Here is a 44,799-nt window from a genome sequence, read left to right as displayed (position 1 = left end):
TTTTTTGATTTGATTTATATTAGTCCGTAAGCACAGTTTCTACCATCAGCTTTTGCTTTATAAAGATAACTGTCTGCCCGTGATAGCCAGCTGCTTGTGTCATCACCCGGCAAGTGCACCGCGACACCAATACTGACAGTAACCGGTACATTTATCCAGTTAGCAGACTCCATGTATTTGCATATGATATTGCCTTTAGCCAAACCTTCTTTAGCCCCAACGTCAGGTATAATGATTACGAACTCTTCTCCACCAAAACGTGTCACAATGCCAGTTGATCCGACGACTTCTTCCAAACGTCTCGCTAACTCTTTTAATACTGCATCCCCTATATGATGGCCATGCGTATCATTGACTCGTTTAAAATGATCGATATCTAAAATAAGAACAGTCACTTCGCGCCCTTTTTCTGCTTGTACTAAAAAGTGGGTGAGTCGTTCTTCAAGATAGCGACGGTTTTTAGAACCAGTGAGTGAATCTGTGATGGCTAATTGTTGAAGCTCTAAGTTTAAAGCTAGCAACTCTTGCTGCTTATTTCCAACTTCATTCATTAACGTTTGTAATTTATCATAAGCGTCAGCCGTCTCACGATTAATTTTTTCGGCAGTGCGCTTAGCCAGTAGTAATTCCTTTTCATACTCTCCACGAACACTCATTTGTATGACAGCACATTCATAAAATCCGTCGCGCTCTACTACATTCATTAATGCTGGCATAGATCCTGTTGTACTTTTCAATGTTAAAAACATCTCGTTGACAGTTCCGTGCATTTTAATAGCAGGCGTAAAGTAAGTCTGAAAATACATCCGTGATGCGATTGTCAGCAACTCATGAATATGTTGCGGATTTTCTACACCTGTTAAGCTCTGTAATGTGCTGTTGATTTCAACTATACGCAAGTCCCGGTCCAGAACTAAATATCCACAAGGTGCTCTATCAAGTTGCTGTTCCATTGTCTTCACTCCTACTCCGCCAAGTACCCCTTGATGCATGCCACGGTCTCCTCAACATCGCTTAAATGTGGGTTATGTCCCACTGCTTTCATTATTACTAATTGACTGCCGACGATTTTTTCGTGAATGTATGTACCAACCTCTACCGGTACGATCGCGTCAAATTTTGGTTGAAGAATTAAAGTTGGTACTGTTACTTTATCCAATTGATCCCGAAGGTCTGAAGTAAATGTCACTTCAGCAAATTGTCTTGCAATCATTGGGTCATTTGAGCATAATATCTCCTCAAAATTTTCTGCTAGTTGAGGGCGCTCTTCATTTAGCATCACTACAGGAGCCAAATATTTTGCCCACTCTTTATAATTTATCTCCATCATATCCAATAACTCATCTATGTCCGATCGCTCAAATCCGCCATTATAGCCAGGTTCGTTCATATAATAAGGCGACGGACCAATCATAATCATTTTTTCCATCAACTCAGGTTGTTCAATCGATGCCAGTAACCCAATCATCGAACTAACAGAATGCCCAACGAAAATCAGCCCTTCTAGCTCGAATGCAGCGCATACTTCTAATAAATCTTGCTTATAACCATCTAACGTACTGTAACGTTCTTTCGAGTAGGCTGTTTTATCACTGTTTCCAGATCCAACATAATCAAAAGTAACGACTCGATAATTCGCTTGAAATTCCATAATGGTATTATTCCAAACTTGCTGATCACACCCAAATCCATGACCAAATACTAAGGTTTTTTCTCCTTGTCCAGTCACTCGAACATTATTACGCTTTAAAACATCCATTTTCACTAGTGCTCCGCCTTTTGTATGCTTCTTCTTAAGAGAAGCTATTAGATTAGTTAAAAATTAAACATATCTAATCATAGCATCAATAAATGGATTTAAAAGAGCCTAAGCTAAAAATATCTTGGCAAAAAGCACTATTCCCCTACAATAAATTCTATAGCAAAAAAAAGACAGCAGACAAAAGTCTGCTGTTCAGCATATTCTTACGGTATAAATTAATAGAAATCGAATGAACGACTATCTATTTGCTTTGACTAACTCAAGATATTTCAAGATCCATTTACCAACTTGCCTTTTTAACGCCAGGAATTTGCCCTTTATGCGCCAGTTCCCGGAAAGCAATGCGCGACATTCCAAATTTTCGCATATACCCTCTCGGTCTTCCAGTCACTCCACAGCGATTTTTCAAACGTGCGGGCGATGAATCTTTTGGTAACTTAGCTAATGCTTCCAAATCGCCTTTTTCTTTGAGTTCTTGTCGTTTTTCTGCAAATTTGGCAACTAACACTTGTTGTTTTTCGTGCCGCGCAACTTTCGATTTTTTCGCCATTTCTCTACCTCCAAAATAGTAATTATTACGATTTACAAAATAAAAAAATTATTTTGTTTCACGATGAACAGTAACTTTTCTAAGACGTGGACTGTATTTTTTCAATTCAATGCGCTCGGGATTTGTACGCTTGTTTTTCGTCGTACTGTAATTTCGGTCCCCTGTTTCTGTGCATGCTAATGTTATGTTGACTCTCATGTTTTTTCCTCCTAAACAAGTATTTGAAATTTTGGTAACGGGTCACAAAACGTTGACCAATCTTGTTCTTTTTCTTCATCAGTCAATAAACAGCGATCTAGCTCTTTCACGATAGATGACTGATCCATATCAATTCCAATCAGCACTAGCTCGGTCATTTTTATGCCATTTTCTAGATCCCATAGCCCAGCGTACTCAATGCCAAGTGATGGTCCTGCTTGTGATAATAAAACAGCTGTGTCGTTTCTTGTTGCTAACCATAAAAACCCTTTAGCACGGACAATTTCCGCTGGCCATTGCAAAATCCAATCCATCAATCGCTGTGAATGGAATGGCTGCTGGCTGCGATAAACAAATGAAGAAATACCATACTCCTCGGATTCTGGAATATGCTCTTCGTTTAGTTCTTTAATCCAGCCGGCACTTTGGCTTGATTTTTCAAGATTGAACAAACCCGTATTGATCACTTTGTCTAAAGCTACTTTTGAATGCACAGTTTCGATAATTTCCGCATCTGGATTCAAAGTTGCCAACAGTTCTTTTAACTGATTTTTTTCTTTATGTGGGATCAAATCTAGTTTGTTCAATAGAATGACATTAGCAAACTCTATTTGATCGATTAGTAAATCCGATATTTCACGACTATCTTCTTCAGTCGCTTCTTGCCTTCTGTCTAGTAGAGATTCACCTGATGCAAAATCCTTCCAAAAAGCATAACCATCCACCACAGTAACTAGCGTATCCAAACGACAACTTTTCGTTAAATCGATTCCTACTATTTCATCCTGATATGTAAAAGTTTGTGCAACTGGCAGTGGTTCACTGATTCCCGAAGATTCAATAACGATGCAATCAATTTCACCACGAGTTACTAGTTTGTCAACTTCTATCATAAGATCTTCTCGTAACGTGCAGCAAATACATCCATTTTGCAGTTGGACTAGCTTTTCCGTAGTTTTTGAAAAACCTCCGTGTTCTACGAGACTTGCATCAATATTCACTTCACTCATATCGTTGACAATTACAGCTACCTTCAAATTGTCTCTATTAGAAAGTAAATGATTTAATAACGTTGTTTTACCAGCTCCCAAATAGCCACTTAGCACTGTAATTGGAACAGGACTCCCCATACACTCACCATCTTTCTTTATTTACTCACACATTAAATAGTAATGATTACGTTTTACATTGTATAAAAAAAGAAACGGGAACGCAAGCTTTTATTTCCTCCACTTATTGGTTTGCTTTAAAAAACAACAGGGTACATTATCATTACCTTGCTTTACAGGTGATTTATCACTATTTAGGAGGAATTAGAAATGACTAACGAAGGTACAACTTTAATCCAGTCATACGATATACAAGCAGAAGTTTTGCACAAAATTAACGAACTAAAAGCGCAAGGCTTTAAAGAAGAAGATATGTATGTAATTGCTAAATACGACGACCAATTGTCTATGGTCCAAGGACAAACGAACGTGCATTTAGATGCACAAGAAGATGATGATATTATGAGTAGATTTAAAGCTTTTATTACTGGTGAAGATTCTACGCGCCATGCTTTTACACAAATGGGCTTAGGTAGCAGCGAAGCGGACGATTACTATCGACAAGTTGAAAACGGCAAGCTTGTGCTTTACGTAAACAGCGACTACAGCACAACTTATAAGCCTCAGACGAATACATCAACTACTGCTCGAATGACAACTGCTGAAGAAGTGCATTTGCGCTCTCAACCAGAGTCTTTTGATCAAGAGCGCAATATTCAAGATACAGAAGCGATCAATACAAACCATCACCGAGATGAATCAGATATCACGAACATGGTAGAAGCCAAAAAGAACCAACATCATTTATATTAGTTGCTAAAGACGTATCCGAATGAGTATTCGGATACGTCTTTTCTCCTACCGATAGGTTTATTTTATACGAGTTAAAGGGTAAATAACTTTTAGCAAACTGAATCGGCACATTTAATATAGGAGGAATTAGGCATGGAAAAAAAAGAAGGTAAACTCATCGGGCTTTTTGATGCACAAGCACAAGTATTGATCCAAGTCGGCCAATTAAAAGCAGCGGGATACGAAGAAGAAGAATTGTATTTAGTATCCAAGCACGATGAACAAATAGACTTGCTGATTACTCATACCTCCGTTCATGTCGATACGCAAGACCGCGATAACTTTAAAGGCAAACTCATATCGTTTTTAGCTGGTGATGATATCACAAAAGATGCTTTTAACCGAATGGGATTAGACGAAGAGGCCACCGATTATTATTTCCAGCAAGTCGAACTCGGTAAACTCCTCCTTTACACGAGCAGTCAACCAGCAGCGGCAATTCACTCAGAAACCGAGTTACAAATGGAGCCTCAAGTTGATATAGAAGAACAATCTCTTGCTTTACACGAAGAACGTTTGAGTATTGAGAAAAACAAAACTCAAACAGGTGAAGTCCAAGTTCATAAACAAATGGTTGAAGAAGATAAAGAAATCCAAGTACCTGTGGAACGCGAAGAAGTTGTTGTTGAAAGACGAAGTGCTTCAACTGCCAAAACTGATTATGAAGAACCAGAACTAACTCCAGCACAAGTATATGAAAAAGGTGACGCCATCCACATTCCACTTACAGAAGAACGTCTCGACATTGGCAAAAAACAAGTGGTTCGTGAAGAAATTGTCATTGGTAAACGTAAAGTTAAAGATGTTCAAGTGGTGAACGAAACTGTGCGTCGCGAAATTGCAGATGTTGAAGAAAGTGGAGTCGTCAATCACGTAGATAAATAAACAAGGCAGCCAAATGGCTGCCTTGTTTATTGTACATATTATAAAATGGTCATCGTAATGGCGACAGTAATAGCCACAATAATTTCCACAAACAATATCGCTGGAATGACGATAACAAAAAAACCTTTCCAAGCAGAAAATCTATGCGCTTCACCAACTGCATTGCTTTGAACGAAGAGCGTCCAAATTGCTATAAACAGCTTTAGATTTTCGGGATATTTTGTCTGATCGACTCTTCTTTCTTCCTTTTGTTTTGTCATCGCTGTGTCTCATGGCAAAAACTGCAAGTCGCTGAAGTTTACTTACTCCCCTTTTATCTCAGGCATGCTTTTAATATGCAAGTCGCGTTGCGGGAATGGAATTTCAATACCCTGCTCAGCAAACAGCCTGTTAATGCGGAAATTCAATGCGCTCTTTGTCGTGATGACTTGGTTAGAGTTGGAAATCCACACCATCAATTCAAAATCGAGCGATGACTCGCCGAATGCTGAAAAGTTAACGAATGGCTCCGGATTCATTAAAACAACGCTGCCCTCCTGCTGCTCTTCTTGTGCCGCTTGCATCAGCACTCTTTTAATTTTTTCAGCATCTGTTCCATAAGCGACACCGACCGGAACCACAAGTCGTATACGTGGATCGCCATACGAACGGTTGATTACTTGCTCTTCTAAGAAATAGGAATTTGGGACAATCACGTGCTCATTATGAATTGTCTTAATGACGGTCGAGCGCAATGAAATCTTCTCGACATCACCAATCAGCTCATCAATAATTACCCGATCGCCAACTTTTATCGGTTGTTCGAACAGTAAGATAATACCCGAGATGAAATTCGATGCAATGTTCTGCAAACCAAAACCGATTCCTACGCCAAGCACACCAGCAAATACTGTTAATGCGCTCAAGTCCAAACCGACCGTTGTCAAGCTGACCAGAATGGCAATGGCCATCACGGTATAATGAAACATGCGATCGAATGTGTAGCTCACGCCACGATCTAAATGGTAGCGCTGATAGACATTCGGCAAAATATAACGCGTAATGATTTTTGCTGCACGGTTGGTAAGCGACACAATCAAGATGACTAAAATCAGCAGGAACGCCGTGATTTCGACATTGCCAAATTCAAATAGCCGGTCGAACATCCAGTCCGAATCGGAAAAATAAAAAATCATGAACAGCAAAATCCCGTATGTTGTCGCCCAGTTTAACAAGCTGTGTAAAATCGAATCAACGTGCCGGAACATCCGCTTTTTGCTTAAGCGGCGAGAAATTGCAAGCACGACAGCCCTCACGAGAAAAATACACGCTACGTAAAACAAAAACAACAGTACTTCGGTCCATTCGATTTGCTCAAACACCTCGTACCAACGTCGAGTCAACTCTTCTGGTTGTATCGTCAGTAGCATGCCTATCCTCTCCCTGCTCTTGTCTTATATAGTTTCTATTCAAACACACCCCTATAATAATGTATATAACAGGAAGTAAATCTACTCCATCAACATCCCGCCTCCCTTTCTTGTGCCATGCTATACTAAAAGCATCCACTACCGAAAGGATGATTCTTTTGTCAGAACTGACTCATTTTAATGCTCAAGGTCGTGCCAAAATGGTCGACGTCTCCGATAAAAAAGACAGTGTACGAACTGCTCGTGCAACTACTTCTGTTTTATTAAACAAAGCAATTTACCAACAAATTAAAGAAGGCACCAATAAAAAAGGGGATGTTTTTGCAGTTGCTCAAGTGGCAGGCATTATGGCTGCTAAAAATACTTCACAAATCATCCCAATGTGCCATCCATTAGCACTTAGTGGGGTAGACATTGAATTCGAATGGAATGTCGATGAAGAAAAAAATCACTTTGAAGTTTTGTTGACCGTTTCCGTAAAAACAAAAGGACCTACAGGAGTCGAAATGGAAGCTCTTACCGCAGCTTCTGCTGCAGCACTGACAATTTACGATATGTGCAAAGCTTCTGGTAAAGAAATGGTCATCGGACCGACGATGTTGCTTGAGAAAACTGGCGGGAAATCCGATTACGCGCGTGATTAAACCTTACTAGTTACTGATCGAAGTTTATATCTTGTACGCATATAAAAAAGCCGGAGAAAAGAGATTCTTTTCTCCGACTTTTTGTTTGTCATAAACTATTGTACAGGTCTTGTTGGCATTTCTATGCCTAGTTCTGCCAGTTGCTCTTGAGCTTGTTCTTCCGTAATGGTTCCCGCCATTTGCTGATCTCTAATTTCTTGTACTTTTTGCTCTGTTTCCTCATCCATTTCCGGCATGTCAGGTGGGAGTGCCCCTGCTTCTGGCGGAGTTCCACCAGCACCTCGGCCACCTGTTCCAGCTCCTGCTCCAACTCCTGCTCCACCGCCAGGATTTTCAACACTTGCTTCTGTAATCCCATCTTCGTTTAACCAAGTAACCGATTCGGTAATCGTAAAGTCTACAAGTTCTGTTCCACCTTCATATCCGCCATCTGCATAAAGACCTGCTGTTTCTTCAGCTGATGAAGTACCTCCCGAAGAAAGCGTATAAGAAGTGCCTATCTCCAAGTCCGGTGTACTAATAAAGATAGCTGAAAACTCTCTAGAAGGCGCATATGTCGCGATCGTTGTCCCTTCGCTATCTTGCAAGTGCACAATTGTTCCAGCTTCTTGAATTTCAGGGAACGTCATAACAATAGATTCTTGAGCCGTTTCTTCTGAAGTCGCCTGCACCATACCCGTACTACCTGCAGCGATTATTATCCCTCCCGTAAGGTCAAAGCCATTATCGTAATCAATCGAACCGTCCATTGTTCTTGTTGGACCTTCGACTAGGACTGTACCACCTGTCATTACGATTGACCCGTTGGCATCGAGACCATCTCCAAGACCATCAACTGTTATAAATCCACCGTTAATCGTCATCACAGGTTCTCCGCCTTCACCTATTGCAACTTTATCCTCTTCTGCCACTTCTACTGGTGGTCCTGTTGTCACGCTTGTGCCGTCGCTGACATTAATGCCGTCATCAGTTGCGGTTACATCAATCGTTCCATCATCAATTGTGATGAAATTACCTTCTAGACCTTCGTAACTTCTTGCAACCGTAATTTCACCGTTTGTGATCACAAGTGCATTATCTGCATGAACCCCATCTTCACCAGTAGCGATGTCCCACTGACCTCCAGCAATAGTGATATCACTATTGCTATTCACTGCATCGTCAAGCGAGTCAATCGTGAAAATACCACCACTTACATCAATAGCTCCACCTGCTTTGAGACCTTTTGTACTTTCTATGTCTTCAACAACTTCTGTTTCCACTGCTGTGCCTGGCTCCGGGTCTCCTGCTTCTTGGATTGTTTCTGGGCTACCACCACCTGCAAGTATTGTATACGTTCCATCCGTCACCATTAAATCAGTTTCTGCCTGAATGGCGTCGTTACCAGACGTAATATCGAATGTTCCACCTTCTAAAGCAATGCTACCTTTTGTTGCATCTTCATCGTTTGTAGATTTGATACCGTCACCACCCGCTTCAATAACAAATGCACCGTCCTTTATCGCGACAAGATCTCGCCCTTTCAAGCCATTATCAACTGCCGTGACTTGAATATTACCGCCAGTTACTTTGAGTTCATCTTTGCTGGTGATGCCATCTTTATAGTTACCTGTTACTGTAAGTTGTCCAGAACCGTTAATCGTTAAATCCGATTTACTAAAAATTGCTGCGTCTAGTTCATCTTCAGCTGACTCATCCATTACATAGTTCGCACTATCAGAAATACTGTTTTCAGTGCCTTCCGCTAAAGAAATTACGGCTTTTTCTGCATCTTTAATATAAATTGCTGAGTTTTCCGATGAGTTGATTTCCACTCCGTTCAAAACCAATCGGACTGTTTTTTTACCTTCGGAATCGACTACAATCTGACCATCGTCTAAATTCCCTGTGAATACGTATGTCCCCCCAGCTTTGATCGTTAGTACATTGTCTTCAAAAATAATCGCCGCTGATGAGGCAAATTCTGCGCTGTCACCGTTGAGTTCGACTTCGAAAGGACTTTCGTCTTGCCAATCTGTATATTCATCTTCATCTGTGTAAGTTACCACGTTATCTACTAAACTCGTCATTTGTTCTGCCACCACTGCGTCAGAAGTTGCTGCCGTTGATTGTTGAGTATCGGTTGTTTCATTCGTTTCATTTGTACATGCAAATAACAAACTTGCACTTAAAAGTGTTGCTGCTAATTTAAACATTCTTTTATTTTTGGGCATCTTGTATTCACTCCTTAAGTTGTTGAAAGGCTTGTTACCCTCTCGGTAATCCCTATTATTCACCTTCAACCTTAACCGAACCTTAAAAAAACTTTTTCCGTGAAAAAATTTGCAATTTCAAAACTTAGTCCTATAATCAACTTATTCTTAAAATTCCTGAAGGGGCGCTCAAAATGAAATTATTAATCATAGAAGATGATCCGCATCTTTCGGATACCATTAAAGAAACAACACAAGACATGTTCCATACACAACAAGCTTTTGACGGAGAAGAAGGTTTGTTTTTAGCCGAACAAAATATTTTTGACTGCATCATTTTGGACATTATGCTTCCCTACTTAAATGGTTATGAAGTGTTAAAAAAACTAAGAAGCCAAAATATAACGACACCCGTCATTATGTTGACCGCTAAAGATGGCATCGGGGATAAGATTCAAGGATTTAAAGCAGGGGCTGACGATTATTTAGCAAAACCTTTCCACCGGGAAGAGTTACTTTTGCGTCTTGAAGCCATTGTTAGAAGATCCGGAGGCGAACTCAAGCAAAACACACTGTCTTTTAAAGAACTGAAGTTGAACATCAAAAACAAAACCGCTCAACTTGGAGAAGAAACGGTCAAACTAAACGGCAAGCAATTTGATTTACTCGAGTATTTAGTGAACAACAAAAACATTATTTTGACGAAAGAACAGATTTTCGACCGTATTTGGGGATTTGAATCCGATACTTCGACAACTGTGGTCGAAGTATACGCCAGCAACTTGCGGAAAACACTTAAGAAGTTCAACTACGATCAATATATTAAGACTTTCCGCGGCTTAGGCTATATGTTGTCAGATGCAGGTGAACAAGATGAATAGGCAACCCATTTTTCGCAAGCAGCAATTGCGTTTTATGATTTTGAACATGATTGCGTTTAGTATCATTTTCACGATTTTTGGGGTAATCATTTTTCAACAAGTCCAAAATACACTTTTTTTAAAAACCGATGATGACTTAACGCAAGCAAAAGAATTCGTTTTAAGCGAAGACTTTACAACTATCCGTTCACCTTTAGAGAATGGTCCCGAACTTGGCCCTCCCGGCGGCATTAACCCACGGATTATCGTCCTTAATTGGAATGCCGCAGGCGATATCGTCAACGAAGATCAAATCGGAACGTGGCTTTATGAGAGTTTCTCTCAAGAATCCATACTGAAGATCGAAAATCTCAACACCATTACGAATTTATCGGTTGACGATGAATATACGTATCGTTCACTACTAATCGAAAACGACACAGCTGACGGGGAAATCGCCTATACGCAGCTATTGATCAATATTGATGGTGAGCAGACGATTCTTGATAATTTTGGTCAATTGTTAATTATTTGTTCATTGATTTTCATTGTTTTATCGATTTCTGCTAGTTACATTTTGTCGAAAAAAATGATGGAGCCGATCATTAAATCATGGAACAAACAAGCAGAGTTTGTTGAAAATGCCTCTCATGAATTGCGAACACCTTTAACCATCATCCAAAACAAATTAGAACTTTTACTAGTAGAACCGCAACAAAAAATCATTCAGAAATTCGAAAATATTGCGCTTAGCTTATCGGAAACGAGACGCTTATCTAAATTGACATCTGACTTACTAACTTTAGCGAGAGCTGATTCTGCTGAAATTCAGCTTGATAAACACCCTCTTCATGTCGACGAATTTATCGAACGCGTGAGTGTTCCTTATATCGAAATTGCCGAATCGCAAAACAAAACCTTGCAACTCGATTTAAATTGCAAAACAGAAATTCAAGCAGATGAAGTACGTCTCCATCAATTACTGGTTATTTTATTGGATAATGCGCTGAAGTATACAGAGGAAGAAGAACATATTTTCGTCAAAACCTATACAGAAGACCTAAAAGCAGTGATAGAAATAAGAGACACCGGACGTGGCATTCAAAAAGAAAATCTTCCATATATTTTCGACCGTTTTTACCGGGAAGACAAAGCCCGATCGAGAGAAAATGGCGGTATCGGTCTTGGCTTATCAATTGCCCAGTGGATCGTTACTCATCACGGCGGCACCATCACCGCCTCTCAGAACGGACAAGCCGGTACGCTATTTAAAGTAAAATTGCCGCAATAACATAAACAGATGAGCCAAAAAAAGTATTGGGACAAGTTCACCCAAAACCTTCTCGAATCTACAAGCTAAACCCGCATATTTTTGCGGGTTTCAGACTGTAGACAAAGTCTTGTTAACCTGAATAGTGATGCATAATCTCCAACTGGGCTGGCCACTTCGCTTTCCGGTGGGCTCAGCTTCAGCCTCCTCGTCACTGACGTTCCTGCGGGGTCTTCAGCTTTCGCTGGCCCACGGGAGTCTCCGTGGTCCAGCCCAGTTGAAGGCTTCCTGCTACAAACAAAGTAAGAATCTTTAGTACGCATTACCATGAAAGTAGGTATTAAAAGATTTTTCCCACTTACTCCAGGATTCGCAGCACCCTAGTGGCGACTCCTGCGGAAAAACGAAGGGATGAGACCCCGCAGGAGCTTGCGACGAGGAGGCTCAGCGCGGAGTCCGCGGAAAGCGTCCGCTAGGTGCGGAGAATCCTATGTGTACGCAACAAAGTGAGTAACTATTCTTTTGTCTACAAGCTAAACCCGCATATTTTGCGGGTTTTTTATTTGTTTAAAATTTTTAAGGTTTGTTTAAGGTTTCCCGTTAATAATGGGGTTAACCAAAGGAGTAGATGATGATGAAAGCACAAAACTTAAACGGCATACAAGGTCGCAGAGAGATTAAACACGAAATGACCAAAATGGATTGCTACTTGCTACGAAACAAACTAAAACATTATATGGAAGTCGATCCTCATGCTAAAGAAAGTGGTACGTACTCTATCCGAAGCGTGTATTTCGATAACTTTGATAACAAAGTGATGAACCAGAAAAAAGAAGGTCTTTTTGAGCGAGACAAGTTCCGAGTCAGGCTTTACGACTCAAATAATAGCTTTCTAAATTTGGAGAAAAAAAGCAAACGCAACAACCTCACCTATAAACAAAAATGTTCAATGACCGCAGAAGAATACGAAAAAATCCGAAGCGGTGACTTGAACTGGATGGAAAGCGATTCACGAACACTTATTCAAGATTTATATTGGCAAATGAACTTGCTGCAACTCAAGCCTTTGACAGTTGTAGACTACGAAAGAGAAGTATTTATATACAAACACGGCAATGTGCGGGTCACTTTTGATAGTGAAATTAAAACAAGTCTTCGCAACAACGATGTACTCAATCCAAACATTGCCATGGTAGAAACTGAACCAGATGTAGTGATTTTAGAAGTCAAATTCGATGAATTTCTACCAAATGTCATTAAACAATTGCTACAAGTCAGTGACATGCGGGCAGGCGCCTACTCGAAATACCAAATCAGCCGGATGTATGGCTAATTGCAATAAAACTAAAAAAAGTAATTTAATTGGAGGAAGTAAAAATGGAAAGTATTAATTTTAGCGACATATTTAAATCAGGATTTTTAGAAACTACCAGTAGTTTTTCATTGATTGATTCATTGATTGGTTTGGTATCTTCTTTTGCCATCGGGTTGTTCATTTATATGATTTACAAAAAAACGTTTTCTGGTGTTATTTATTCACATAGCTTTAACATCTCTCTTATTGTTATGGGGATGGCGACTTCACTCATTATTATGGGGATTTCTACAAATGTCTTGTTGTCACTTGGTATGGTAGGGGCGTTGTCAATCGTTCGTTTCCGGACGCCGGTGAAAGATCCGATGGACTTGGTTTACTTGTTTTGGACCATTGTTTCAGGTATTTTATGCGGAGCGGGTTTTGTTTTACTCGCAATCGTTGGAGCTTTGCTGATTGGCCTCGTATTAATCGTTTTCGTCAACAAAATTAAAATTGAAAACCCTTATCTGTTAATCGTCAAATACGAAGACAATCAAATTGAAAAAACGCTTGATCAAGTACTTTCAGCCAACGTAAAAAAATATTTAATCAAATCAAAGTCAGTTTCGCATGATAATGACTATGAAGTAACGTACGAAGTACGAGTTAAAGACACCAACATCGATTTTATCAACCACATTTCCGAGATGCTCGGCGTAAGGTCAGCCATTATGCTGAGTTACGATGGAAACTTTACTGCATAATCAACTATATTCAAAAAAGCTTATGCGTTTGTCAGTTTGCTGACAGACGCATAAGCTTTTTAATACTGCATTACCTGTTTAATGTTTCGTTAGTTCCGAATAAATATGTTGAATCTCCGGCAAAATCAATCGTTCCATCGCGAGCTTTACAGCACCGCGCGACCCTGGTAATACAAAAATGGCTTTGTCACTGGCTACACCTGCTGTTGCTCGGCTAAGAAGTGCCTTTGTTCCAACATCTTCAGCGAAACTAACGTAACGGAAGAGTTCTCCAAATCCTGATATTTCTTTCTCAAAAAGTGGCTGAACGGCTTCTAAAGTGACGTCACGCTTAGCTATTCCCGTTCCACCAGTCGTAATAATCACATCAATATCATCCTGCCCCAACCAATCAGAAATCGTTAGTTGAATAATAGTGACGTCGTCCGGAACTATCGCATAGTCACTAATTTCTAGCCCGTGATCTATAGCCATCTTCTGTACAAGTTGACCGCCAGTATCTGTTTCTTCCGTTCTTGTGTCACTAACAGTTAATACCGCAACCCGCACTTGATGATCTGTGTGAAACGTTTCCGACATACAATCTCCCCTTTCTGATTAGCCGAATACTTGGTGATATAATTTGCGACCTTCTGCTAGATTACGAACGCCGTGAATTAGCAATCGACCATTGCCGAACAATATCATACGGTGATTGAATACTTTCAGTTCAACAAAATAAGGCGTTCTTTTCACACCAGCTTCTAATCGTCTTCCGACCCTTTCAGCGTCGTCTAACGTAATCGGGCGGTTCGCATCAGGCAAAATTTGTACAGCATCACGTCCACATAAAACCGCATAAGAACTTGCGGCTGTTTCATTAAGTGATGGGAATACCGCCTCTTCTCCGCACGTTTTACAGTTAGGATCTTTAATGCGCGAAACCCCAATATCCATTTGACTATTGTCCCATAAATTGAAATGATGAATTTTTTTACGCATTGCCTCTCGGTTACCACTTAACCATTTTAAAGCTTCTGTGCATTGAAGCGCTGCTGTCACTTGAACAGCTGGTGAGATAATGCCCACCGTATCACATGTTTCGTTAATGGCTGGAAGAACAGGTATTAAGCAACGGAAGCATGAGCTTTCTCCCGGTACAAATGGAAACACGACTCCTGAACTGCCCACGCAAGCACCGTATATCCAAGGCACGCCAAATTTCACAGAAGCATCGTTGATTAACAAACGCGTTTCAAAATTATCGGTCGCATCCAAAATCAAATCACTGACTGTTGTCAACTTTTCCATACCTGTTGCATCGAGATGTTCTAAATACGTAAATAACTGCAAATCACTGCGGATGGCTTTTAGTCTTTGCTCAGCCGCTGCCACTTTTGGCATCATGTGACGCGCATCTTCTTCCGTGAATAATTGCTGACGCTGTAAATTGGATCTTTCTACGTAATCGCGATCAACTAAATGAATCGTCCCAATACCGGCGCGTGTTAAAGTTTCTGCAATCGCTGAACCTAAAGCTCCGCAACCTACAATGGTAACGGTCGCACGTGATAAGTGTTGTTGACCCGACTCCCCAAGCGGTTTGAATAAGACTTGTCTTGAATAACGTTCATCCACTGTGATTCCCACTCTCTATCCGTTTAATCTTTCAAACGATTTTATCTACCCTCAGAATTATTAGCGTGCAGTTTCTTCGGTCATCTGCCCTTTTTCAATTCTCATAATACGATCGGCTAATTTTTCAGCATCCGCAATGCGGTGTGTCACGAAAATAATTGGAATTTGCCACTGTTCATGGATTCGCAACAGTTCATTTTGACACCAATCACGATTGGCATCATCCAATGCTGAAAAAGGTTCATCTAACAATAAAATATCGGGTTGCGCGGCTAACGAACGAGTCAAGGCAACACGTTGCTTTTCACCACCTGAAATTTGGTGTGGGTATTTGCCCAACAAGCCCGTAATGCCCAGAATTTTCGTTAATTCAGTAATGTGAGCAATGTTGCTGCCCTTTGGCACTGCGTAAAGAATATTTTCTTCTGCGGTCAAGTGTGGAAATAGCGCATAATCTTGAAACAAATAACCCACTTTACGCTTTTGTATTTTTAATGGCTTTTGCTCTTCACTATAAAATGTTCTACCATTTAATGAAATTTCACCAACATCTGGGTGAACGATCCCTGCGATGCAGTTTAATAATGTCGTTTTCCCCGAACCAGAAGAGCCAACCAATGCTAAAATTTCTTTATCCAATCTAAATTGCATCGTTAAACTAAAATGATCTAATTGTTTTTTGAAATCCACTTGCAACATTTGCTCATTCCCTTCCGATTCGTATGGCCGTCTTTTTACGCCAATAGTTCACCCACGTAATTGCAGCTACTCCGAGCGACGACACAATCAATACCCAAAACAAAGCTTTTTCCATATCGCCTGCTTCATAAGCAAAGTAAATAGCTAGTGGAATTGTTTCTGTAATACCCGGAATATAGCCAGCAATCATCAACGTCGCCCCAAATTCACCGATGCCACGTGCAAAAGCCAAGATTAATCCGGCCAAAATACCCGACCAAGCAAGAGGAAACGTAATGGTCCGAAAAATTCGCCATTCAGAAACGCCCATAGTTCGCGCTACATTTTCCCAGCGCGGATCTACTTTTTCAAAAGCGGCTAAAACACTTTGATACATGAGTGGCAGCGACACAACAAAAGAAGCGATCGCCGCACCAATCCATGTAAACACTACGCGAAAGCCAAACCACTGTTCAAGTAGAATACCAAGCGGTCCATTTACGCCGAATAAGACAATCAATCCAAAACCAATTACGGTTGGTGGCAATACTAAAGGCAATAGGATCAACGCTTCAAGAAAACTTTTGCCAAAAAAATCACGTCTTGTCATAAAGCGAGCCAGCGCAAGACTTACCACAAACACAAACAAAATAGAGATTACTGCGACTTTAAGAGATAACCAAAGCGGAGACAAGTCATAAACCATCATGGCGTTTCTCCGGCTACGGGCATAAATCCGTATTCCTTGAGAATGGCTTGTCCTTTTGAGCTCGTGACAAATTTCCAAAAAGCAGTTGCTGCAGGCTGATTTTCTGAATTCGCGATGACTGCGCCTGGATAGATAATAGGTTCTGTCTGCCCTGGCACTTCAAGTGTCCCATTGATTTCCCGGGAAATAACGGCATCTGATGAATAAATAATTCCGAGTTCTGCATTTCCGCTTTCCACATAAGTAACAACTTGACGAGCATCTTTTGCATAAATGAGACGATTACTAAGAGAATTCCACATGTTGTCGTTTTCTAATGCTTTTTTTGAATAGGCACCAAGCGGAACACTATCCGGTTCTCCAATCGCAATCTTTTTTTCTGTAGTTAACATGAGTTCTTGAAAGTTTGTCGTGGGTGGAAATTCTTCTAACGACGCTAAAACAAGCTGGTTTTCAGCAAATGGCTTGATGCTATCTGTATTTATTAACTGTTGAGATTCGAGTAATTCTATATCTTTTTCACTCGCTGATAAAAATAAGTCAGCCGGTGCGCCTTGTTCAATTTGGCTTCTCAACTTACTAGATGAGCCATAATTGAAAGTTAGCTCAATATTCGGTTCTACTTCTTGAAATTGTTGTTCCATTTCTTTCATGACTTCTGTCAGGCTAGATGCCGCCGAAACTAAAACTTCTTCGGTATTTGTAGAATTATCGCTACAGCCGCTCATGACCAGAGTTAAGCTTATTAGACCCATCAATTTTTTCATTTAAAGGACTCCTCATGCATTAAAGTAGAGCTCAGCTATTCCAGTGAAGCTTCTGTGTACTTACAGTATAACTTCCGTAGCCGAGAAGCTGAATCATTTTCCAAACAAACTTTAGAAAGAACACAGACCCCGCTCTTTTTGGAGATATTTAGGTTAGAATAGAAGATAAGAATCGTATTTATACAGGAGGAATTGCAATGAAGTTTGGCATTATCGGCACGAACTGGATTACTGACCGATTTATTAAAGCGGCTAACGAGCACCCTGAATTTACAATCGGAGCCGTCTACTCCCGGAAATTAGAAACTGGTAACGCATTTGCAGAAAAGTACGCGATTGATAACGTCTATACCGATATGGCGGCTATGTTCAGTAGCGGGCATATCGAAGCGGTTTATATCGCATCACCAAATGCCCTGCATGCTGAGCAAAGCCTACTGGCGATGAAACACGGCATTCATGTTCTTTGTGAAAAACCGGCTGTCACGTCGATTGAAGAAATGGATCAAATTATTGAAGCTTCTAAAACCTACAATACAACTTATATGGAAGCGATGAAATCCACGTTACTTCCTTCTTTTTTAAACTTGAAGGAAAATATCGATAAAATCGCACCAATTCGTCGCTTTGTGTTTCATTACAATCAATATTCTTCTCGTTACGATAAATACAAAGATGGCATTGTCGAAAATGCCTTTAAGCCTGAGCTTGGCAATGGTTCTAAAATGGATTTAGGCGTTTACTGCATCGCGCCGATTATTCATTTGGTTGGTGCCCCTGATTCAACGATGAAAAATCAATTACTATTATCGACAGGTGCCGATGGACAAGGCAGCATGATTTGGAACTATGCGGATATGGAAGCAATTATTATGTACTCGAAGATTTCGGATTCTTTTCTGCCAAGTGAAATTCAAGGCGAGAATGGAACGATTGAAATCGACCGCATCAGTGACCCGAAAAATATCGTCATTAAGTATAGAGACGGGCAGACCGAAGACTTGTCTGTAGCGCATGATTTTGACTCGATGTATTATGAGCTGGCAGAGTTTATCAACTGTGTGAAAACCGGGCAGTTGGAATCCACGATCAATACACATGCTATTTCACGTGAAGTGACGAAGTTGTTGACGTAGAGAGGAAAGAAGAAAGCGCTCCAGGCGGACGCTTTCCGGGGGCCCCGGCTTTCGCACTTTCTTCTGAGTATGTTGTATTTAGCCATATAGCAGAAGAAATAGAATATCTTTAATTTTGAAGAATAGCTTATTCAATTAAACAGCAAAGGACGTGCCTTATGATAAAAGGGATTATATTTGATTTTGACGGGTTGATTTTTGATACGGAAACACATCAATATCATATTCTTCAAGAGATGTTTAGCGAATACGGCAGTGAATTGCCGCTTGGGCTGTGGCAAAACGAAGTGGGTACAGACGGTGGATTTTCGCCATTTCATTATATGGAGCAGCAAATTGGCAAACCGGTTGAACATGCGTTGCTCAATAGACAATATGAAGAAAAGTTTCTTTCGGTATTGTCTAAAGAAAAACCTCGCGATGGCGTCATCGAGTATTTGCAAATGGCCCAAGAGCTAGGTTTGAAAGTAGGCTTAGCATCGAGTTCAAGTTATCGTTGGGTTTCAGGCCATTTGAAAAACTTGGAGCTGTTTGATCACTTCCACTGCATTCGCACTTCGGATCATGTTGAAAAAGTAAAACCTGATCCTGCTTTGTATCTTCAAGCAGCGGAGGGTTTAGAGTTATCTCCTGAAGCCTGTCTTGTTTTTGAAGATTCGGCTCACGGTGCGACTGCTGCAAAACGCGCGGGTATGAGTTGCGTCGTTGTGCCGAACAAAATTACGCGTACAATGAAGTTCGGTCCCGTAGAGCACCGGTTGGATTCGATGGCGGATATGCCGTTGAGGGATCTGTTGGATTTTGTAGCGGCGATAAAAGTAAAATAGTAAGGATCAAAAAGAAGGTTCAGGCATTTCGCCTGAACCTTCTTTTTATTTTTTCGCCGTATATTTTCGAATAGCTGGCAAAATTTCTGTCCCGATCAAGTCGATATTGCGCTTTAAGCGATCGATCGGCACACCACCAAAATCCATTTGTGCAATATAGCGTTGGTGTCCAAACAATTCATGTTGGTAAAGAATTTTTTCGATAATTTGTTGAGGACTGCCTATGTTCATGACGCTATCCATTTGCGCGCCGTGCATGAATGCGGCTTGTGGGTAACCTTGGCCATTGGTTTTTCGCATCCCTTTATCCACATGTGGATAAACTTCTTCCATGGCTTGTTGAGTCGTTGCAGCCGCATTGAAAAATCCAGCAGTCGCAACAGGTAACGCAGAGGGACTAAAGCCACTTTCTTCCGCTGCTTCGCGGTAAGCATCAATCGTATGCTTGAACGTTTCTACAGGACCGCCCAATGTTGCAAGCATCATCGGCACACCGGCATGCCCCGCTTTCATCGCACTTTCTGGATGACCACCAACTGCGCGCCAAATTGGCAGCGCCCCTGTAAGCGGTCGCGGTATAACTTGCGCGCTACGTAGCGGAGCACGGAATTTCCCGCTCCAATCGACCGTTTCTTCTTTGTTGATTTGCAGTAGCAACTCGAATTTCTCTTCATACAATTCTTCGTAATAACGAATATCGTAGCCTAGCAAGTCAAACAGCCCTACACGCGACGCTCGCCCCGCGATGATTTCTGCGCGGCCATTTGAAATCAAATCGATCGTCGCAAAGTCTTCATATACGCGCACCGGGTCTGACGTGCTAATGATAGTAGAGGAACTAGAGATTTTAATGTTTTTCGTCGCTTGTGCAATAGCAGCAAGCACAACGGTATGTGCTTGCGTAGCGAAATATTCTTGATGACTTTCTCCCACACTGAAAAAGTCGAGCCCGGCTTGATCTGCTAGTTCAGCGAGTCCAATAATTTCTTGAATGCGTTCTCCTGCTGAAATTCGGTCGCCGGTATGCGGGTCTGGCAGATGATCTCCCAATGTATACATACCAAACTCCATGCCTTTGTCTGGATTGATGCGGTACTGTTCCATATCCACTGTCCTTTCTGTTCTACAAATTCCGCTTATGATTTTTTCTTTATTTTATTTGCGTAGCTGCAATGGCAAAGTAAGTACCTGGTTCTTCTGAAAAAACGATGCGTTCAAAATGAGCGTTAAAGCCTGCTTCCCTTAGCAGCCCTTCCCATTCTGGCATGGAAAACAATCCGCATTTGGCACTATCGGATTCGTGAGTAATCTGCCCGTCTTTTTCCCGCATCACATAAGCGTATTCAACTTCAGTTACGTGATCTTCCGGGTCTAAGTCATAGCTCCACTCCAAATAGCGCATGCCTCGTCCATCTTTGTCGATACCACCGTCGCTCGTCCGTGCTTCAAACGTTTCTGTATAGTGATCCGGCATGATAAATAACAGACCTTCGGGATTCAAATGTTTTTTGGCATTTTTCATCACCGCTCGTAAATCGTTTTTATCGGTAAAATAAGTAATCGCATCATGAATAAACACCATATCAAACTGGCGTCCTGCATCAATCTCTCGCATATCGCCTTGCATATGAAGACAATCTGGATTCAACTCTCGGCTGACTCTCAACATATCTTCTGACAAATCCGTCAAAGTCATTGAAAAAAACTTTTTTAAATAGAAAGCATTGCTGCCACCACCCGAACCAAACTCGATTGCGTCTTGGATATTGGGATGATACTGCCTCATAATGTTTAAAAAAAGATGGGCTTCTTCTTCATATTCCGTATGCGGGGACATTAACGGCCACCAGTTGGCCAATTCCTTATACAGTTTCACGCGAATCACCCTTTCGCTTTTTTATCATTATATAACTTGGAAAGAAAATTGTAGAAGAATGTAGCTCTATTTCATTTTCTCCATAAAAAAACTTTCCGTATAAACGGAAAGTCGAATAGTAAAAACTTATGCTCCAATTAAATACTATCTGCCAATTCTTTTTTACTTTTTTTAGCTCGTTCTGCTATTGTTCCTTCTTTACCGGATACAATACCTGCAAGCAAGATAATCATCGAGATGAACAATAAGAATAACAGCGGCAATGTCCAACCCCCACCTATGTCATAGAGGACTCCCGCAAAAACAGGTCCGACAGCCGCTAACATATACCCGAATGATTGAGCCATGCCCGACAGTTCCACTGCTTCTTTTCCATCTTTCGTTCTTAATGTAAAAAACACCATTGAAAGACTAAATCCACTTCCTCCAGCAATTCCGAGCAAGATTGCCCATAATGGGACAAGCAACATACTGCCAGAAAGCAACCCTAAAAACCCAGTTGTAAACAACAAAGCCGTTCCAATAGCAAGACCTACTTGGTTTTTCAGCTTCTCAGCAATTACCGGCACCACAAATGTGGTCGGAATGATTGCCGTTTGCATTAAAAAGACCATCCAACCGGCAGAACGTGCATCGTATCCGATAGTGCTCAATATATCCGGCATCCAGGCGATCAACGTATAAAAGACTAAAGATTGTCCACCCATGAAAAGTGTGACACTCCAAGCAAGCGGTGAAAGCCATAACTTGGTTTTTTGTTTTGGCTTGATCGTTGTTTTTTGTGATGCCCTTTGTTGTTTGCGTAACTGTGGAAGCCAAACAACAAATGCAACAATGGCAAGTAAGCCCCAAATACCAAGTGCGCCTTGCCAGCCCATGTTACCGATACCTGAAATCGGTACGCTTAAACCAGAACCTAAAGCACCGAAAATATTCATGAAAACAGCATATATACCCGTCATAACCCCAATTCGATAAGGGAAATTCATTTTGATAATTCCTGGAATCAAGACATTTCCAATCGAAATGGCCAAACCGATCAAAAGGGTTCCTATAAACATGAAACCGATTCCTGTTACAGATCGTATGGCGATCCCGATAATCAGTACTACCATGGACAATGCAATGGTCCATTGCATACCAATTCGATTTGCGATTTTCGGCGCAAATGGAGAAAGTATAGCAAAAGCGATCAAAGGCAATGTCGTAACCAATCCTGCGACCGCATTGCTAATGTCCAAATCTTCCCGGATAAACGACATAAGTGTTCCAACTGATGTGATGGGTACCCTTAAATTTGCTCCAATTAATACAATACCAATAAGTAATAACCAGCTAGCTTTTTCGGTGTTGTTTATTTCTTTTTGTTTCTTCATCCTAATCCTCCAACAACTTACTTATCTATTCTTTTGAACCATCTATATCGGTTTTGATATACGGTGGTGCACTTTTTAAATTGCTTCTTTTCATACATTCTATCCCTTTAAATTTTCAGGATGATTGGCACCTTGGATATTGTAGCGTTAAAGAATAGTTTTGTATATCACTATAATTTTTACAAACCATAAAAAATCCCTCCTTTTCTAAAGGAGGGAAAGTTTTTAATCTACTTTTTCAACCACAGTATGTGCGTAAAGGTCATTCGGGTATTTTTCACCTTTGTACTTGTCGTAGCGGCTACGGTCTTTTGCATACATGAGAGGGCCTATCGTATCTCGGTAGACAATGTGTTTTAGAATTTGCTCTGAGCTCAGCTCTCCACCGGCTTCATCTTTTAAGGCAATGCCCATCATTTTCTGACCAGCTGTTTGACCGTTCATTCGGAGCTGCGCATACTCAAGTCCCCAGAACACTAAATGTGGAGAAACCATGGCATGGAAAAACGGACTTTTTATTTTCTTTTTCAATAGCGGTTCTAACGCAAATGACACGGTAGTAGCAATCGCCGAATCGATCAACAACGCTTTGGCACGTTTTTTCGTCAATTCATACATGACCTTCATCCTTTCGTTAGTAGTAGTAAACCAAACACTAGTCCAACAAATATTGTTTCAGACCAGACATACCAGTATCGCTTTTTGTCTCTGTGCAGTAACCACTCTTCAAGCCCCGCAACAAATGTTTGGAGAATAAAGAGACCGGCCAGAGAGCTTATCAGGATAGCTACAGAAAGTTCTGTGGCATCTAGTTCTGCCACCAGATACATACTCGCGTAAATAAAACCTACGAAGATAACTCCTTGCAAAATAAGTACGTACCGATTTTTGTCTTCGTGAAAAAAACTTCTCGAATCTCTTTTTATTCCACGCTTTTTCTTCAAATATAAGTTCGTGAAAAGGAAATAAATAGCCGCAAAGACAAGCAATCCAATAGATTCCATAACCTCCATATGCAAACCCTCTTTTAACTGTTAAAATTCTACAAAAGAAGCACGTTTACCTTTTATTTATTTTTCCTAATCGATAGGGGGCATATACATTGAATACGGATACAGATTCACTTGTCACTTTTCTGATTGCTTTCGGCGTACCTGTTGGCATGATGATAGGGGCTTATTTCAAAATGAACGAGACGGACCAAGAGTCGGTAAAGTCCGATTTTACTTCACGCAACTTCCTATTAAGCATAGGCTCTGTTGCTTTAGGGAATTTTCTTATTGAGTTTAGCGATACCTTTTCCACCCCTACCCTACGATTAGTCGGATTAATTTTACTCGTTATAGGTGCCATTGGCTCGAGTATCATTACATGGAAATCCAGCAAAGTCAGAAGTTTGCTCATTGTCGCCTTGTTTTCAGTTTTAATCTACTTCCACCTTAGCTGACTCACCCATTCGTTTGCTTGGATCTATTTTAGGGAACTAATAACTTAATAACTTAGCCTTAAAAGGAGTGATAGCAGTGATTTTCTTAACGATTTGGCTCTTATTAATTGGCTATGCTGTTTTTTTGGCACCCGGCGGCGAAACAGATCCGATTTTGTCGAACATTTTTAGCGGCGACCTCGGTGCAATTGATCCACTCGTACTTGCCGTCTTTAATTCACTCGGCTTGTTTCCGATGATGTTCCTCACATTGCTGTTGCTAAATGACCGTCAAAAATGGCCGGCGTGGCCGTTCGCGTTACTATCTTTTGGCATTGGTGCTTTTGGACTTCTCCCTTATTTTGCGTTCGGCAATCGAAAGGCGAACAGAAGGCTCAGAACTCCCGCTTGGCTCGTTCGGTTTCTCAGTTCGCGGTTTTGGTTCATTGTCTTTATGCTGTTTTGGATCGGCAATGCATTAACGTTATTGCAGGGATTTTCGCTCACTGCTTATCAAGAGGCGTTCTTTGCGTCAGGTCTTGTCTCCGTTATGACCGTCGACTGGTTTGTGCTGTGGGGCTTATCTGTCTACACTGTATATCATTTTTATCCACACGCCAAACGTAAATCGCTTGCTTGGATTCCAATTTCGGGACCTATACTCGTACTGTATGTAAATAAAAAAGCCGTTACGCTGAAATCAGCGTAACGGCTTTAACTTTTTTACTGAGTTGTTAAACCACCATCCTTGCAGAACTATTTCTGATTGAATCCTTCCTATCTTATGCGATACTTTTAAGCTACTAAATACATTATCTTCTTGTTCATATCAAAGATTTAATGTCATACTTACTATAGAAGCCTGTCCATTTCCCGGAAATATTAGGAGGAAAACGAGATGCCTAACACAGAAGATCGCCGTATTCTTCGAACTCAAAAAATGCTAAAAAACGCTTTACTACAGTTATTAACTGAAAAAGAACTGTCACAACTGACCATTACAGAAGTTGCAAAGCAAGCTGGGTGTAATCGCGTGACATTTTATTCACATTATAAAGACTTGAACGAATTGCTTGCGGCTATCGTTGAAGATTACTTGGATGGCCTCGCTGACTATTTCCGAAAAAGCTTCCAAGGGTTAGAGCGTTTTTCTTCGACAGACGTTCAGCGGCAACTGCCGATTTTCGAATACATTTATCAGCACCAATCGATTTTCACATTGATTATCACGGGGGAAATACTTCCTGGCTCACAAAACCAGTTTTGCGAAGCGCTTGCACAAGTAGCTGCAACCGAACTGCGTCTCGAAGAAGAAAGCGATTTGGAAATTCCAACACTCAATTCCTTCATGACTTACGGAACATTAGGGTTCTTTCTCTATTGGATCAAACAAGATTTTAAGGATTCTCCAGAAGTGATGGCAGCTAAACTAGCCAAGTTACACGGCAAAATGTATGACGGATCAGTTGTATTAGATAAAAAACTATAACGAATAGATCTTGAATAATCGTATTTTTCGCAGCTTATCGCTCGCGCTCTCTGCGGGGTCTCTCAAACCCGCTATTCCCACAGGAGTCGAGCAAACGCTTCTTCAAATACGGAGATTACTTACTATTTTTAACTAGTAAAAGCACCTAATTTTCATGAAGTTAAGGAAGATATAAACTTATTCCATATTCTTAAAAAAGGCATTCCCCTAAAGGAATGCCTTTTTTATTTAGATAATAAATCAATTCATTTGGGTTATGGCAACTGTGATAAAAATAATAATTGTGAGTCCACTAAGCACTGAGTTAATGAGAGACACTTGATATTTCCTTGAACCTTTCAAATACTTCCACTCCAAAAAAATTTGCGTGGCATTTCCTACAAAGAAAATCACAAATATCCAAAAAAAGAATACTTCTAATGAATCTTGCATGTTTACCGCTAGAACAATTACCGCCAAGATCATTAGCCAATTGTTCCACCGTTCAAACTTCTTAACTGGAATCCCTGCTTGTTCTTCTTGATTAATGCCAAAACGTTTTTTCAAAAACATCCTCAAAAAAGCGAGACCAATAATAATGACAAACCACAGAAAAAAGACGCTTTCCATTCGCTACACCTCCAAAACCTTTTTCTATTCTACGAAGCAATGGGGTAAAAGTTCCGCTTTAGAAGGAAGGTTATCCCCAATTGACATGCAAAATTTACATAGAGCCTCTATTTACCCACTATTCAATTGAATATGTGGATGATTCTGCGTTAAAACGTGGATAACTATGTCGTTTCGTCATTCTTTTACTTTTATCCACATGTGGATAAATATAATTCGGGAAAATAGTTATTTCTTCTGTTTCTTAGAGGAAGTAAAACGAGTCTGCTGGTGTGAAAACATTCGGATACGGGTATTTTATAGTTAATAAATTATAGACGTATTGGAGGGTGTAAAACAGCTTGAGCAGAAAGAGGTGTGCACGGTGGAGCATGAGAAAAATAAACGGGCGTTAAGCCAAGCTGCTTCTTGGTTTGTTAAATGGGTGCTGAACAACAAAGCGGTATCTGTCCTGATTATTATTTTATTAATTCTGCTTAATTTATTTCTCTTGCCTAAGGTTAGCTTTGTTTTCCAACCATTTGTCGCCTTTTTTGATGTTATGGGACCGCCATTGATTATGGCTGGTATTTTATACTATTTGTTGAATCCACTCATTAACTGGATGGAAAACAAAAATATTTCCCGCATCGCCAGTATCTCAATGGTCTTTGTAGTGGTTGCTGGATTATTAGCATGGGGCATTGCAACGTTAATACCGATTATCCGAGAGCAACTGATGAGCTTGATCGATAATTGGCAAGATTATTTAAATACGTTTATCTCTCAAATCGATCATTTTTTTAAAAATGATTTGCTGTCACAATTGCAAACACAATTGATGGGAGGTACAGAGCCACTGTCCACGTCAATCACTGACCAAACGGAAAACGTCGTTGGTTCGACTGTCACTGGACTTGGCAGTGTTTTCGGAGTACTCTCTACCACTTTATTGGCTTTGATCACAACGCCTTTTATCTTGTTCTATTTGCTAAAAGATGGACACCATTTCCCTTACCACATCATGAAATTACTTCCCTCAAAAATGCGTGAACATAGCTATTTGTTACTGCGCGAGATGAATTTGCAAATCAGCCAATACATTCGGGGACAATTACTTGTGGCCTTTTTCGTTGGCTTGATGTTTTGGATTGGCTTTAGCCTCGTCGGTTTGAAATACGCATTAACGCTCAGCATTATGGCCGGTGTTTTAAACTTAATCCCTTTTTTAGGTTCTTTTATCGCTTTTATTCCCATTGTTATTATCGCGATTGTGGTGCACTCTCCCATTATGTTAGTTAAAGTGCTTGTGGTTTTCTTTATCGAGCAAACATTGGAAGGTCGTGTTTTTCAGCCGCTTATTCTCGGCAGTAATTTACAAATTCACCCGATCACTATTATTGCTGTTCTGTTAACTGCAGGCAATTTGTTTGGTGTTGTCGGTGTCATTCTCGGCATTCCCGCATACGCGGTTATCAAGGTCATCTTTAGCCATCTATTTAGCTGGTACCAGCGCTATACCGGATTGTATGACGATCCATTTAATCCAGCACCCAAACCACCTGTCTCTGAAAAGAAAAAGAAAAAACAATTAATCTTGAAAAGAAAACTACGCCAAACCAAATAAAACCGCTGAATCCAATGATTCAGCGGCTTTGTTCTTCTCAGTTAAAATCTGATTGAATAATCGTACCCAATAATTTCTTTAATGTTTGTTGGTCACTGTCCGACAAGTCTTGAAGAACCGTTTGGTTTAATCTCTCTGTTGTTGCTTCTACATCTTTTTGAATGGCTATTGCTTTTGGCGTTGGAACAACTAAAATATTACGCCGATTTTCAGGATCAATCGAACGTTCGACAAATCCAGCTTTTTGCATCTTATCCAAAATTCCAGAAACCGTTGAAGCTTCTAAATGCATCATTCCACCAATTTGCTTTGGAGACAGTTCGCCTTCGCTCCACAAACAATTCAGCACACCGTATTGGGCTGGCGTTAAATTATGCTCTTCTAGAAGAACACTAAAGTATTTGAACACCTTATTTTGACTAACACTTAATAAGTAGTTGATACATTGTGTGATATCCATAAAATCTCCTCCATATTGACATTTTCTATCTTAACATGTTAGGTTTTGTATGAAAATAGTTTTGTCACAGAACTATTTTGTCGTAAAACATACTGAAAGGGGCAATTACTTTGAATCTATTTAATGCTGTTCGCATTAAGGAACAAGAAGACCAAATTATTTATGGGGTAGAAGAGGTCAATATCGATCAACTTTCTGAAGGCGATGTGTTGATTAAAGTCGCTTATTCCTCGATTAACTACAAAGACATGCTTGCTGTGCAGAAAAATACAGGTGTCATCCGAGATTACCCAATGACTCCTGGAATCGATTTGAGCGGTACGGTGGTTTCTTCAACAGACGCTCGTTTTACCGAAGGACAAGAAGTAATCGTTACAGGATTTGCAATGGGCATGAGTCATACAGGTGGATTTTCTGAATATGCACGTGTTCCTGCAGAATGGATTGTCCCGTTACCTAAAAACTTAAGCTTAAAAGACGCAATGGTTTTCGGAACAGCTGGATTTACAGCTGCTCTTTCTATTCATGCATTAGAGCAAAACGGCATGGACCTTACGAAAGACCCTGAAATTTTAGTAACCGGCTCAACAGGTGGCGTCGGCAGTATCGCATTGCAGATTTTATCTAAAATGGGCTTCCAAAACATTTCCGCTTTAGTGCGAAAAGAACATCAAGAAGAAGTTGCAAAATCACTCGGCGCCACAAATGTTGTTTTTGCAGATGATTTAGGTGAATTGAAAAAGCCATTAAACAAAACACGGTTTGATTATGTATTAGACACGGTTGGTGGAGATGTTGCTTCTGTCTTGATCCCGCAAATTTCATATGGTGGCAGCATGAGCATGTGCGGAAACGCCGGCGGACTTCAAATCACGACGACCGTCTTGCCGTTTATTTTACGTGGTGTAAACTTACTCGGAATCGATTCTGTCAACGTGCCCATCGAAAACCGAGGCGCGATTTGGGACAAAATGGCTAACGATTGGAACGTCACCCAAACTACCTTAGTAAACGAAATTGCACTGAGTGACCTAACTGACACCATTGATGCGATTAAAAATGGGCAGCATTTAGGAAGAACGATTTTAAAGTTGTAGGATTTCCCAGACTTAAACGTAAAAAATAGATAGTCTATCGAGAAAATTTTAGTAAGTCATGGTTTTCCGAAGCTTACCGTTTGCTTTCCGCGGGCTCGCGTTCAAGCCTCCTCGGTCACTTTGTTCCCTGCGGGGTCTCGACCGTCTCGCTAATCCGCAGGAGTCGAACGGACACTTCTCCAAACCACTTGGTGAAGGCTTTCTTTCTTGCATGTAGTTTGAGTTTGCGAATCAGATTTCTTTTTTAAAAGCTAAAAAGCGGAAAAGCTCATGTGAGCTTTTCCGCTTTTTTTCACTTTATTTATTACTAGCTGCTTTCCAATCATGAGAACCCCTTACCCAACCACCAATTACCGCGCCCATCGCCATCATCGGCGAATCAAATTCGGTATCTTCCATCAACAACAATTGGTGCTGAAATGGTACAAGCAATTTATCGAGTACTAAGTTCTCACGTAGCTTTACATACTTTTTTGGACATTTCGGCGAAATTGTTGCTGCAAACTTGGCACCTCTTTGCACAACAAATTTATCCCCTCGGTAAAACCCTGTTGCATCTGCTCCGCGTTTTGAAGTGATAAAAAATAGTTCAGGCACTTCTTCTCGGGGTTCGTGCAAATGCAACATGCCCGATTCAAACGGATCGACAATTTGTTCCTGCCCTGTTTCGTTATCCAACTCTAGAAATTGATACAGTTCCCCTTCTTGTGGGTGTTGGATTTTCTTTACATAGTATTCTTTCATTGCTTCTTCCTCCTTTAAAGTAAGTTTCGATTCCTTACAATAGAAATAGTGAAAGAGCTAAGAAATGGATACTTGTTTTATCTACAAACTATTCTTCGCTCGCAATATAATGATATAACTTGCTATTTACCGCGTTTTGCAAAGCTAAATGCATATGAACGACTGGAATTTCTTTTGAATTTTTGTCTTTCATTAACGCTTGCTCAATGTTTTCTTTATCTGGCAACGCTTGACCTAAATAATAAAAATCGCCACCTTCATCGTCATCTTTTTTGATGAACAAGTGAAGGTCAATATTGTTTTTAGCTGCATCAATAATGGTTTTCACTTCTGCAGATTCAAGTGTACGATTGCTTCTTGTAGACCATTTGAAAATTTCTGGACTGACAAGCCTTCTGTGTACGCTACACTCGATTCAACTTCGTCCGCTTTATGATACGTAACGAAAATTGGACACGATCCATGCTTGGTTTTATATCCGTAAATGGTAGAACTTTCATCACTTGCCCAATTTAATAACCGGCAAGCATCTTTACGTGTGTACTTTTTATAAAGGGTTAATGGACGATCGCATTCATAGTTTTTACTGAGCTCTTTAGCACTAACAACCAAGTCCGTAACCATCGCTCGAAAGCTGGAATTCCTCTTTAAACTTTCTTGAATAGCTTCATTAAAATGAATGTCAATTTCTCCAAACACCACAAGTGGTTTATCTCCATACTTTTTCCGCGGACCTTGATTGAAAAAACGTAAATCCAGAACGCGTTGCACGGAACTTAAGGTTGCCGCATCAACCGTACAGTTATGAGCTGTTACATACTCGATGTACGCTTTTATCGTAGTTTGCTCTTTTTCCAACAATAACTCTAGCAACAATATTTCATGCAGTCGTTTGCCATTTAAAATCTCTAGAGAAAGCATCGTCAAAACTTGCTCCTCGTAGACCGTTACAAGTGGATCTACTTCTTTCAGTTTCAGTAAAAACTGATGATACGTCGTGTATTTCTGAACAATGACTAATGGATCGATTGAGTTATGATGAATAAAATCTTGAAGTTGAGGAATATGACCAATTCTATTTTTTAATTCGATATACGCTTCTCGCAGAATTTTCATATCACTTAAATTGCTCTTTTTAATCGCTGAGAATACACGGTTTTTAGCGATTTCTTCAAAATTCACCGTAGAAATTCCTTTAATATAACTCGTATCTTTCATGCGACGTCGAATATTGTCTTTGTTTTGCGAGCGTTCTCCAGACAAGGCCACGGGAATCAGGTAGTTATTTTTATAATTCCCGATAAAATCAATAATCGTCACAAATTCTTTAGAGCTATGTTTACGCAACCCACGTCCAAGTTGTTGAATAAAAATAATGCTCGACTGTGTTTGCCTTAACATAACGACTTGGTTAACACTTGGAATATCAATACCTTCATTGAAAATATCGACCGTTAAAATATAATCCAGTACACTATTTTCCAATCGATCGACTTGTAAAACGCGCTCTTCTTGCGAATCTTGACCCGTTAATGCGACTGTCTTTAATCCACGCCGATTCAATTCTTCGGAAAGCTTGATTGCTTCATCTTTTCGACTGCAAAACATTAACCCTCTCACTTTTTCACCCGAGTGACCGTAATAATGAATTTTCTGCATAATGTGGTCGACACGTTCTGATGTGATGAGTTTTGAAAAAACAGTGGCTTCGTCAATGACACCCTCTTCGTACTCCACATCGGTTACTCCGAAATAATGAAACGGACAAAGCATGTCTTCTTCTAACGCTTCTTGCAAACGAATCTCATACGCTACGTTATAGTCGAATAGTTCATATATATTAAAATCATCGGTCCGTTCAGGCGTTGCCGTCATGCCCATTAAAAATTGAGGTTGAAAATGCTCGATCACTTTTTGATAGGATTTCGCCCCTGCTTTATGTACTTCATCAATTAAAATATAATCAAAAGCTTGTGGATCGAGTTGCTTGAGCGTTTCTTCCTTTGAGATCGTTTGAATCGTCGCAAACAAATAGCGCGCATCGGTTTCTCTTAAATTCCCCGAAAGAATCCCAAAGTCGCTTTCCACGCCGCCCAATATTCGAATAAAGTTAGTTTTCGCTTTTTGAAGAATTTGTTCTCGGTGCACGATAAACAACATGCGTTTTGGCGCAACACTTCGCACGTCAAATGCGGATAAATAGGTTTTCCCAGTACCCGTTGCTGAAATCACTAAGCCTTTATCGTTTCCTGCTTCACGCACTGCTTGTATTTCTTGCAAAGCTGCTTTTTGCATTTTATTTGGTTCAATTTTAACTGCTACTTCTAAAGAGTTCTCCGTATACACTTCGGGAAATTCTGCAACATTTGTGAGTTCTTTTCGATACTCCATTGGCACATACGACTGTTCATACGTCTCAATCCATTGATCTGATAACGATTGTGCGTTGTCCCAAACTTCTTCGAACTGACGATAGAAATGAGAAACCAATTCGCCGTTTTCGTGCGAACTTAGTTTGACGTTCCACTCATAATTCACTTTTAATGCTTGTGCCGTTAAGTTAGAGCTACCGACGATTAAGGTTTGATGCGTTTCATGAGAAAATATATAACCTTTCGAATGAAACCCTTTCATGTTCGATAAACGGACTTCTATATTATTGATTTTCAAAGTTCTTTAAAAACTTTCGGCTGGTTAAAGTTTAAAAAAGTAGAAGTTAAAATTCTGCCTTTAATTCCTTTTCGTTCAAGATCCGATAAGTGGGTTTTTAACGTGGACAGCCCGCTCTCAGTCACAAAAGCAACAGAAAAGAGAAACGATTGGCAGCCATCTAACTCCTCAGTAATCGAGTTCAACACTGTTTCGTTCGTTTTTGTATTATTGATCAACAAAGCCGGTTTGAAACGTTCACCACTCGGTCTTGCTTGATCGATAAAACCTTTGTATAGTGATTCCTCTAAATTCTGAAGAAAATTCATCTCTACCCCTCGCTTCTCTCATCTATCTCTGTTATTGCTGAGCTTGATATGTCTTTTTCAACTTCTCGATTGCTGGAATATCAGCAGGCGCCCATTCTAATTTTTCTAAGTCATGTGCTTCTACCCATTCAATCGCAATGTGTTCTGTTAACACAGGGGTTCCTTTAACTAAACGACAATAGAAAGTTGTCAAATGGACAATGCCAAAGTCATATTCATAAACAGTATGCTCGACTTGCTCACCGATCTCTACGTGACAATGCATTTCTTCTTGAATCTCTCTTTGCAATGCCGATTGCGGTGTTTCCATTTCTTCTATTTTGCCGCCAGGAAATTCCCACAGACCAGGCAAGCTTTTTTCCATTCCACGTTGCGCACATAAAATTTTGTTGCCGTCTGTGATGACTGCTCCTACTACGGGTATGTTTTTCTTCAACTATACTCACCTTACTTCTTTAGAATTTAATTTTTATCCTAAGTTACTTTATTGAACTTTTCAATGATCTATATATTAACATGAAATTCTTACCAATTATCTTTCGATTTTTTCTACAATGCTGGATTTGATGAAGAATGATAAAATGTCACTATATTTAAAAAATTACTATTACAAGAAGACCGAATGATAACGTTCACTATTTATAAGATGGGAGAAGATCGCATGCTCAACCTATAAAATGCCACACCTGAAGAACTCCGTCAAAAGATTCGCGAAGGCAAGTTGAAAAGTCCCACTTCTGGGATGGCGAACGGCTTTTTGCAAGCAAATCTTGTTATTCTTCCGAAAGACATGGCATTTGATTTCCTGCTGTTTTGCCAACGAAACCCGAAATCTTGTCCGTTAATAGACGTTATGGAAGCTGGATCATTTACGCCTAGTCAAGCTGCACCTACGGCCGATCTCAGAAGTGATATTCCACTATATAATGTTTACCGTGACGGCAAACTGACGGAAACGCTTAGCGACATTACGGAGCTTTGGAATGATGAAATGGTAGCATTTCTTATTGGGTGCAGTTTTACATTCGAAGAAGCATTAGTCAGAAACGGTATTCCGATGCGCCATAACGACGAAGGGGTAAATGTGCCGATGTACAAAACATCGATTCCTACTGTCAAAGCCGGAATATTTGAAGGTCCTACTGTCGTCAGCATGCGCCCTGTTGCCGAACAAGACATTGTGCGTGCTGTCCAAGTGACTAGCCGGTTCCCGACCGTTCACGGGGCGCCGCTCCATATTGGCCACCCTGAAACGATTGGCATTACCGATTTGGACAACCCTGATTACGGAGACCGGGTGACGATTAAGGAAGGGGAAGTTCCGGTATTTTGGGCGTGTGGCGTTACGCCGCAAGCAATCGCCGCACATATTAAGCCCTCCTTTATGATTACTCACGCTCCTGGTCATATGTTTATCACCGATATTCCAACAGAAACCGTTGGGGTTATGTAAGTTCGTTTTTTTCTAGTAGCGAACTTTATACTCACCCACTATTATAAAAAGGTCGTCTTTTCTTAGGATTCTCCCCTAAAAAAGACGACCTTTTCCTATTCTTTAACGAGTCTCACTTAAAAAATAATAGGTAATTAGACTTTATAGCACTTAGTCAATAGTAATTCTTATTTTACTTTTAAATTACATTATCTGTATCTTTTTGTTTCTTTATTTTAAAAATCTCTTTATACTAAGGATATACCAGATAAATTCATTAAATTGAAAATTTTTGTAATGATTCTATTTCCTAAAAAGAGGTGAAGCTTATCACTTTTTCTAAAACTAAAAATGTTTTCTTATTCTACATTGTCTTTTACATGCTTGTTTATTATTCTTGGACTGTTTTTGGTAATTCTAGTATTCACCATGAATTGGGACTTAATATGCTTTCCTTGTCAGCTCCTTTAGTTGCTGCCATAACCATCTTCATGATTTACTTGAATCCAAAAAGCCGAGATCGAAATTTTTGGTTATTGATTTCTTTAGGGTGCTTTAGCTATGCCATTGCGGAAATCATTTGGCTCTATAACTACAGCATTGCCCACATTCCTGTCATTTCCCCAGAGTGGTCTGATGTCTTTTACTTTCTTCAAATCTCTTTCTATATCGCTGCGTTTATTTATCAACTGTGGCAGAAAAAAGAAACAGCTTACCAAATCAAGTTCTTTTGTGATGTAGCCATTATCGTTACCGTCTTTACAGCACTCAGCTGGCATTTTCTTGTTCAACCTTTGTTTGCATTAGATGAGTTAACGCCGTTATTGCTTATTATCTCGGTTGGTTATCCAGTGGGCGATTTGCTCTTACTTTTTGGAGCGATTAGCTTTTATCTCGGTTCTGCCCATTTTTTCTCCGGCCGTGTGCTCGCTTTAATCATTACGAGTTTATTGCTTCAAGTATTCGCAGATACCGCTTACCTTTTCTCCATCGCCGAGACTAGTTACGTCGAGAACAATTTATATAACCCATTATGGTCTCTGGCTTTACTGCTGATGGCGCTAGCTGCCTTGCAGTCACTTAAGCCTTTAGACAAACCGCTTCCCACTGTTCTACCTGAACCACCTAACGAACGCGTGACATTTCAAATGTTGCTTCCTTATTCCACGATTATTTTATTGTTTATCGTTATTGCCATCGAACAAAGCAAGGACATACACGGTTTAATCGCCGGAGCAGGTCTTTCTATTGGGTTTATTATTGCTAGACAAATTTTTACTTTGTTGGACAATCAAAAGCTGATGTATAACTACGATCACCTGACTTCCGTACTCGAGCATAAAATTGAACAACGGACGGTAGAAGTTACTTCTAAAAACGAGCAGCTGGAAAAAGTAATTCGTAAAATGGAGGAACTGGCCTATTACGATGTATTAAGCGGTTTGCCAAATAGACGACTGTTTTTGGAAAAGCTAGAAGACTCTATTCGAGACGCAAAACAACACTCGGAAAAAGTAGCGGTAGTGTTTATCGACTTGGACCGTTTTAAAAACGTTAATGATTCTTTCGGACATGAATTCGGGGATTTGTTGTTACAAGGTTTTTCTGAAAAAATAAAAGAAAATCTTCGCTCAGACGATGTTATTTCTCGACAAGGCGGAGATGAATTCACAATTATTCTCAATAATATTTATGATGAACATGATATTTCACCGCTCATTCAACGATTGCAAACGGCTTTAGCAAAACCCATGATGATCAATGGACAAGAGCTGCATATCTCAATGAGTATCGGCATCGCCGTTTATCCGAAAGACGGAGAAACTACAGGCGAATTGCTAAAACACGCTGACAGTGCGATGTATAGTGCAAAGGCAAAAGGCAAAAACAACTTTCAGTTTTTCTCAGATGATATGGCTTTGATTGCTTCTCGAAAAATTGCACTTGAAAACGAAATGCGCCGTGCCATCACCAACAAAGAATTTATGCTTTACTACCAACCACAAATTCAAGTTGAAACTGGTGACATTATTGGTATGGAAGCTTTAATACGTTGGCAAACTGCAGGCGGGGACGTAGTATCTCCTGGAGAATTTATCCCGTTAGCAGAAGAAACTCGGTTAATCCTTCCGATTGGCGAATGGGTTCTTTATTCCGCATGTGAGCAGGCCAAAAAATGGCATGATGCGGGACATTCTCACTTGAAAATCGCTGTTAATCTATCGCCTCTTCAGTTTTTACATGACGATTTAATGGATGTGGTGAAATTCACACTCCGTAAAACTGGATTCCCTGCCTCTTCGTTAGAGTTAGAAATAACAGAAGGTGTGGCTGTGGATGATGCAGAAATCGCCATGGCAAGGATGCGTGAATTGAGAGAAATCGGTGTACGAATTGCCATTGATGATTTTGGAACAGGATATTCTTCACTCAACTATTTAAAACAATTCCCGCTCAATAATTTGAAAATTGCTCAGCCTTTTGTTCAAGATATGGCGAACAACCCTTATGACAAAGCACTTGTAGAGGCAATGGTATTCATTGCCCATAGCTTAAATATGTCGGTTATCGCTGAAGGTGTAGAAACAGATGAGCAGCTAGCATTACTGAAAGAACTTGGTTGCGATGAAATTCAAGGTTATCTCTATAGCAAACCGTTGTCTGCCGCGCAATTTACAGAATTGATCGTTCATGGCATGGTTTCTACGAAATTGCTTACTTAATACTCTATAAACATCATCAAAGAACCGGAATCTGTGCATAACAGATTCCGGTTTTTATTGTTTCTTACGGGTCAACTGAAGTAATATTATGCTCTTTCACTGATAAAGAGTGATATTTGTCATAAAATTGGTATTATATGGAATATACCTATTTCTTTATCAATAAAAAATCTTTATAATAAAGAAAAACTCCACAAAAAGAATTTTAATAATCCTGTAGATATTTCTATTTCCTTAGATGAGGTGACATACATTTTGTTTTCCAGCACTAAAAGTCGTTTTTCCATTTTTATCTTACTTTACATCACTGCCTACTACTCGTGGGTTTTGTTTAGCGATACCAGCGATGATGTTTACAAAGCAGCCACTCAATTTCTTTCATGGCTAGCGCCTCTTATCGCTTTTACCATTCTCTTTTACGTGTACCGAAAAACGAGCGGCAGAAACCGCATGTTTTGGTTGCTACTTTCGCTCGGGAGCTTGAGTTATGTTATCGCTGAAAGCATTTCAACGATTAGTTATACTATTTTCAATGTCACAATGGGCTATCCTGGACCACCTGATCTCTTTTACTTTCTTCAAATCGTTTTCTACTTAGCTGCTTTTGTCTATCAGCTAAAACAAAGAAAAGAGATTTCTTATCAGATTAAATTTCTTTTCGATATGATGATTCTGATCTCGGTGTCTACGGCTCTTAGCTGGCATTTTCTTATTCAACATGTTCTCCCAGGGCAAACGGCATCACCACTGCTCATTGTTTTATCACTCGCCTATCCAATCGGAGATTTACTGTTAATGTTTGGCGTAATTAGTCTTTATATCGGTTTTTCTCATACGCTACCATACCAAGTGGCTGCTTTGATCATCACGGGATTGATCTTTCAAGTTTTTGCGGATACGGCTCATCTCTATTCAACATTGTCGGATACTTACAGCTCGGGCAATTTATACGATCCGCTATGGGGTCTTAGCTTATTGCTAGTAGCACTTGCAGGATTACACGCTTTAGAACCATCAAAGAGACGCAGTTCTAAACTAACGGTAACGCCAACTGAAGAACACGTATCGGTACGTATCCTGCTTCCTTATTTTAGTTTGATGATTTTATTCATTGTGATGACCCTTGAACAAAAAGAAGACATGACAGGTTTGATCATCGGCGCAGGCATAGCTGCATTTCTTATTTTGACAAGACAAATCTTTACGATAGTAGACAACCAACGCTTATTATCCAACTACAACCAGCTAACTTCGGTTCTTGAACATAAAATTGAACAACGAACGGTGGAAGTCACTTCTAGCAACAATCAGTTAAAAGAAACCGTCCACCAAATGAAGCATATGGCTTACCACGATATTTTAAGTGGACTTCCAAACAGGCGATTATTTCTTGAAAAACTAGAAGCTTCTATTGTTGAAGCGAAACACAAGTCGCACAAACTTGCCGTCGTGTTTATCGACTTAGACCGTTTTAAAAACATCAATGACACGTTTGGTCATGAATTTGGGGATTTACTACTCCAAGCTTTTTCGCAACGAATTCTAGATAATTTGCGTTCGATCGATACTCTGTCTCGGCAAGGTGGCGATGAATTTACGCTTCTTTTGAATGCTATTAAAGAAGAAAAGGATATTGCACCCATTATCCATAAGCTTCAAAAAGCACTCGAAAAACCTTTGATTATTAAAGGACAAGAGCTCTACATCTCCATGAGTATTGGCATTTCAGTTTATCCAAAAGATGGTGATACTACTGACGAATTACTGAAAAACGCAGATAATGCCATGTACAGCGCAAAAGAAAAAGGCAGAAACAATTACCAATTTTTCTCTAAAGATATGGCCTTTGTCGCGGCACGAAAAACCGCTCTTGAAGGCGATTTAAACCGCGCCGTTATCAATAAAGAGTTTACTTTGCACTACCAACCGCAAATCTTGGCCAAGACAGGTGAAATTATTGGCATGGAAGCCTTGATTCGTTGGCAAAAAAATGACGGTAGCATTGTCTCGCCAGGAGAATTTATCCCTTTAGCAGAGGAAACTCGATTAATCCTGCCAATAGGTGAATGGGTTCTTTATACAGCGTGCCAACAAGCTAAAAAATGGCATGATGATGGAAATTCTCATTTAAAGCTAGCAGTTAACTTATCCTCTTTGCAATTTATGCATGACGATTTAATAACAACCATCCAAAAAGTTCTAAAGACGACGGGGTTTAATGCATCCTCTTTAGAATTAGAAATCACAGAAAGCGTTGTACTAGACGATGCTGAAAAGGCTATAGCCCGGATGCAAACATTACGAGAAATTGGGGTTCAAATCGCGATCGATGATTTCGGTACTGGTTATTCATCGCTAAGCTACTTGAAGCGCTTCCCGCTCAACAACTTGAAAATAGCACAACCTTTTGTTCAAGACATGGCGACCAATCCACGAGACAAGTCACTAGTCGAAGCTATGATTTTCATCGCTCATAGTTTGGATATGTCCGTTATTGCAGAAGGTGTGGAAACGGAAGAACAGCTAGCCTTGTTACAAGATCTAGGTTGTGACGAAATTCAAGGCTTCCTTTTCAGCAAACCGTTGCCTACTACTCGCTTCACAAAACTCCTAGAGAGCGGAATCACTTCGATAAAAGTGGTTTAATGTATTTTTAAAAATAAGCAAATTAAAAACAAGGCAAGACACTGTCTAACAGTGTCTTGCCTTGTTTTTGTATTTAAGAAAGCTTATCGAATTGTTTTCAATGCCGTTGACCACGGAATGACTTGGTCTAACATTTGGTTCACTGAATCTGCTTGAACGGGTGCTGCTTTTAGTTCTGCGCCGTTTTCAAAATCAGTGAATAGCGACAACGCTGGGTGTACACGAACATCCGCAACAGACAATTCACCTAAAATGCCACGTAAATGTTCGGCTGCACGTGCGCCGCCTACTGATCCGTACGAAACAATCCCCGCTGCTTTGTTGTTCCATTCTGCACGCAAGTAATCGAGTGCGTTTTTCAATGAACCGGTGATTGAATGGTTGTATTCTTGTGTGATAAAGACAAAACCGTCTTGTTTAGCGATGGCTTCAGACCATGCTGCAGCACCTGATGCGTCTACGCCATTTTCACCAAGTAGCGGTAATTTGTAGTCTGCGATGTCGATGACGGTATAGTTCGCGTCTCCGCGTTGGTCTGCTAATTCTTTTACCCAGTTCCCTACTTGTGGGCTTAAGCGTCCTTCACGCGTTGATCCTAAAATAATGCCGATGTTTAAGTTTGTCATGGTTATTTCCTCCTCTTGTTTCGTTCCAAATAATTTACTGAATAAGCTCATGTGTTACAAATACTCCTTTTCAAACGTCCGTGTGCTGCGTACGGTATCAATTGGACGAACCAATTTTTCGATTTTCTCGCGTTCGCCTTCTAAGAATGGTGGTAGAGATAATTTTTCTCCCACTGTTTCGTATGGCTCGTCTCCCATAAATCCAGGACCATCTGTTGCCCATTCGAACAAGATGCCTGGTGCAACACGTGCATATAACGATTCAAAAAAGAAACGATCGACATAACCGGACGTATGGAATCCTTGGTTTTGCATGTGGTTGATCCATTCTTCCAAGACGCTTCGATCGGCCACACGGAATGCCGCGTGATGAACGGTACCAAAGCCTTGACGACCTTGTGGCAATAATTTGTTGTGCTCAACAATCACTTGGGCACCGTTACCTCCTTCACCGATTTCAAACAAATACAACGAACCTTCTTTAGCGATTTGGCGCATCAACATTGCTTTTTCCAATACGTCTTTGAATGCATCAAAATCAGCGATGCGGATGTGAACAGGACCCAGTCCGGTAATCGCGAATTCAAGTGGTACTGGACCGTTTTGCCACGGTGTACCAGATGCAACGCCTTTGTTTGTTTCATCAGAAATTAGCATATATTGTTGATCGTCAAAGTCGACAAACGAAATGGTTTTCTTTCCGAATACTTCTTGAATGCCTTTATGGGCTACGTCGTATTGATCAAAACGTTTGATCCAGTAATCTAATGCTGCATCTGTTGGCACGCGGAATGCCGTTTTGTAAATTTCGTTCGTCCCGTGCGATCCTTTCGGGATGTTCGGGAAGTCAAAGAACGTCATATCCGTTCCAGCAGAGCCTTTATCATCTGCGAAAAACAAATGATACGTTTGAATATCATCTTGGTTGACTGTTTTTTTCACTAAACGCATGCCTAATACGTACGTGAAAAATTCATAGTTTTTTTCAGCAGAGCTGGTAATGGCGGTTACATGGTGGATTCCTTTTAATTCGTTCATGAGTCATTCTCCTCTATGGTTTGATTTATCTCGAATTCGAGATATATATTTAAAAAAATTTAATTGGTGTTCAGCTAACGATTATTAACTATTTATCTTTAAATTATTTATCTTTGATTCAAAGTAATAATATCATGTGGTTAATTAAGTGTCAACAAGTTCGTTTATAATTTCAAAAACCATAAAAAGACTGCCACAAAGTCATGCTCATGACATTTGAGGACAGCCCTTTTTCAGTTAACCTCTTATTTTATTTTTTTCGAAGCGGTTCAAAGGCATTGGTCCATGCATTCACTTGATCTAGTAAAGTCGTCACCGATTTTTCGTGAAAATCAGCTGGCTTGAATTCATGCATCTTCACAAAATCCGTAAATAGCGACATCGCTACATGCGTTCGGACCGTAGCGACTTGCAACTCGGCTAAAATAATGCGTAAAGCTTCGGCCGCTCGGACTCCACCTGAAGTTCCATAACTCACAATTCCAGCTGCTTTGTTGTTCCACTCTGGATATAAATAATCGATGGCATTTTTCAAAGCCGATGTGACACCATGATTATATTCCGGACAAATAAACACATAGCCATCTAACTCTTTAATTTTTTTCGCCCATGGAATGGCTTCAGGGGTTTGGTAATCTTGAGTAGCTCCTGCCGAAACCGGCTCTGCATACATCGGCAAATTGAATTCAGCTAAATCTACAAGTTCATATTCAGCGTCTCCCCGTTTGTCGGCAATGTCTTTGACCCACTGCGCAACTTGCAGACTATTGCGCCTCGGCCTTGTGCTTCCAGTAATAATACCGATTTTTGTCATGAATAATTCCCTCCTCAATTTGTGATCATACGTTAACGTAATCATCCACTCCTTGATACCTCTTCATCATAAGGCAAACAAATTTGGAGTTCAATCAATAGACAGATTATTCTAACAATAAATATTCCAACTATTTATCTCGCAACAAGTAATGATTTGTTAGAAAACTCTATCTTGTTTTTGCATTATCCACTAAACTTATAAAAAGATGTTAAATAATAACTAAAATTATAATATAGAGATAAATAAAGTTAATACTCACGATTCCTATGTATATACCGAAGGGAGGTTTATAGTTTTGAAGAATTTTATAGACAAATTACAACATCCTGTTCTAGCTTCTGTTGAATTGCTCGATTTGATCCAAGATCCCATTTTTTTAATAACTGAAGAGAACGAGACATTTCGTTATGCTTATGCGAATCCCACTGCTTTTAATGTGCTCTCTCTCCAACAGACAGACATCGGCAAAAGAGTAGAAGAAGTCTCATTCTCTGCACATATCCCGCTTTACTATTACCAAGAAGTTCAATCGTCAAAAACAAAAGTAGAAGTTCCCGAACTCATTAGAACGGAAAATGGTGCTATTCTTGGAGACATTGTACTCAACCCAATCTTGTCTGACGATGGACATTGCACATCTATTTTAGTGACAAGTAAGGAGCAAACAGCGCTAGAAAAAACTGCCCGCCTCTTACAAGAAAGTGAGCAACGCTACCAATCATTAGCAACCAATCATCCTTATGGTATTTTTGTATTCGACGAAAATGGCCATTTAAAGAGTGGCAATATTGGAACCGAAACGATTACCGGTTATTCTGCGGAAGAATTGCTAGAAACATCGTTTCTATCCATGATTGTGGAAAACGAAATCGATAAAATTAAGCATCATTTTTACGAAACTTTACACAAAAATCGACTCGAACGTTATGAGTTTGCATGTCGTCATAAAAATGACCAACTTCTCTATCTTCAAGCAACCAATATCCCCATACGCCTCGATGGAAAATTAGTGGGAATGCACGTCGTAGTGACTGATATTACAGAAATGACCTATGCGAAAAAAAGTTTAAATGAAGCAAAAGCAAAGCTAGAAATCTTTTGGGAAAACTCGGCTGTTCCTATTTTTTATATCGACGCCAAAGGAGATATCGTAAAAGTAAATCCAGCATTTGAAGAAGTTTTTGAATACACGGAATCAGAAATTATAAACAAAGAAGGCACGCTTATTCCTGCCGCGATGAAACCCGATCAAATTGCCATTTTGGAGCGCATTTTACAAGGTGAAACGATTAAGTCACATGATACCATTCGCATGACCAAATCTGGGAAGTTGTTGAATATCATTTCTTCATACTCCCCAGTACACAATGAGAAAAAAGAAGTCATCGGTGCAACCATCATTTCTAAAAATGTAACCGAACTGAAAAAAGTTGAAAAAGAACTTCAGAAAAGCCAAGAAAAATATCGGCTTATTACAGAAAGCACGTTAGACATTATTACGTTGATGAACCTTTCTGGAGAAATTGAATACGTCTCCCCGGCAAGTGAGAAAGTTTTAGGGTTTCCGGATCATGTATATATTGGAAAACTCTTTACGCACAATATTCATCCAGAAGACACTTTTACGTTAATAGATAATGTAACCGCACTTATTAACGGAGGACAACCAACTCCACTGGATGTTCGTTACTTGCACCGGGACGGTCATTATATATGGATGGAAGTTTCCCCAACTCCGGTTTATTCAAATGGGGAAATGATTCAATTGTTTACACTGGCTCGAGATGTGACGGAACGAAAAAGACTGCAAAGCGACATTGCCAAAATGGCATTTTATGACCATTTATCCGGTATCCCAAACCGGCGAAGCTTTGACGACAAGCTGGAAAAAGCGGTTCTTCAAGCCAATCGGACAAACAAAAAAATCGCTGTCTTAATGCTAGATGGTCGCAAGTTCAAAAAAATTAACGATGAGTTTGGGCATGATGCAGGAGATGCTGTCATTAAAGAAATGGCCACCCGCCTCCAAGCCTCGATTCGTCCGAGTGATACCGCTGCTCGTTTGGGTGGAGACGAAATGGGTGTTATTTTACCTGAAATCGACTCTATAGACGTTGCAGTTGCTACTGCCGAACAAATACTCAAATCTTACGAAACTCCAGTTTTCTTTAATGGTCAAAAAATCACAATGGGCGCAGGCATTGGCATTTCCATCTATCCTGATGATGCCGCTAATGAAAAACAACTGATCAAGCACGCAGATTTAGCTTTATATGAAGCCAAAAAAGCGAATCGGGATGCGTATTGCGTTTACGAAGAAAATCAGCGATAGCGAATCACGTTATTCACTCATTATAAAAAATCTTCATTGTATTTGCGATGCAAACCAG

The 44,799-nt window shown here is 40.1% G+C and carries 42 protein-coding genes and 2 pseudogenes; 18 read left to right on the top strand and 26 right to left on the bottom strand.

The genetic code is table 11. From position 1 onward, the window contains the following. Window positions 1-14: 14 nt before the first annotated feature. From GPDM_RS03290 to GPDM_RS03270, 5 genes are all read right to left on the bottom strand, one after another. Window positions 15-992, bottom strand: a complete 978-nt coding sequence (locus GPDM_RS03290) for a GGDEF domain-containing protein (protein ID WP_008428941.1) — start codon at window positions 990-992, stop codon at window positions 15-17. Beyond that, entirely contained in the window at window positions 965-1,765 is an 801-nt protein-coding gene (locus GPDM_RS03285; RefSeq protein WP_008428939.1) for an alpha/beta fold hydrolase, read from the bottom strand. Before GPDM_RS03285 ends, GPDM_RS03290 begins: the two co-directional genes overlap by 28 nt. Window positions 1,766-2,042: 277 nt before the next feature. Continuing rightward, the gene (gene rpsN, locus GPDM_RS03280; RefSeq protein ID WP_008428937.1) at window positions 2,043-2,312 is read right to left on the bottom strand and encodes a 30S ribosomal protein S14; all 270 of its coding nucleotides are present in this window, start codon (window positions 2,310-2,312) and stop codon (window positions 2,043-2,045) included. A gap of 48 nt (window positions 2,313-2,360) precedes the next feature. After that, window positions 2,361-2,510, bottom strand: coding sequence for a 50S ribosomal protein L33 (gene rpmG, locus GPDM_RS03275; RefSeq protein ID WP_008428935.1), 150 nt, complete (start codon window positions 2,508-2,510; stop codon window positions 2,361-2,363). A gap of 11 nt (window positions 2,511-2,521) precedes the next feature. Continuing rightward, window positions 2,522-3,640, bottom strand: a complete 1,119-nt coding sequence (locus GPDM_RS03270; RefSeq protein ID WP_008428933.1) for a GTP-binding protein — start codon at window positions 3,638-3,640, stop codon at window positions 2,522-2,524. A 189-nt stretch (window positions 3,641-3,829) separates the two neighbouring features. On the opposite strand from GPDM_RS03270, the gene GPDM_RS03265 reads away from it, so the two are divergent. Both GPDM_RS03265 and GPDM_RS03260 read left to right on the top strand, forming a co-directional pair. Next, complete coding sequence (locus tag GPDM_RS03265) at window positions 3,830-4,372, top strand: YflT domain-containing protein (RefSeq protein ID WP_008428931.1); 543 nt, start codon at window positions 3,830-3,832, stop codon at window positions 4,370-4,372. A gap of 132 nt (window positions 4,373-4,504) precedes the next feature. Further along, on the top strand, window positions 4,505-5,296 hold the full coding sequence (locus tag GPDM_RS03260) for a DUF2382 domain-containing protein (protein WP_008428930.1): 792 nt from the start codon (window positions 4,505-4,507) through the stop codon (window positions 5,294-5,296). Between the two features lie 38 nt (window positions 5,297-5,334). On the opposite strand, the gene GPDM_RS03255 is transcribed toward GPDM_RS03260, so the two are convergent. Together GPDM_RS03255 and GPDM_RS03250 are read right to left on the bottom strand one after the other, a co-directional pair. Next, window positions 5,335-5,556 carry a hypothetical protein gene (locus tag GPDM_RS03255; protein ID WP_008428928.1) on the bottom strand — a complete coding sequence of 74 codons (222 nt, stop codon included), beginning with the start codon at window positions 5,554-5,556 and terminating at the stop codon, window positions 5,335-5,337. A gap of 42 nt (window positions 5,557-5,598) precedes the next feature. Continuing rightward, the gene (locus GPDM_RS03250; protein WP_008428926.1) at window positions 5,599-6,705 is read right to left on the bottom strand and encodes a mechanosensitive ion channel family protein; all 1,107 of its coding nucleotides are present in this window, start codon (window positions 6,703-6,705) and stop codon (window positions 5,599-5,601) included. Between the two features lie 158 nt (window positions 6,706-6,863). Between GPDM_RS03250 and moaC the strand changes: the two genes are divergently transcribed. Next, the gene (moaC, locus tag GPDM_RS03245; RefSeq protein ID WP_008428925.1) at window positions 6,864-7,349 is read left to right on the top strand and encodes a cyclic pyranopterin monophosphate synthase MoaC; all 486 of its coding nucleotides are present in this window, start codon (window positions 6,864-6,866) and stop codon (window positions 7,347-7,349) included. A gap of 95 nt (window positions 7,350-7,444) precedes the next feature. Here moaC and GPDM_RS03240 read toward each other — a convergent pair whose 3' ends face one another. Then, the gene (locus GPDM_RS03240; protein ID WP_008428923.1) at window positions 7,445-9,562 is read right to left on the bottom strand and encodes a carbohydrate-binding domain-containing protein; all 2,118 of its coding nucleotides are present in this window, start codon (window positions 9,560-9,562) and stop codon (window positions 7,445-7,447) included. A 173-nt stretch (window positions 9,563-9,735) separates the two neighbouring features. Between GPDM_RS03240 and GPDM_RS03235 the strand changes: the two genes are divergently transcribed. From GPDM_RS03235 to GPDM_RS03220, 4 genes are all read left to right on the top strand, one after another. Continuing rightward, window positions 9,736-10,422 (top strand): response regulator transcription factor, encoded by a 687-nt coding sequence (locus GPDM_RS03235; RefSeq protein WP_008428920.1) that lies wholly within the window; start codon window positions 9,736-9,738, stop codon window positions 10,420-10,422. Next, window positions 10,415-11,692 carry a sensor histidine kinase gene (locus tag GPDM_RS03230; RefSeq protein ID WP_008428917.1) on the top strand — a complete coding sequence of 426 codons (1,278 nt, stop codon included), beginning with the start codon at window positions 10,415-10,417 and terminating at the stop codon, window positions 11,690-11,692. The genes GPDM_RS03235 and GPDM_RS03230 overlap by 8 nt, the downstream gene beginning before the upstream one ends. Before the next feature lie 613 nt (window positions 11,693-12,305). After that, a complete protein-coding gene (locus GPDM_RS03225; RefSeq protein ID WP_008428915.1) occupies window positions 12,306-13,004 on the top strand; it encodes a polyphosphate polymerase domain-containing protein in 699 nt (232 codons plus the stop codon). Between the two features lie 44 nt (window positions 13,005-13,048). Next, window positions 13,049-13,732 (top strand): DUF4956 domain-containing protein, encoded by a 684-nt coding sequence (locus GPDM_RS03220; protein WP_008428913.1) that lies wholly within the window; start codon window positions 13,049-13,051, stop codon window positions 13,730-13,732. Window positions 13,733-13,810: 78 nt separating this feature from the next. Here GPDM_RS03220 and GPDM_RS03215 read toward each other — a convergent pair whose 3' ends face one another. From GPDM_RS03215 to modA, 5 genes are read right to left on the bottom strand one after another with little or no spacing between them, the layout of a single operon-like run. Beyond that, a complete protein-coding gene (locus GPDM_RS03215; RefSeq protein WP_008428911.1) occupies window positions 13,811-14,311 on the bottom strand; it encodes a MogA/MoaB family molybdenum cofactor biosynthesis protein in 501 nt (166 codons plus the stop codon). An 18-nt stretch (window positions 14,312-14,329) separates the two neighbouring features. Next, entirely contained in the window at window positions 14,330-15,349 is a 1,020-nt protein-coding gene (locus GPDM_RS03210; RefSeq protein ID WP_008428908.1) for a ThiF family adenylyltransferase, read from the bottom strand. Between the two features lie 60 nt (window positions 15,350-15,409). Beyond that, a complete protein-coding gene (locus GPDM_RS03205; protein ID WP_008428907.1) occupies window positions 15,410-16,048 on the bottom strand; it encodes an ATP-binding cassette domain-containing protein in 639 nt (212 codons plus the stop codon). Window positions 16,049-16,052: 4 nt separating this feature from the next. Next, window positions 16,053-16,736: a molybdate ABC transporter permease subunit gene (modB, locus tag GPDM_RS03200; protein WP_039862823.1), complete on the bottom strand. Its 684-nt coding sequence runs from the start codon at window positions 16,734-16,736 to the stop codon at window positions 16,053-16,055. Then, on the bottom strand, window positions 16,733-17,503 hold the full coding sequence (gene modA, locus GPDM_RS03195) for a molybdate ABC transporter substrate-binding protein (RefSeq protein WP_008428903.1): 771 nt from the start codon (window positions 17,501-17,503) through the stop codon (window positions 16,733-16,735). The genes modB and modA overlap by 4 nt, the downstream gene beginning before the upstream one ends. A gap of 197 nt (window positions 17,504-17,700) precedes the next feature. Between modA and GPDM_RS03190 the strand changes: the two genes are divergently transcribed. Together GPDM_RS03190 and GPDM_RS03185 are read left to right on the top strand one after the other, a co-directional pair. Next, window positions 17,701-18,639, top strand: coding sequence for a Gfo/Idh/MocA family protein (locus GPDM_RS03190; RefSeq protein ID WP_008428902.1), 939 nt, complete (start codon window positions 17,701-17,703; stop codon window positions 18,637-18,639). 158 nt (window positions 18,640-18,797) lie between these two features. Further along, window positions 18,798-19,466 (top strand): HAD family hydrolase, encoded by a 669-nt coding sequence (locus GPDM_RS03185; RefSeq protein ID WP_008428901.1) that lies wholly within the window; start codon window positions 18,798-18,800, stop codon window positions 19,464-19,466. A 45-nt stretch (window positions 19,467-19,511) separates the two neighbouring features. On the opposite strand, the gene GPDM_RS03180 is transcribed toward GPDM_RS03185, so the two are convergent. The 5 genes from GPDM_RS03180 to GPDM_RS03160 form a co-directional block, all read right to left on the bottom strand. Next, window positions 19,512-20,570: an LLM class flavin-dependent oxidoreductase gene (locus GPDM_RS03180; protein ID WP_008428899.1), complete on the bottom strand. Its 1,059-nt coding sequence runs from the start codon at window positions 20,568-20,570 to the stop codon at window positions 19,512-19,514. 46 nt (window positions 20,571-20,616) lie between these two features. Next, window positions 20,617-21,342 carry a class I SAM-dependent methyltransferase gene (locus GPDM_RS03175; RefSeq protein ID WP_039862821.1) on the bottom strand — a complete coding sequence of 242 codons (726 nt, stop codon included), beginning with the start codon at window positions 21,340-21,342 and terminating at the stop codon, window positions 20,617-20,619. Between the two features lie 137 nt (window positions 21,343-21,479). Beyond that, complete coding sequence (locus GPDM_RS03170) at window positions 21,480-22,718, bottom strand: CynX/NimT family MFS transporter (protein WP_008428896.1); 1,239 nt, start codon at window positions 22,716-22,718, stop codon at window positions 21,480-21,482. A 225-nt stretch (window positions 22,719-22,943) separates the two neighbouring features. Next, complete coding sequence (locus tag GPDM_RS03165) at window positions 22,944-23,336, bottom strand: RDD family protein (protein WP_008428893.1); 393 nt, start codon at window positions 23,334-23,336, stop codon at window positions 22,944-22,946. 5 nt (window positions 23,337-23,341) lie between these two features. Further along, complete coding sequence (locus tag GPDM_RS03160) at window positions 23,342-23,731, bottom strand: DUF4181 domain-containing protein (protein WP_008428892.1); 390 nt, start codon at window positions 23,729-23,731, stop codon at window positions 23,342-23,344. A gap of 89 nt (window positions 23,732-23,820) precedes the next feature. Here GPDM_RS03160 and GPDM_RS03155 point away from each other — a divergent pair, with 89 nt between their 5' ends. From GPDM_RS03155 to GPDM_RS03145, 3 genes are all read left to right on the top strand, one after another. Continuing rightward, complete coding sequence (locus GPDM_RS03155; protein WP_008428890.1) at window positions 23,821-24,165, top strand: hypothetical protein; 345 nt, start codon at window positions 23,821-23,823, stop codon at window positions 24,163-24,165. 76 nt (window positions 24,166-24,241) lie between these two features. Further along, window positions 24,242-24,853: a hypothetical protein gene (locus GPDM_RS03150; protein ID WP_008428888.1), complete on the top strand. Its 612-nt coding sequence runs from the start codon at window positions 24,242-24,244 to the stop codon at window positions 24,851-24,853. A gap of 189 nt (window positions 24,854-25,042) precedes the next feature. Beyond that, window positions 25,043-25,633: a TetR/AcrR family transcriptional regulator gene (locus tag GPDM_RS03145; RefSeq protein ID WP_008428887.1), complete on the top strand. Its 591-nt coding sequence runs from the start codon at window positions 25,043-25,045 to the stop codon at window positions 25,631-25,633. 240 nt (window positions 25,634-25,873) lie between these two features. On the opposite strand, the gene GPDM_RS03140 is transcribed toward GPDM_RS03145, so the two are convergent. Next, a complete protein-coding gene (locus GPDM_RS03140; RefSeq protein WP_008428885.1) occupies window positions 25,874-26,242 on the bottom strand; it encodes a DUF4181 domain-containing protein in 369 nt (122 codons plus the stop codon). Window positions 26,243-26,606: 364 nt separating this feature from the next. Here GPDM_RS03140 and GPDM_RS03135 point away from each other — a divergent pair, with 364 nt between their 5' ends. Further along, window positions 26,607-27,848, top strand: a complete 1,242-nt coding sequence (locus GPDM_RS03135; protein WP_008428884.1) for an AI-2E family transporter — start codon at window positions 26,607-26,609, stop codon at window positions 27,846-27,848. A gap of 37 nt (window positions 27,849-27,885) precedes the next feature. On the opposite strand, the gene GPDM_RS03130 is transcribed toward GPDM_RS03135, so the two are convergent. Further along, the gene (locus GPDM_RS03130) at window positions 27,886-28,308 is read right to left on the bottom strand and encodes a MarR family winged helix-turn-helix transcriptional regulator (RefSeq protein WP_008428882.1); all 423 of its coding nucleotides are present in this window, start codon (window positions 28,306-28,308) and stop codon (window positions 27,886-27,888) included. A gap of 110 nt (window positions 28,309-28,418) precedes the next feature. Between GPDM_RS03130 and GPDM_RS03125 the strand changes: the two genes are divergently transcribed. Continuing rightward, complete coding sequence (locus tag GPDM_RS03125; protein ID WP_008428880.1) at window positions 28,419-29,405, top strand: YhdH/YhfP family quinone oxidoreductase; 987 nt, start codon at window positions 28,419-28,421, stop codon at window positions 29,403-29,405. A gap of 297 nt (window positions 29,406-29,702) precedes the next feature. Here the strand turns inward: GPDM_RS03125 and GPDM_RS03120 are convergent, their stop codons facing one another. The 3 genes and pseudogenes from GPDM_RS03120 to GPDM_RS03110 all read right to left on the bottom strand — a co-directional run bounded on the left by GPDM_RS03120 (window position 29,703) and on the right by GPDM_RS03110 (window position 33,563). Further along, entirely contained in the window at window positions 29,703-30,149 is a 447-nt protein-coding gene (locus GPDM_RS03120; RefSeq protein WP_008428878.1) for a DUF4357 domain-containing protein, read from the bottom strand. A gap of 88 nt (window positions 30,150-30,237) precedes the next feature. Beyond that, window positions 30,238-33,127 (bottom strand): annotated as a pseudogene (locus GPDM_RS03115) (DEAD/DEAH box helicase). Between the two features lie 31 nt (window positions 33,128-33,158). Continuing rightward, window positions 33,159-33,563: a (deoxy)nucleoside triphosphate pyrophosphohydrolase gene (locus tag GPDM_RS03110; RefSeq protein WP_008428875.1), complete on the bottom strand. Its 405-nt coding sequence runs from the start codon at window positions 33,561-33,563 to the stop codon at window positions 33,159-33,161. A gap of 252 nt (window positions 33,564-33,815) precedes the next feature. On the opposite strand from GPDM_RS03110, the pseudogene GPDM_RS03105 reads away from it, so the two are divergent. From GPDM_RS03105 to GPDM_RS03095, 3 genes and pseudogenes are all read left to right on the top strand, one after another. After that, a pseudogene (locus tag GPDM_RS03105) lies at window positions 33,816-34,580 on the top strand (putative hydro-lyase); the annotation flags it as partial. 425 nt (window positions 34,581-35,005) lie between these two features. Then, complete coding sequence (locus GPDM_RS03100; RefSeq protein WP_008428871.1) at window positions 35,006-37,282, top strand: putative bifunctional diguanylate cyclase/phosphodiesterase; 2,277 nt, start codon at window positions 35,006-35,008, stop codon at window positions 37,280-37,282. Between the two features lie 255 nt (window positions 37,283-37,537). Further along, window positions 37,538-39,928, top strand: a complete 2,391-nt coding sequence (locus GPDM_RS03095; protein WP_008428870.1) for a putative bifunctional diguanylate cyclase/phosphodiesterase — start codon at window positions 37,538-37,540, stop codon at window positions 39,926-39,928. Between the two features lie 83 nt (window positions 39,929-40,011). Here the strand turns inward: GPDM_RS03095 and GPDM_RS03090 are convergent, their stop codons facing one another. From GPDM_RS03090 to GPDM_RS03080, 3 genes are all read right to left on the bottom strand, one after another. Continuing rightward, window positions 40,012-40,605: an NADPH-dependent FMN reductase gene (locus GPDM_RS03090; RefSeq protein WP_192806486.1), complete on the bottom strand. Its 594-nt coding sequence runs from the start codon at window positions 40,603-40,605 to the stop codon at window positions 40,012-40,014. Window positions 40,606-40,608: 3 nt separating this feature from the next. Beyond that, window positions 40,609-41,592, bottom strand: a complete 984-nt coding sequence (locus tag GPDM_RS03085) for a ring-cleaving dioxygenase (protein ID WP_008428865.1) — start codon at window positions 41,590-41,592, stop codon at window positions 40,609-40,611. A 250-nt stretch (window positions 41,593-41,842) separates the two neighbouring features. Next, window positions 41,843-42,406, bottom strand: a complete 564-nt coding sequence (locus tag GPDM_RS03080) for an NADPH-dependent FMN reductase (RefSeq protein ID WP_008428863.1) — start codon at window positions 42,404-42,406, stop codon at window positions 41,843-41,845. A 298-nt stretch (window positions 42,407-42,704) separates the two neighbouring features. Between GPDM_RS03080 and GPDM_RS03075 the strand changes: the two genes are divergently transcribed. Next, window positions 42,705-44,741, top strand: a complete 2,037-nt coding sequence (locus GPDM_RS03075; RefSeq protein ID WP_008428860.1) for a sensor domain-containing diguanylate cyclase — start codon at window positions 42,705-42,707, stop codon at window positions 44,739-44,741. The last annotated feature ends 58 nt before the right edge of the window (window positions 44,742-44,799 follow it).

The organism is Planococcus donghaensis MPA1U2, assembly GCF_000189395.1.
GTDB lineage: Bacteria > Bacillota > Bacilli > Bacillales_A > Planococcaceae > Planococcus > Planococcus donghaensis_B.
This window is presented reverse-complemented; position numbering and strand designations above follow the sequence as displayed.

Bases quoted from the DNA above. Each gene is read 5' to 3' on its own strand.
- GPDM_RS03225 (WP_008428915.1), top strand. From the start codon at position 12,306: ATGAAAGCACAAAACTTAAACGGCATACAAGGTCGCAGAGAGATTAAA.
- GPDM_RS03140 (WP_008428885.1), bottom strand. From the start codon at position 26,242: ATGGAAAGCGTCTTTTTTCTGTGGTTTGTCATTATTATTGGTCTCGCT.
- GPDM_RS03185 (WP_008428901.1), top strand. From the start codon at position 18,798: ATGATAAAAGGGATTATATTTGATTTTGACGGGTTGATTTTTGATACG.
- GPDM_RS03230 (WP_008428917.1), top strand. From the start codon at position 10,415: ATGAATAGGCAACCCATTTTTCGCAAGCAGCAATTGCGTTTTATGATT.
- GPDM_RS03080 (WP_008428863.1), bottom strand. From the start codon at position 42,406: ATGACAAAAATCGGTATTATTACTGGAAGCACAAGGCCGAGGCGCAAT.
- GPDM_RS03180 (WP_008428899.1), bottom strand. From the start codon at position 20,570: ATGGAACAGTACCGCATCAATCCAGACAAAGGCATGGAGTTTGGTATG.
- GPDM_RS03205 (WP_008428907.1), bottom strand. From the start codon at position 16,048: ATGTTGCAAGTGGATTTCAAAAAACAATTAGATCATTTTAGTTTAACG.
- GPDM_RS03100 (WP_008428871.1), top strand. From the start codon at position 35,006: ATGCTTTCCTTGTCAGCTCCTTTAGTTGCTGCCATAACCATCTTCATG.
- rpmG (WP_008428935.1), bottom strand. From the start codon at position 2,510: ATGAGAGTCAACATAACATTAGCATGCACAGAAACAGGGGACCGAAAT.
- GPDM_RS03090 (WP_192806486.1), bottom strand. From the start codon at position 40,605: ATGAGCTTATTCAGTAAATTATTTGGAACGAAACAAGAGGAGGAAATA.
- GPDM_RS03165 (WP_008428893.1), bottom strand. From the start codon at position 23,336: ATGTATGAATTGACGAAAAAACGTGCCAAAGCGTTGTTGATCGATTCG.
- GPDM_RS03250 (WP_008428926.1), bottom strand. From the start codon at position 6,705: ATGCTACTGACGATACAACCAGAAGAGTTGACTCGACGTTGGTACGAG.
- GPDM_RS03170 (WP_008428896.1), bottom strand. From the start codon at position 22,718: ATGAAGAAACAAAAAGAAATAAACAACACCGAAAAAGCTAGCTGGTTA.
- GPDM_RS03120 (WP_008428878.1), bottom strand. From the start codon at position 30,149: ATGAAAGAATACTATGTAAAGAAAATCCAACACCCACAAGAAGGGGAA.
- modA (WP_008428903.1), bottom strand. From the start codon at position 17,503: ATGAAAAAATTGATGGGTCTAATAAGCTTAACTCTGGTCATGAGCGGC.
- GPDM_RS03085 (WP_008428865.1), bottom strand. From the start codon at position 41,592: ATGAACGAATTAAAAGGAATCCACCATGTAACCGCCATTACCAGCTCT.
- GPDM_RS03235 (WP_008428920.1), top strand. From the start codon at position 9,736: ATGAAATTATTAATCATAGAAGATGATCCGCATCTTTCGGATACCATT.
- GPDM_RS03265 (WP_008428931.1), top strand. From the start codon at position 3,830: ATGACTAACGAAGGTACAACTTTAATCCAGTCATACGATATACAAGCA.
- GPDM_RS03260 (WP_008428930.1), top strand. From the start codon at position 4,505: ATGGAAAAAAAAGAAGGTAAACTCATCGGGCTTTTTGATGCACAAGCA.
- GPDM_RS03160 (WP_008428892.1), bottom strand. From the start codon at position 23,731: ATGGAGGTTATGGAATCTATTGGATTGCTTGTCTTTGCGGCTATTTAT.
- rpsN (WP_008428937.1), bottom strand. From the start codon at position 2,312: ATGGCGAAAAAATCGAAAGTTGCGCGGCACGAAAAACAACAAGTGTTA.
- GPDM_RS03255 (WP_008428928.1), bottom strand. From the start codon at position 5,556: ATGACAAAACAAAAGGAAGAAAGAAGAGTCGATCAGACAAAATATCCC.
- GPDM_RS03270 (WP_008428933.1), bottom strand. From the start codon at position 3,640: ATGGGGAGTCCTGTTCCAATTACAGTGCTAAGTGGCTATTTGGGAGCT.
- GPDM_RS03215 (WP_008428911.1), bottom strand. From the start codon at position 14,311: ATGTCGGAAACGTTTCACACAGATCATCAAGTGCGGGTTGCGGTATTA.
- GPDM_RS03290 (WP_008428941.1), bottom strand. From the start codon at position 992: ATGCATCAAGGGGTACTTGGCGGAGTAGGAGTGAAGACAATGGAACAG.
- GPDM_RS03130 (WP_008428882.1), bottom strand. From the start codon at position 28,308: ATGGATATCACACAATGTATCAACTACTTATTAAGTGTTAGTCAAAAT.
- GPDM_RS03190 (WP_008428902.1), top strand. From the start codon at position 17,701: ATGAAGTTTGGCATTATCGGCACGAACTGGATTACTGACCGATTTATT.
- modB (WP_039862823.1), bottom strand. From the start codon at position 16,736: ATGATGGTTTATGACTTGTCTCCGCTTTGGTTATCTCTTAAAGTCGCA.
- GPDM_RS03220 (WP_008428913.1), top strand. From the start codon at position 13,049: ATGGAAAGTATTAATTTTAGCGACATATTTAAATCAGGATTTTTAGAA.
- GPDM_RS03145 (WP_008428887.1), top strand. From the start codon at position 25,043: ATGCCTAACACAGAAGATCGCCGTATTCTTCGAACTCAAAAAATGCTA.
- GPDM_RS03240 (WP_008428923.1), bottom strand. From the start codon at position 9,562: ATGCCCAAAAATAAAAGAATGTTTAAATTAGCAGCAACACTTTTAAGT.